Origin of the sequence: Streptomyces capitiformicae (genome assembly GCF_002214185.1) — a bacterium.
GTDB lineage: Bacteria > Actinomycetota > Actinomycetes > Streptomycetales > Streptomycetaceae > Streptomyces > Streptomyces capitiformicae.
This window is the reverse complement of the sequence record NZ_CP022161.1, coordinates 4,663,715-4,721,385: the sequence shown is the minus strand read 5'-3', so window position 1 is coordinate 4,721,385 and position 57,671 is coordinate 4,663,715. Positions and strand designations below refer to the sequence as shown.

Annotated in this window: 49 protein-coding genes (2 of these 49 running past the window's edge); 22 read left to right on the top strand and 27 right to left on the bottom strand. The window is 70.7% G+C overall.

The genetic code is table 11. The features are described 5' to 3' along the window. On the bottom strand, positions 1 to 506 hold the beginning of the coding sequence (locus tag CES90_RS21055) for an erythromycin esterase family protein (RefSeq protein ID WP_189785613.1). 694 nt of this gene lie to the left of the window's left edge; the window shows 506 of its 1,200 coding nt (coding positions 1–506); it begins with the start codon at positions 504 to 506; its stop codon lies off the left edge, out of view. A 103-nt stretch (positions 507 to 609) separates the two neighbouring features. Between CES90_RS21055 and CES90_RS21050 the strand changes: the two genes are divergently transcribed. After that, positions 610 to 1,359 carry a TioE family transcriptional regulator gene (locus tag CES90_RS21050; RefSeq protein WP_189785612.1) on the top strand — a complete coding sequence of 250 codons (750 nt, stop codon included), beginning with the start codon at positions 610 to 612 and terminating at the stop codon, positions 1,357 to 1,359. Here the strand turns inward: CES90_RS21050 and CES90_RS21045 are convergent. Next, positions 1,356 to 1,853 carry an EamA/RhaT family transporter gene (locus tag CES90_RS21045; protein WP_189785611.1) on the bottom strand — a complete coding sequence of 166 codons (498 nt, stop codon included), beginning with the start codon at positions 1,851 to 1,853 and terminating at the stop codon, positions 1,356 to 1,358. The two genes, CES90_RS21050 and CES90_RS21045, sit on opposite strands and share 4 nt — an antisense overlap. 75 nt (positions 1,854 to 1,928) lie before the next feature. Beyond that, entirely contained in the window at positions 1,929 to 2,276 is a 348-nt protein-coding gene (locus tag CES90_RS21040) for an SH3 domain-containing protein (protein ID WP_189785610.1), read from the bottom strand. A 247-nt stretch (positions 2,277 to 2,523) separates the two neighbouring features. Here CES90_RS21040 and CES90_RS21035 point away from each other — a divergent pair, with 247 nt between their 5' ends. After that, positions 2,524 to 4,737, top strand: a complete 2,214-nt coding sequence (locus CES90_RS21035; protein ID WP_189785609.1) for a serine/threonine-protein kinase — start codon at positions 2,524 to 2,526, stop codon at positions 4,735 to 4,737. An 87-nt stretch (positions 4,738 to 4,824) separates the two neighbouring features. Here the strand turns inward: CES90_RS21035 and ilvD are convergent, their stop codons facing one another. The 4 genes from ilvD to CES90_RS21015 form a co-directional block, all read right to left on the bottom strand. Continuing rightward, the gene (gene ilvD / locus CES90_RS21030) at positions 4,825 to 6,678 is read right to left on the bottom strand and encodes a dihydroxy-acid dehydratase (RefSeq protein WP_189785608.1); all 1,854 of its coding nucleotides are present in this window, start codon (positions 6,676 to 6,678) and stop codon (positions 4,825 to 4,827) included. A 117-nt stretch (positions 6,679 to 6,795) separates the two neighbouring features. Beyond that, positions 6,796 to 7,413 carry a TetR/AcrR family transcriptional regulator gene (locus CES90_RS21025; protein WP_189785607.1) on the bottom strand — a complete coding sequence of 206 codons (618 nt, stop codon included), beginning with the start codon at positions 7,411 to 7,413 and terminating at the stop codon, positions 6,796 to 6,798. Further along, on the bottom strand, positions 7,410 to 8,234 hold the full coding sequence (locus tag CES90_RS21020; protein ID WP_189785606.1) for a sugar phosphate isomerase/epimerase family protein: 825 nt from the start codon (positions 8,232 to 8,234) through the stop codon (positions 7,410 to 7,412). The genes CES90_RS21025 and CES90_RS21020 overlap by 4 nt, the downstream gene beginning before the upstream one ends. Positions 8,235 to 8,457: 223 nt before the next feature. Next, on the bottom strand, positions 8,458 to 9,390 hold the full coding sequence (locus CES90_RS21015) for a Ppx/GppA phosphatase family protein (protein ID WP_189785605.1): 933 nt from the start codon (positions 9,388 to 9,390) through the stop codon (positions 8,458 to 8,460). Positions 9,391 to 9,461: 71 nt separating this feature from the next. On the opposite strand from CES90_RS21015, the gene CES90_RS21010 reads away from it, so the two are divergent. Further along, positions 9,462 to 10,337: a hypothetical protein gene (locus CES90_RS21010; protein ID WP_189785604.1), complete on the top strand. Its 876-nt coding sequence runs from the start codon at positions 9,462 to 9,464 to the stop codon at positions 10,335 to 10,337. 67 nt (positions 10,338 to 10,404) lie between these two features. Here the strand turns inward: CES90_RS21010 and CES90_RS21005 are convergent, their stop codons facing one another. Then, positions 10,405 to 12,147, bottom strand: a complete 1,743-nt coding sequence (locus CES90_RS21005) for a BACON domain-containing protein (RefSeq protein WP_189785603.1) — start codon at positions 12,145 to 12,147, stop codon at positions 10,405 to 10,407. 229 nt (positions 12,148 to 12,376) lie between these two features. On the opposite strand from CES90_RS21005, the gene CES90_RS21000 reads away from it, so the two are divergent. The 3 genes from CES90_RS21000 to disA all read left to right on the top strand — a co-directional run bounded on the left by CES90_RS21000 (position 12,377) and on the right by disA (position 16,806). Further along, positions 12,377 to 13,750 (top strand): alpha/beta hydrolase, encoded by a 1,374-nt coding sequence (locus CES90_RS21000; RefSeq protein WP_189785602.1) that lies wholly within the window; start codon positions 12,377 to 12,379, stop codon positions 13,748 to 13,750. Between the two features lie 440 nt (positions 13,751 to 14,190). After that, on the top strand, positions 14,191 to 15,600 hold the full coding sequence (radA, locus tag CES90_RS20995; protein ID WP_189785601.1) for a DNA repair protein RadA: 1,410 nt from the start codon (positions 14,191 to 14,193) through the stop codon (positions 15,598 to 15,600). Positions 15,601 to 15,681: 81 nt separating this feature from the next. Then, positions 15,682 to 16,806 (top strand): DNA integrity scanning diadenylate cyclase DisA, encoded by a 1,125-nt coding sequence (disA, locus tag CES90_RS20990; protein WP_189785600.1) that lies wholly within the window; start codon positions 15,682 to 15,684, stop codon positions 16,804 to 16,806. A gap of 34 nt (positions 16,807 to 16,840) precedes the next feature. On the opposite strand, the gene CES90_RS20985 is transcribed toward disA, so the two are convergent. Further along, the gene (locus CES90_RS20985) at positions 16,841 to 17,656 is read right to left on the bottom strand and encodes a hypothetical protein (RefSeq protein WP_189785599.1); all 816 of its coding nucleotides are present in this window, start codon (positions 17,654 to 17,656) and stop codon (positions 16,841 to 16,843) included. Positions 17,657 to 18,012: 356 nt separating this feature from the next. Here CES90_RS20985 and CES90_RS20980 point away from each other — a divergent pair, with 356 nt between their 5' ends. The 6 genes from CES90_RS20980 (at position 18,013) to cseC (ending at position 23,988) form a co-directional block, all read left to right on the top strand. Next, on the top strand, positions 18,013 to 19,053 hold the full coding sequence (locus CES90_RS20980; RefSeq protein WP_189785598.1) for an LLM class flavin-dependent oxidoreductase: 1,041 nt from the start codon (positions 18,013 to 18,015) through the stop codon (positions 19,051 to 19,053). A 185-nt stretch (positions 19,054 to 19,238) separates the two neighbouring features. After that, a complete protein-coding gene (locus tag CES90_RS20975; RefSeq protein WP_189785597.1) occupies positions 19,239 to 20,171 on the top strand; it encodes an A/G-specific adenine glycosylase in 933 nt (310 codons plus the stop codon). Positions 20,172 to 20,526: 355 nt separating this feature from the next. Continuing rightward, on the top strand, positions 20,527 to 21,066 hold the full coding sequence (locus CES90_RS20970; protein WP_189785596.1) for a SigE family RNA polymerase sigma factor: 540 nt from the start codon (positions 20,527 to 20,529) through the stop codon (positions 21,064 to 21,066). After that, entirely contained in the window at positions 21,054 to 21,734 is a 681-nt protein-coding gene (locus CES90_RS20965; RefSeq protein ID WP_189785595.1) for a hypothetical protein, read from the top strand. Before CES90_RS20970 ends, CES90_RS20965 begins: the two co-directional genes overlap by 13 nt. Positions 21,735 to 21,820: 86 nt before the next feature. Beyond that, positions 21,821 to 22,528, top strand: coding sequence for a two-component system response regulator CseB (cseB, locus tag CES90_RS20960; protein WP_189785594.1), 708 nt, complete (start codon positions 21,821 to 21,823; stop codon positions 22,526 to 22,528). A gap of 11 nt (positions 22,529 to 22,539) precedes the next feature. Further along, complete coding sequence (gene cseC, locus CES90_RS20955) at positions 22,540 to 23,988, top strand: two-component system sensor histidine kinase CseC (protein ID WP_189785593.1); 1,449 nt, start codon at positions 22,540 to 22,542, stop codon at positions 23,986 to 23,988. Between the two features lie 270 nt (positions 23,989 to 24,258). On the opposite strand, the gene CES90_RS20950 is transcribed toward cseC, so the two are convergent. Then, positions 24,259 to 25,836: an MDR family MFS transporter gene (locus CES90_RS20950; RefSeq protein ID WP_189785592.1), complete on the bottom strand. Its 1,578-nt coding sequence runs from the start codon at positions 25,834 to 25,836 to the stop codon at positions 24,259 to 24,261. 121 nt (positions 25,837 to 25,957) lie between these two features. On the opposite strand from CES90_RS20950, the gene CES90_RS20945 reads away from it, so the two are divergent. Further along, positions 25,958 to 26,560 (top strand): TetR/AcrR family transcriptional regulator, encoded by a 603-nt coding sequence (locus CES90_RS20945; RefSeq protein ID WP_189785591.1) that lies wholly within the window; start codon positions 25,958 to 25,960, stop codon positions 26,558 to 26,560. Between the two features lie 6 nt (positions 26,561 to 26,566). Here the strand turns inward: CES90_RS20945 and CES90_RS20940 are convergent, their stop codons facing one another. Continuing rightward, on the bottom strand, positions 26,567 to 27,163 hold the full coding sequence (locus CES90_RS20940; protein WP_189785590.1) for a M23 family metallopeptidase: 597 nt from the start codon (positions 27,161 to 27,163) through the stop codon (positions 26,567 to 26,569). A 419-nt stretch (positions 27,164 to 27,582) separates the two neighbouring features. Between CES90_RS20940 and CES90_RS20935 the strand changes: the two genes are divergently transcribed. Next, on the top strand, positions 27,583 to 30,729 hold the full coding sequence (locus CES90_RS20935; protein WP_189785589.1) for an NACHT domain-containing protein: 3,147 nt from the start codon (positions 27,583 to 27,585) through the stop codon (positions 30,727 to 30,729). A gap of 81 nt (positions 30,730 to 30,810) precedes the next feature. Here the strand turns inward: CES90_RS20935 and CES90_RS20930 are convergent, their stop codons facing one another. Continuing rightward, positions 30,811 to 33,336, bottom strand: a complete 2,526-nt coding sequence (locus tag CES90_RS20930; protein ID WP_189785588.1) for an ATP-dependent Clp protease ATP-binding subunit — start codon at positions 33,334 to 33,336, stop codon at positions 30,811 to 30,813. A gap of 442 nt (positions 33,337 to 33,778) precedes the next feature. Between CES90_RS20930 and CES90_RS20925 the strand changes: the two genes are divergently transcribed. Continuing rightward, positions 33,779 to 34,393: an SCO3374 family protein gene (locus CES90_RS20925; protein ID WP_189785587.1), complete on the top strand. Its 615-nt coding sequence runs from the start codon at positions 33,779 to 33,781 to the stop codon at positions 34,391 to 34,393. 14 nt (positions 34,394 to 34,407) lie between these two features. On the opposite strand, the gene CES90_RS20920 is transcribed toward CES90_RS20925, so the two are convergent. From CES90_RS20920 to CES90_RS20875, 10 genes are all read right to left on the bottom strand, one after another. Beyond that, positions 34,408 to 34,743, bottom strand: coding sequence for a histone-like nucleoid-structuring protein Lsr2 (locus tag CES90_RS20920; protein ID WP_189785586.1), 336 nt, complete (start codon positions 34,741 to 34,743; stop codon positions 34,408 to 34,410). Positions 34,744 to 35,008: 265 nt separating this feature from the next. Continuing rightward, positions 35,009 to 35,542, bottom strand: coding sequence for an amino-acid N-acetyltransferase (locus tag CES90_RS20915; RefSeq protein WP_189785585.1), 534 nt, complete (start codon positions 35,540 to 35,542; stop codon positions 35,009 to 35,011). Positions 35,543 to 35,552: 10 nt separating this feature from the next. Then, on the bottom strand, positions 35,553 to 36,023 hold the full coding sequence (locus tag CES90_RS20910) for a BlaI/MecI/CopY family transcriptional regulator (protein WP_373313504.1): 471 nt from the start codon (positions 36,021 to 36,023) through the stop codon (positions 35,553 to 35,555). 99 nt (positions 36,024 to 36,122) lie between these two features. Beyond that, entirely contained in the window at positions 36,123 to 36,314 is a 192-nt protein-coding gene (locus CES90_RS20905; RefSeq protein WP_189785584.1) for a hypothetical protein, read from the bottom strand. A 19-nt stretch (positions 36,315 to 36,333) separates the two neighbouring features. Then, positions 36,334 to 37,026 carry a hypothetical protein gene (locus CES90_RS20900; protein WP_189785627.1) on the bottom strand — a complete coding sequence of 231 codons (693 nt, stop codon included), beginning with the start codon at positions 37,024 to 37,026 and terminating at the stop codon, positions 36,334 to 36,336. Positions 37,027 to 37,229: 203 nt separating this feature from the next. Continuing rightward, entirely contained in the window at positions 37,230 to 38,027 is a 798-nt protein-coding gene (locus tag CES90_RS20895; protein WP_037702429.1) for a type III pantothenate kinase, read from the bottom strand. A gap of 15 nt (positions 38,028 to 38,042) precedes the next feature. Further along, complete coding sequence (gene nadC, locus CES90_RS20890; protein ID WP_189785583.1) at positions 38,043 to 39,029, bottom strand: carboxylating nicotinate-nucleotide diphosphorylase; 987 nt, start codon at positions 39,027 to 39,029, stop codon at positions 38,043 to 38,045. Between the two features lie 5 nt (positions 39,030 to 39,034). Further along, complete coding sequence (locus CES90_RS20885; RefSeq protein ID WP_373313503.1) at positions 39,035 to 40,789, bottom strand: L-aspartate oxidase; 1,755 nt, start codon at positions 40,787 to 40,789, stop codon at positions 39,035 to 39,037. 11 nt (positions 40,790 to 40,800) lie between these two features. After that, positions 40,801 to 41,793: a pantoate--beta-alanine ligase gene (gene panC, locus CES90_RS20880; RefSeq protein ID WP_189785581.1), complete on the bottom strand. Its 993-nt coding sequence runs from the start codon at positions 41,791 to 41,793 to the stop codon at positions 40,801 to 40,803. Beyond that, positions 41,790 to 42,737 carry a Rossmann-like and DUF2520 domain-containing protein gene (locus tag CES90_RS20875; RefSeq protein ID WP_189785580.1) on the bottom strand — a complete coding sequence of 316 codons (948 nt, stop codon included), beginning with the start codon at positions 42,735 to 42,737 and terminating at the stop codon, positions 41,790 to 41,792. Before CES90_RS20875 ends, panC begins: the two co-directional genes overlap by 4 nt. 184 nt (positions 42,738 to 42,921) lie before the next feature. Between CES90_RS20875 and CES90_RS20870 the strand changes: the two genes are divergently transcribed. Both CES90_RS20870 and CES90_RS20865 read left to right on the top strand, forming a co-directional pair. Beyond that, a complete protein-coding gene (locus CES90_RS20870) occupies positions 42,922 to 44,145 on the top strand; it encodes a threonine aldolase family protein (protein ID WP_189785579.1) in 1,224 nt (407 codons plus the stop codon). A gap of 90 nt (positions 44,146 to 44,235) precedes the next feature. Beyond that, the gene (locus CES90_RS20865) at positions 44,236 to 45,348 is read left to right on the top strand and encodes a DUF5937 family protein (RefSeq protein ID WP_189785578.1); all 1,113 of its coding nucleotides are present in this window, start codon (positions 44,236 to 44,238) and stop codon (positions 45,346 to 45,348) included. Positions 45,349 to 45,377: 29 nt separating this feature from the next. Here the strand turns inward: CES90_RS20865 and CES90_RS20860 are convergent, their stop codons facing one another. Both CES90_RS20860 and CES90_RS20855 read right to left on the bottom strand, forming a co-directional pair. Further along, entirely contained in the window at positions 45,378 to 46,049 is a 672-nt protein-coding gene (locus CES90_RS20860; RefSeq protein ID WP_189785577.1) for a response regulator transcription factor, read from the bottom strand. A 61-nt stretch (positions 46,050 to 46,110) separates the two neighbouring features. Next, positions 46,111 to 47,313: a sensor histidine kinase gene (locus CES90_RS20855; protein WP_189785576.1), complete on the bottom strand. Its 1,203-nt coding sequence runs from the start codon at positions 47,311 to 47,313 to the stop codon at positions 46,111 to 46,113. 103 nt (positions 47,314 to 47,416) lie between these two features. Between CES90_RS20855 and CES90_RS20850 the strand changes: the two genes are divergently transcribed. Beyond that, positions 47,417 to 48,418, top strand: a complete 1,002-nt coding sequence (locus CES90_RS20850; RefSeq protein WP_373313501.1) for an SAM-dependent methyltransferase — start codon at positions 47,417 to 47,419, stop codon at positions 48,416 to 48,418. A 25-nt stretch (positions 48,419 to 48,443) separates the two neighbouring features. Here CES90_RS20850 and CES90_RS20845 read toward each other — a convergent pair whose 3' ends face one another. Beyond that, positions 48,444 to 49,604 (bottom strand): NADH-quinone oxidoreductase subunit D, encoded by a 1,161-nt coding sequence (locus CES90_RS20845; RefSeq protein ID WP_189785574.1) that lies wholly within the window; start codon positions 49,602 to 49,604, stop codon positions 48,444 to 48,446. 31 nt (positions 49,605 to 49,635) lie between these two features. Between CES90_RS20845 and CES90_RS20840 the strand changes: the two genes are divergently transcribed. The 3 genes from CES90_RS20840 to CES90_RS20830 all read left to right on the top strand — a co-directional run bounded on the left by CES90_RS20840 (position 49,636) and on the right by CES90_RS20830 (position 52,622). Further along, a complete protein-coding gene (locus CES90_RS20840; protein ID WP_229914116.1) occupies positions 49,636 to 50,205 on the top strand; it encodes a PH domain-containing protein in 570 nt (189 codons plus the stop codon). Next, positions 50,202 to 51,551, top strand: coding sequence for a PH domain-containing protein (locus CES90_RS20835; RefSeq protein WP_189785573.1), 1,350 nt, complete (start codon positions 50,202 to 50,204; stop codon positions 51,549 to 51,551). The genes CES90_RS20840 and CES90_RS20835 overlap by 4 nt, the downstream gene beginning before the upstream one ends. Before the next feature lie 117 nt (positions 51,552 to 51,668). Continuing rightward, entirely contained in the window at positions 51,669 to 52,622 is a 954-nt protein-coding gene (locus CES90_RS20830) for an IS481 family transposase (RefSeq protein ID WP_189785572.1), read from the top strand. A 232-nt stretch (positions 52,623 to 52,854) separates the two neighbouring features. Here the strand turns inward: CES90_RS20830 and CES90_RS20825 are convergent, their stop codons facing one another. Continuing rightward, positions 52,855 to 54,372: a prolipoprotein diacylglyceryl transferase gene (locus tag CES90_RS20825; protein ID WP_189785571.1), complete on the bottom strand. Its 1,518-nt coding sequence runs from the start codon at positions 54,370 to 54,372 to the stop codon at positions 52,855 to 52,857. Positions 54,373 to 54,653: 281 nt separating this feature from the next. Beyond that, complete coding sequence (locus CES90_RS20820; protein ID WP_189785570.1) at positions 54,654 to 55,778, bottom strand: alpha/beta hydrolase; 1,125 nt, start codon at positions 55,776 to 55,778, stop codon at positions 54,654 to 54,656. A gap of 201 nt (positions 55,779 to 55,979) precedes the next feature. On the opposite strand from CES90_RS20820, the gene CES90_RS20815 reads away from it, so the two are divergent. Continuing rightward, positions 55,980 to 57,671: the 5' portion of a phosphatidylglycerol lysyltransferase domain-containing protein gene (locus tag CES90_RS20815; protein ID WP_373313502.1), read on the top strand. The gene runs 177 nt beyond the window's last position; the window shows 1,692 of its 1,869 coding nt (coding positions 1–1,692); the start codon lies at positions 55,980 to 55,982; its stop codon lies off the right edge, out of view.

The window sequence follows — 57,671 nt, the reverse complement described above, 5'->3', positions numbered from 1 at the left end:
CTCCATCGTTCGTCGTCGCCGAGGAGGCTCGCGAAGTCGACGTCCAGATCGAGGGCGAGGGCGAGGTCCGCGTCGGCGGCGAGGGCGAGGTCGCGTGTGAGGTAGTCGCGGGCGTGTTCGAGGTACCGCCGGGGGCTGGGGGCGCTGGTGGTTTCCATGGGGGCGTCGAAGCCGTGGAAGGTGAGGCGTTCCGTCGGGGGTTGGTTCTGGTTGTACTCGCGCATCCATGCGACCAGGTGCCTGTTGGCGTCCAGTTGTCCGAAGCCGTGGGAGAAGCCTTCGGTCATGACCGCGTCGAGGGTGCCGATCCCCTCCTGGACGAAGTCGTTCACGGTGAGCGCGGCGACGCGGTCGGTTTCGAGGGCGATGGATCGGAAGCCGTGCTCGACGAGTTGCACGAACAGTTCGTTTCGGACCCATGCGAAGGCCGGTTCACGGTGCGTCGGCTCACCCAGGGCCAACAGGTCGCACGACGAGGTCACGAAGTCTCGGATGTCCTGACTCATGGGCCTCAATCGTATCTTTGAAAGCTCGGTTGAGGCTTTGGGAAGGCCTTGCCAAGGCTTTGGTAGCTCTGGACACTGTCTCGTGGCGTAAAGTCTCAAACTCGTGAAAACCCTGCGCCCTGCCGACCTCGCGCGTGAGCACGGCATCTCGACCCAGGCGGTCCGCAACTACGAGCGGGACGGGTTCATCCCGCCCGCCGAGCGCACGCGCAGTGGGTACCGGATCTACACCGAGGTGCATGCGGCGGCGCTCCGCGCGTACCTCGCCCTCGTCGCGGGCCACGGCCACTCGGCCGGTGGCCGGATCATGAACGCGCTCCAGCAGGGCGAACTCGATGACGCCCTCACGATCATCGACCGTGGTCACAGCCAGTTGCTCCGCGATCGGGAGACCCTGGACGCGGTACGCAGAGCGGTGGGTCATCTGACGGCGGAGTCCGAGACCGGCGCTGAGACCGGGACCGGGCAGGACGCCGTTTCGGGACGATCAAGGGACCTCGCCGCGCGAACCATCGGCGAACTCGCCCATCAGCTCGATGTCACCCCGGCGACCCTGCGCAACTGGGAAGAGGCCGGCATCCTCACCCCCGCACGGGACCCGCGCACGGGATACCGCGTCTTCCGCGCGGGCGACATCCGCGATGCCGAGCTCGCCCATCTCCTCAGGCGCGGGGGCTATCAGCTGGAGCACATCGCCACCGTGGTCGAGCAGATCCGCACGGCCGGGGGCACCGAGACACTGTCCCTTGCCCTGGACGACTGGCAGCGCAAGCTGACCGCGCGTGGCCTCGCCATGCTCGACGCGGCCACGCACCTCAGCCACTACCTGGGGCTCGGCGCCGACAACGACTAGGCGCGGCGGCGCTTCGCCGGGTTGCCGGTTCGTTTGGCGGTGCGGCGCTCGTACTGGGTGCGGGCCGTCTCGTATTCCTCGCGGTGGAGGGACTCGCCGGGGGCCTCCTTGAGGGAGCGGAGGAAGTAGGCGGTGAGGGAGCCGACGAAGCCGATGGTGAGGAGGCCGCGGAGGGAGGACTGGCGGGCCGGGTCGGGGCGCTTGGTGAACGAACCCCAGGTGTGGCCGAAGGCCAGGGCGGTGCAGATCGCGAACATGACGACGACCACGACGATGACGAAGCCGCCGACAGCCGCGAGTCGCAGGCCCTCGTACGCGAGGCGCAGCACCAGGCAGGAGACGGCCACGGCGGCGAGCGAACCGACGGACACGGTCGCGCGGCGGGTCGCGTAGTTGCCGTCGTGGTTCAGCCAGGTCGTCCCGAAGAAGCGGATGGGTTCGGGGCGGGGGCCTGCCGGAGTCGTCTGGGTGCCGCCGTTCTGCTCGTCGCTCACGGGTCCGATTATGGCTGGCTCCTGGTCAGGGGCCGACTCTCGGCCCCTGACCAGGCCACAGCCTCGGCGCCGGCCTCAGCCGCAGCGTCCCGCCACATAGCCGTCGCTGCCGGTGTAGACGTACGCGTCGGAGATGTACTGGCCGTCGGCGATGTTGTCCCAGAGGTTGGTCGTGCCGTAGGGGCCGGAGATGGTCTGGCCGGGTGTCTGGCAGTAGATCGGGACCGTGGCGCCCTCGGCGAGGACGCGGACGATGCTGTAGCTGGTGCTGGGACCGCTGCGGACGTTGACTCGGACGCCGGGGGCGACCGAGTAGTAGTGGACGGCTGCGGTCACCGTGGCGGTCGCGGCTGTCGTCGACGGCGTCGCCGTCTGCTCCTCTTCGCCGTCGCCCGTGATCTCTTCGACATGGTCGATGGACATGGAAAAACTCCCCCCGTTGAACCCCGTTGAACCCCGTTGAGCGCCGTTGAGCGCCGTTGAGCGCCGTTGTGAAACCCGTGTCGAACCCCCATGACAGTCATGGGGACGCATTGATACCCCGGAATCAAATCACGCACACCTGCGCGTTCTTCGCACAGGTGGACCAGCAAGCCGCCTCTGTCCCCTACGGGTCATCGACTAGGCTCCGAGCGTCGTCTGAGCGGCGAAAACAGCACGGGGGTAGCCCATGGCACGACGGGACACCGGGTCGGGAGCGGAAGCGGAACTTCCCGAGTACGCCGGTCAGTACCGTCTGGAGTCGTGTCTGGGTTCGGGTGGCATGGGGATCGTGCATCTCGCGACCTCGACCTCAGGGTTGCGGCTCGCGGTGAAGGTCGTGCATGCCGAGTTCGCCAAGGACCCCGAGTTCAGGGGACGGTTCAGACAGGAAGTGGCCGCGGCGCGGCGGGTGAGCGGTGCCTTCACCGCGCCGGTCGTCGACGCAGACACCGACAGCGCGCGGCCCTGGATGGCCACCCTCTTCATTCCGGGTCCCACGCTCGCCGAGCACGTCAAGCGGAACGGGCCGATGGCACCGGGGCAGTTGCGCCGCCTCATGGCCGGGCTGGCGGAGGCGTTGCGCGACATCCATCGGGCGGGCGTGGTGCACCGGGATCTCAAGCCGAGCAACGTGCTGCTCGCCGAGGACGGGCCCAAAGTCATCGACTTCGGGATCTCCCGGCCGAAGGACAGCGAACTGCGGACCGAGACGGGGAAGTTGATAGGCACTCCCCCGTTCATGGCGCCCGAGCAGTTCCGGCGGCCCCGGGAAGTCGGGCCCGCCGCCGACATCTTCGCCCTCGGCTCGGTGACCGTGCACGCGGCGACCGGACGCGGACCCTTCGACTCCGACAGTCCCTACGTCGTCGCCTACCAGGTCGTCCACGACGAGCCGGACCTCACTGGCGTACCCGAGAACCTCGCGCCGCTCGTCCGGGCGTGCCTGTCCAAGGAGCCCGAGGACCGGCCCACGGCGGACGAGCTCATGCACGAACTGCGGTCCGTGGCAGCCTCGTACGACACCCAGGCGTTCATACCGACGCAGCGGACGGAGGGGACGGACGGGGCGGACGGGGCACAACGGCCGGACCGCAAGGGACGGGCGGGCAGCTGGGGCGGGCCTCCGGCCGCGGCCGACATCAGCCCGCCTCCCCCGGCGTCCCCGCCCTTGAACCCGCCCGGGGACCAGCCCCGTCGTCCCCGCCTCCGCACACGCGCCGCCCTCGTCGCCGGGGCGCTGGTGCTCGCCGCGGGCGGGGCGTTCGCCTCGGTGCAGTGGATCGGGGGTGACGGCGGTGCGGACGGGGTCGGTGCCACGCCCCGGGCGACCAGGGCCGGGGCCGCCGCGCCCGTCCTCGAGCCCTGGGCCACCAAGCCGGCGCCCAAGAAGACCGGTGCGCCGCAGTGCTCGTACGGGGCGGGCAAGCTGCTGTGTGCGCAGCCGGGGCTGGTCTCCGCGGTGGATCCGGCGGACGGCGGCGTGCTGTGGCGGCATACCGTCGCCGAGGCGGACGCGGCGGTGACCAGTGGCCCGCCCGTCGTGTCGGGTGGGCTGGTGCACGTACTGACAGACGCGGGCCGGCGGTTGCAGGCGCTCGACCCGGCCAGCGGCAAGGTGCGGTGGCAGCGGGACCTGTCCGCGTACGGCGGCCAGCGGTATGTCGGCGGCATGCTGCTGCTGACCTCCGCCGACGGGACGGTGACCGGCGTGGACGGCGCCACCGGCGACACCAAGTGGAGCCGTCGGATCCCGGGGCAGCCGGAGGCGTACTTCACCTCGTTCCAGGGGCACGGCCTGGCGTACATCGCGAGCATCGCCGACGACGGTTCCGGAGCCCGGACGCGGATCACCGCGGTGGACCCGGACACCGGGGATATGCGGTGGGAGGCGCGGCTGAAGGGCACCCTGGAGCCGGTCGGGGCCCGTGACGGCGCTCTCTTCCTCGCCGCCGGCGGGGGTATCCACGGCGACGCGGTGGGCGTCGTCCGCTACGACCCCGGCACCAAGGCCTCGGTCCGGGTCGCACTGCCCGCACCGGTCCAACAGGCGAGCGGGGCGGTGCGGGGCGACGTCGTGTATCTGCTGGGGGTCGGCGGGACGCTGGTGGCCGTCGACATGGAGACGCGCGACCAGTTGTGGCGGGCCGAGACGGGAGTGCTGCGGGGTTCGACGCCGATGGCCGACGACCGGCATGTGTATTTCACCGCCGTGGACGGGCGGCTGCTCGCGCTGGACGCCGGCAAGGGGAAGCTCAGCGGGGAGACGCCGGTGCGGCTCGGCGCCACGAACAGGGTCGCGGCCGCGCTGCCCGAGCCCGTCCTCATCGAGGGACGGATCTGCTCGTCCGCGCCGGACGGAACCGTGTTCGGGGTGGACGGGAGCGATCCGGCGAACTGGTGACATGAGCTGGTGACACGACCGAGGGCCGCTCCCCGCCGTACGGGAACGGCCCTCGGCCATGTCAACCGATGGAACCAGCCGATCGCCTCAGCCCAGCTTGCTGACGTCCCGCACCGCGCCCTTGTCGGCGCTGGTCGCCATCGCGGCGTACGCCCTCAGCGCGGCCGAGACCTTGCGGTCCCGGTTCTTCGGGGCGTAGACGCCGTTCAGGGCCTGCTCGCGGCGGGCCAGCTCGGCCTCGTCGACCAGGAGCTCGATCGAACGGTTCGGGATGTCGATGCGGATGCGGTCGCCGTCCTCGACGAGGGCGATCGTGCCGCCGCCGGCCGCCTCCGGGGAGGCGTGGCCGATGGAGAGGCCGGAGGTGCCGCCGGAGAAGCGGCCGTCGGTGATCAGCGCGCAGGACTTCCCCAGGCCGCGGCCCTTGAGGTACGAGGTCGGGTAGAGCATCTCCTGCATGCCGGGGCCGCCCTTGGGGCCCTCGTAACGGATGACGACGACGTCGCCCTCCGTGATCTGCTTCATGAGGATCTTCTGGACGGCCTCTTCCTGCGACTCGCAGACGACCGCCGGGCCCTCGAACGTCCAGATCGACTCGTCGACACCCGCCGTCTTCACCACGCAGCCGTCGACGGCGAGGTTGCCCTTGAGGACCGCGAGGCCGCCGTCCTTGGAGTACGCGTGTTCGGCGGAGCGGATGCAGCCGCCCTCGGCGTCGTCGTCCAGAGACTCCCAGCGCTCGGACGTGGAGAAGGCCTCGGCGGAGCGGACGCAGCCGGGGGCCGCGTGCCACAGCTCGACCGCCTCGGGGGACGGGGAGCCGCCGCGCACGTCCCACGTCTTCAGCCAGTCGGCGAGGGAGGGGCTGTGGACGGAGTGCACGTCCTCGTTGAGCAGGCCCGCGCGGTGCAGTTCGCCGAGCAGGGCCGGGATGCCGCCGGCGCGGTGCACGTCCTCCATGTAGTACGTGCGGTCCTTGGCGACGTTCGGCGCGACCTTCGCCAGGCAGGGCACGCGGCGCGAGACCGCGTCGATCTCGGCGAGGCCGAAGGGGACGCCCGCCTCCTGGGCGGCGGCCAGCAGGTGCAGGATCGTGTTGGTGGAGCCGCCCATGGCGATGTCGAGGGCCATGGCGTTCTCGAAGGCCGCGAAGCTCGCGATCGAGCGCGGGAGGACCGTCTCGTCGTCCTGCTCGTAGTAGCGGCGGGTGATGTCCATGACGGTGGTGGCCGCGTCGACGTACAGCTGTTTACGGGCCGTGTGCGTGGCCAGGACCGAGCCGTTGCCGGGGAGGGAGAGGCCGATGGCCTCGGTCAGGCAGTTCATCGAGTTGGCGGTGAACATGCCGGAGCAGGAGCCGCAGGTCGGACAGGCGTTCTCCTCGATACGGAGGATGTCCTCGTCCGAGATCTTGTCGTTCACGGCGTCGGAGATCGCGTCGACCAGGTCGAGCGTACGGACCGTGCCGTCGACGAGCGTGGCGCGGCCGGACTCCATGGGGCCGCCGGAGACGAAGACCGTCGGGATGTTGAGCCGCAGGGCCGCGTTCAGCATGCCCGGGGTGATCTTGTCGCAGTTGGAGATGCAGATCAGGGCGTCGGCGCAGTGGGCCTCGACCATGTACTCCACGCTGTCCGCGATCAGGTCGCGGGAGGGGAGGCTGTACAGCATGCCGCCGTGGCCCATCGCGATGCCGTCGTCCACGGCGATCGTGTTGAACTCGCGGGGGATGCCTCCGGCGGCTTGGATGGCCTCGCTCACGATCCGGCCCACCGGCTGGAGGTGGGTGTGGCCCGGCACGAACTCGGTGAAGGAGTTCGCCACCGCGATGATCGGCTTGCGGCCGATGTCCGCGCCCGGTACACCGGAGGCCCGCATAAGGGCGCGGGCGCCCGCCATGTTGCGGCCGTGGGTGACTGTGCGGGACCTCAGCTCGGGCATCGTCGCTCGCCTCGCTCCTTCAGAGAGTTATGACTGAGGTCGAGCCTACGCCGGTCATCCAGGGGTTGGACATGATGTCCGGAATGCGGGATGCGTGTCTCGGTTTTCGACTGCGGGTCAGGGCAGCGTCAGGTGCCCCTGCACCACCGGTGCGATCCTCGCGATGATCTGCTCCGGATCCGCCGACGCCAACGGCTCCACCTTGATCACGTACCGCAGCATCGCCACCCCCACCAACTGCGCCGCCGCCAGCTCGGCCCGGAGTTCCGCGTCCGGGAGGTCCAGGCGGCGGGCGATGCGGTACAGCAACTGCGTGGCGAGCAAGCGGCGGAAGACGGCGGCCGCGGCCTCGTGGTTGACCGCCGAGCGGACGACGGCGAGGAGCGGCTTGCGGGTGGTCGGGTTCTCCCAGAAGCCGAAGATCGTACGGGTCAGGCGCTCGCCCACGCCGTCGAGGGGGCCTTCGAGGACGGAGTCCCTGACGCTCAGTACCGGCGAGAAGGCGACTTCCACCGCCGCCTCGAACATCTGCTCCTTCGTGCCGAAGTAGTGGTGTACGAGCGCCGAGTCGACCCCGGCGGCCTTGGCGATGCCGCGCATGGACGTCTTGTCGTAGCCGCGCTCGGAGAACTCCTCCCGGGCCGCCGCCAGGATGCGGTCGCGGGCGGCGGGGGCGTCCGCCGACTTCGTACGGGGCGGGCGCCCCCTGCGGCGGGGCGGCGTGGCCGAGGTCATCGCCGGGGCACCTGTACCGCCGAGGCCAGGTGCAGCCGGGTGAAGGCCAGGGCCTCCGCCAGGTCGGCCTCGCGTTCGGCGCTGGACATGGCGCGGCGGGTGTTGACCTCGATGACGACGTGACCGTCGAAACCGGTGCGGGCGAGACGTTCCAGCAGCTCGGCGCAGGGCTGGGTGCCGCGGCCGGGGACGAGGTGCTCGTCCTTGGCCGAGCCCTTGCCGTCGGCCATGTGCACATGGCCGAGGCGGTCACCCATGCGGTCGACCATCTCCAGGGTGTCCGTGCGGGAGGTCGCGGCGTGGCTGAGGTCGATCGTGAAGTGCCGGTAGTCGTCCTTCGTGACGTTCCAGTCGGGGGCGTACGCGAGCATCTCGCGGTCGCGGTACCGCCAGGGGTACATGTTCTCGACGGCGAACCGTACGTCCGTCTCGTTCGCCATCCGCCAGATCCCGGTGACGAAGTCGCGCGCGTACTGGCGCTGCCAGCGGAACGGGGGGTGCACGACGACCGTGGTCGCGCCGAGCTTCTCGGCGGCCGCCTGGGCGCGCTGGAGCTTGACCCAGGGGTCGGTGGACCACACCCGCTGGGTGATCAGCAGGCAGGGGGCGTGTACGGCGAGGATGGGGATCTGGTGGTAGTCGGAGAGGCGGCGCAGGGCCTCCATGTCCTGGCTGACCGGGTCGGTCCAGACCATGACCTCGACGCCGTCGTACCCCAGGCGCGCGGCGATCTCGAAGGCCGTCGCCGTCGACTCCGGGTACACGGAGGCCGTGGACAGGGCGACCTTCGCATCCGGGATTCGCACGACTGGCTCCGCCATGGGGACAGGTTACGGGGTGAGGTCGGGGGGATGTGCCAGGGGCCGGGCGCCCATTCACCGTTGGAGGCTTGCTTCGCGGGCGAGTGCCGGTAAGCGGGGGCTGGTCGCGCAGGTCCTCGCGCCCCCAAAAAGTCCAGGGGTCGCCCTCAGTCTTCAGGGGGCGCGGGGAACTGCGCGAGCAACCCCCACTCACCCGGCAGACAATCGCGCCCCCGGATCGCCGCTACGCCGTACCCATGTGATCCAGTCGCCGCAGAATCACGCCCTCCCTCAGCGCCCACGGGCAGATCTCCAAGGTCTCCACCTCGAAGAGATCCATCGCGGCCTCCGCCACCAACGCACCCGCGAGCAGCTGGCCGGCTCGGCCCTCGGAGACGCCGGGGAGGGTGGCGCGTTGGGCGGTGGTCATGGCGGCGAGCTTGGGGACCCAGGACTCCAGGGCGTCGCGCTTGAGGTCGCGCTGGACGTAGAGGCCCTCGGTGGAGCGGGCGGCGCCGCCGATGCGGGCGAGCTGCTTGAAGGTCTTGGAGGTGGCGACGACGTGGTCGGGGGCCCCGAAGCGGCTGAACTCGCCGACCGTACGGGCGATCTGGGCCCGGACGTGGCGGCGCAGGGCGCGGACGTCGTCCGGGCCGGGCGGGTCGCCGGGGAGCCAGCCGGCGGTGAGGCGGCCGGCGCCGAGCGGCAGCGAGACGGCCGCGTCGGGCTCCTCGTCGATGCCGTACGCGATCTCCAGGGAGCCGCCGCCGATGTCGAGGACGAGGAGCTTGCCGGCGGACCAGCCGAACCAGCGGCGGACGGCCAGGAAGGTCAGCCGGGCCTCCTCCGCGCCGGTGAGGACCTGGAGCTCGACGCCGGTCTCGTCCTGGACGCGGGCGAGGACGTCGTCGGCGTTGCTGGCCTCGCGCACCGCGGAGGTGGCGAAGGGGAGCATCTCCTCCACGCCCTTGTCCTCGGCGGCCTGGAGCGCCTCGTGGACGACGCTTATCAGTTTCTCGACGCCTTCGGGGCCGATCGCCCCCGCCTCGTCGAGAAGTTGGGCAAGGCGAAGCTCCGCCTTGTGCGAGTGCGCGGGCAGGGGGCGCGCGCCGGGGTGTGCGTCCACCACCAGCAGATGCACCGTGTTCGATCCCACGTCGAGGACACCGAGTCTCATGTACGGAACGCTACTGCCAGCGGAGCCATGCACCGTGCTCGATGTCGGTTCCGGCGCCGTACCCTGGACGGGTGCCAAAGACGAAAAAGGCAAAGGCCGACAAGTCGGCAGCGGGAGCGGCGGCGGCCACCGGTTCTTCTCGGGCGAAGGCGGCCAGGCCCAAGAAGTCGAAGACGGTCGCCGCAGAAGCCACTGTGCCCGATGAGAAGGGGCTCGACTTCGCGCGCGCGTGGGTGGAGTTCCCTGATCCGGCGGACGCCGAGCAGGTCTTCCGCTGCGATCTGACCTGGCTGACCTCCCGCTGGAACTGCGTCTTCGGCAGCGGTTGCCAGGGCATCCAGGCGGGCCGCGCTGACGACGGCTGCTGCACCCTGGGTGCCCACTTCTCGGACGAGGACGACGAGAAGCGGGTCGCCGAGCATGTGGCGAGGCTCACGCCGGAAATCTGGCAGTTCCACGACGTGGGTATGGAGTCGGGCTGGGTCTCGAAGGACGAGGACGGCGACCGCCAGACCCGGCCGTACAAGGGCTCGTGCATCTTCCAGAACCGCCCCGGTTTCGCGGGCGGCGCGGGTTGCTCGCTGCACATCCTGGCCCTGCGCGAGGGCCGCGAGCCCCTCGAGACCAAGCCGGACGTCTGCTGGCAGCTCCCGGTCCGCCGTACGTACGACTGGATCGACCGGCCCGACGACACCCGCGTCCTGCAGGTGTCGATCGGCGAGTACGACCGCCGCGGCTGGGGGCCGGGCGGCCATGACCTGCACTGGTGGTGCACGTCGGCGACCTCGGCGCACGGCGCGGGCGAACCGGTGTATGTGTCGTACCGGCCCGAGCTGATCGAACTGATGGGCAAGGCGGGATACGACCGCCTGGCCGAGCTGTGCGAGGAGCGCCTCGCGTCCCAGCTGCCGCTGGTGGCCCCGCATCCGGCGGATCCGGTCGACTGACGGACTGACGGTTCCGCGGGCGCCGCGGCGTACGGCAGTCGTACGGCGGTCAGGACGCCGGGGTCGGTTACGACGTCGGGGTCTGGCCGCCGTCGTCGCTCGGTGGCGGGGGCGGGCCGCCCGGGTCCGTGGGGGCCTGGTCAGTGGGGGTCGGGGTCGGATCGGGCTGGGTCGGGGCGCTGGGGGTGGGCTCCGGGCCGGAGTCCGGCGGCGGGGTGGGCCGCGGAGGGTCCGGGTTCGGAGCCGGTGGGGTCGGGCGGGGGTCTTCGGGGGGTGCGGGCACGGGGCCTTGGCCCTCGATGGTGACGACGGCGCCCGAGGGGGCCAGGGACACCTGCGCGGTCCAGTCCCCGGCGGGCTCGGTCAGCTGGTCCACGTTCACCTTGATCGTCAACGACTCGCCGGGTTCCAGGGTTCCCGAGGACTGGCTGAGGTAGAGCCAGTCGGCGTCGGTGCGGGCGGACCACGCGACGGCTGAATCGCCGGTCGCGGTCAGCGTGATGAGGGTGGTGTCGCCGACGTGCCCGGCCGTCACGGAGAGCCCGCCCTGGCCTCCGCCCTGACTGACCTCGACGGCGACGTCGCCCGCCGGGACGGGTTTGCCCTTGCCGAGCCGGGCGTCGGGCTTCGCGCGGGCGCTGCCGGCGTTCTCGTAGGTGTCGCCGGTGCCGTCGCCGTGTGCCTCGCCGGCGGTGACACCGCGGCCGTCGACGCCCTCGCCGGTGAGAGGGGCGCCCCGGTAGGCGGCCCAGAAGGCGAGGACGGGCGCGGCGACGACGGTGGCGACGACGGTCGTCGTGACGGCACGCGTGCGTAGCCGATCCCTGCGGGCCGCGTGGACCCTCGGGTCCATGGGGAAACCGCGCCGGTCGAAATGTGGCGCACGCGCGCGTGTGACGTGCCCCATCGCGGCGCACAGGGCCGCGCGCGGGGCTTCGAGCACGGGCAGCGCGGCGGGCGTGACGCGGGTGCCGGGCCAGTGGCCGGGGACGGCGCGCTCGGCGGCGCGGCGGCAGCGGGGGCAGTCGTCGACGTGCCGGACGAGTTCGCGGCGCAGGGTGGCGCTGAGGACGAGCTGAGAGTCGCCGGCGAGGCGGGCGACGCTGGGGCAGGCGCCGGTTTCCACGACGGCGAGGGCCGCGCGGGTGCGCTCCACCTCGCAGGCTGCGGAGGAGAGCAGTTCACGCGCGGAGGCGAGGTCCATGCCGAGGACGTCGGCGACCTCGCGGGTGGCGAGCTGGTGCCGTACGGCCAGTTCGAGCGCCTCGCGCTGCTCCGGGGTGGTGCCGGCGGCCTCCGGCCAGGCGAGCAGGGCGAGTTCGCGCCGCCGCTGCCGCTCCTCCCCCTCGGAGAGGGTCGCCGCCCGCGCGGCCCTCTTGGAGGATCCCTTCAGCCCGCGCTGTCTCTCGCCGCCACCACCCGAACCGGTATCGGTACCGGCGGCGGAACCACCCCCATGCCGCGCCCGACGCCCGGCGGCATGCGTGCTCTGACGTTTCTGCCGGGCCTCGGCGAGCTTGCGCAGACAGGCCCAGCGGGCCAGTGCGTACAGCCAGGCGCGGCGGTCGTCCGCGGCATCCGGACCCCTACGACGCTCGGCGAGCGCGAGAGCGTCGCCCAGGGCCGCGGTCGCCGTGTCGTGGTCGCACAGCACCGACAGGCAGTAGGTGAACAGGCCGTCCAGATACGGCTCGTCACGCGTCGGCGGGCGCTGCGCCAACGCGCGCGCCGCCGCCCGATCGCGCGCCTCGCGGTGCGCCCCGTGTGCGCCGACAGTGCGGGTCGAGGTCTCCGGACTGATGCTCATCATTCATGGACGGTAGGCGCCCGGAAGCAGCACGTTCTCACTCCTTCAGCACATTTACTCCGTACGGGTGAAACGATCCCTCATAAGGGGACAGGAATCCCGAATTCCACAGACCGTCGCAGTAAATGTTGTGCACTACATTGACCACGACAAAAAAACAGCCCTACATTCGCTGGGTCTGGGTTACCTCACGTCACCGTCCCCCTACGCGCCGACAGGAGACCCACCCCTCATGGCCTTACCTACCCGCCCCCGCTCCACCACCCGCAGCCTCGCCGCCCTGGCCACAGCCGTTGTTCTCACCCTGACCGGCAGCTCGACCACGACCGCCGCCGCCCCCGGAACCCAACGCCTCAGCGGCACACTCCCCGACGGCGCCACCTGGATCGCCGACGTGCCCGAGAACTGGAACGGCACGCTGATCGTCTTCAGCCACGGCTTCGGCGTCACCGTCGCCCAGAACGCCCCCTCCGAAGCCGTACGCCTCCGCCTCCTCGAAGAGGGCTACGCGCTCACGGGCTCTTCCTACGACACGAGCGAGACCCTCTGGGCCCTGGAAAGCGCGGAGCGCGACCAACTGGCCACCCTCGAAGCGGTGACCGCCAAGATCGGCGAACCGACCCGAACCCTCTCCATAGGTCAGTCCATGGGCGGCCTGGTGAATGCCCGACTCGCCCGCTCCGGAGCCGGTGGCATCGACGGCGCCCTGGGCCTCTGCGGCCTCGTCGCCGGCGCCAACGACCTGGAGAACTACCAGCTCGACGCCGAGTACACGATCGCCCGCCTCCTCCTCCCCGACACTCCCGTCAAACTGGTCGGCTTCGCTTCCCAGGCCGAGGCGACCGCCACCGCCCAGCAACTCACCGCCGCCGTCACCGCCGCCCAGGAGACCCCCCAGGGTCGCGCCCGGATCGCCCTCGCCGCGGCCTACCTCAACCTGCCGGCATGGGCCCCCGGCAAGGAACGCCCCGCGGCCGACGACTGGGCCGGCCAGCAGGCACAGCAGTACGACTGGTTCGCCCGGGGCATCCTGGCCTTCGTCGAAGGCGGCCGCTACCACATCGAGAAGGCCCTCGGCGGCAACAACTCCTGGAACAAGGGCGTCGACTACGCGCGCGTGCTGTCCGCCTCCCAGCACGCGCCCCTGGTCAAGGCCATGTACAAGGAGGCGGGCCTGGACCTCCGAGCCGACCTGACGAACCTGACCCGCAACGCCACCATCACCGCGTCCCCCTCCGCCGTCGCCACCGCCGAACGCACGTCCTCCGCCGGCCAGGGCCTCGCCGTCCCCCTCCTCGACATCCACACCACCGCCGACGACCTCGTCCCCGCAGAACAGGAAACCCGCTTCGCCGCCCGCGTCCGCGCCTCCGGAGACGCCCCCCAACTCCGACAGGCCTACGTCGACCGCACCGGCCACTGCACCTTCACCGTCGCCGAAACAGTCGCCGCCCTCCACGCCTTGGAGCACCGCGTGAACACCGGCCACTGGGGCGCCGCAGCAACCGCAGGCGCCCTCCAAACCGCCGCGCTCCAACTCAACCTCGACGGCGCGGCATACGTCCCGTACCGCCCGGCGAACCTGACCATCGGCCGCCGTCTCTAGGCACCCGGCGCTGGGGCCGACCGGGGCTGGGGCCGACCGGGGCTGGGGCCGACCGGGCTGGGGCCGACCGGGCTGGGCTGCGCAACTCGGCACCACGAGGTGCCGCCGCACACCCCTGCCGTCCAGCGGCACGACTGCCCGCAGCGAGGGCAGCGGCGTAGGAAAGCCACCACCACGGCGGGTCAGCCGCAAGACGGCGGAAGGGGCCGTGCCGGTACGTCATGCCCGTCGCGTAGAGCGGCACAGAGAACCTCAACTCACCGAACCCCGAGCAGTAGGGCACCAAGCGACGGGCAGACGTACCGGCACGGCCCCGACCCACCCACCGGCAGCACGCGCCCCCACCCCACCCCACCCCCACCCCGCCCCCCCCACCACCCACCGCACGCAACCCCACCCAACCGCCGGAGGCTGTCAGTGGCCTCGGCTACGGTTCGTGCATGGCTGCCCGTACCAAATCCACCAAGGACCGACCGTCCTACCGCTGCACGGAGTGCGGCTGGCAGACGGCCAAGTGGCTCGGCCGCTGCCCCGAATGCCAGGCATGGGGCACGGTCGAAGAGTACGGCGCCCCCGCGGTCCGTACGACAACCCCCGGCCGAGTCACCACCTCCGCCGTCCCCATCGGCCAGGTCGACGGCCGCCAGGCCACCGCCCGCACCACCGGCGTCCCCGAACTCGACCGCGTCCTCGGCGGCGGCGTGGTCCCCGGCGCGGTGGTCCTCCTCGCCGGCGAACCCGGCGTGGGCAAGTCCACCCTCCTCCTCGACGTGGCCGCGAAGTCGGCCGGCGCCGAGCATCCCACCCTGTATGTCACCGGCGAGGAGTCCGCCAGCCAGGTCCGCCTACGAGCCGACCGCATCAACGCCCTCCACGACCACCTCTACCTCGCCGCGGAAACCGACCTCGCCGCCGTCCTGGGCCACTTGGACGCCGTGAAACCGTCCCTCCTGATCCTCGACTCGGTCCAAACCGTCGCCTCCCCGGAGATCGACGGCGCCCCCGGCGGCATGGCCCAGGTCCGCGAAGTCGCCGGCGCCCTCATCCGCGCCTCCAAGGAACGCGGCATGGCGACGCTCCTCGTGGGCCACGTCACAAAGGACGGCGCGATCGCCGGCCCCCGCCTCCTGGAGCACCTGGTCGACGTCGTCCTGCACTTCGAGGGCGACCGCCATGCCCGCCTCCGCCTGGTCCGCGGCGTCAAGAACCGCTACGGCGCCACGGACGAGGTCGGCTGCTTCGAACTGCACGACGAGGGCATCACGGGGCTCGCCGACCCGAGCGGCCTGTTCCTCACCCGCCGCGACGAACCGGTCCCCGGCACCTGTCTGACGGTGACCCTGGAGGGCCGCCGCCCCCTCGTCGCCGAAGTGCAGTCGCTCACAGTCGACTCGCAGCTCCCCTCCCCCCGCCGCACGACGTCCGGCCTCGAGACGTCCCGCGTCTCGATGATGCTCGCGGTCCTGGAGCAGCGGGGCCGCATCAGCGCCCTCGGCAAGCGGGACATCTACTCGGCGACGGTGGGCGGCGTAAAACTCTCCGAGCCCGCCGCGGACCTCGCGATCGCCCTCGCCCTGGCCTCGGCGGCGAGCGACACCCCCCTCCCCAAGAACCTGGTCGCGATCGGCGAAGTGGGCCTCGCGGGCGAGGTCAGACGCGTGACGGGCGTCCAGCGCCGCCTGGCCGAAGCACACCGCCTCGGCTTCACGCACGCCCTCGTTCCGTCCGACCCCGGCAAGGTTCCTGCCGGTATGAAGGTCCTGGAAGTGGCCGATATAGGAGACGCGCTGCGGGTGCTGCCCCGATCGCGTCGGCGAGAGGCCCCACGGGAGGAGGAGGACCGCCGGTAGACTTTGCCCAGGTCTCGCCCGTCCGTACGAACCACGTGTGCGAAACGGGAGCGCCCCAGAACCTGCGACCGGAGGAGTGCAGTGGCAGCCAACGACCGGGCAGCAGCTCCCGGAAAGTCCGGTGGGAGCTCCGGTGCCGATGGCCTGATGCGCGCCTCACTGAGCGCCGTGGCCCCAGGCACGGCCCTGCGCGACGGGCTTGAGCGGATTCTCCGCGGCAACACCGGCGGACTCATCGTGCTCGGCTCCGACAAGACCGTCGAAGCCATGTGTACGGGCGGTTTCGTCCTGGATGTCGAGTTCACGGCGACGCGTCTGCGTGAGCTGTGCAAGCTGGACGGCGGCATCGTCCTGTCCTCGGACCTGTCGAAGATCCTCCGAGCGGGCGTCCAACTGGTCCCCGATCCGACCATCCCGACAGAGGAGACAGGCACCCGCCACCGCACAGCGGACCGCGTGAGCAAACAGGTCGGCTTCCCGGTGGTCTCCGTCTCCCAGTCGATGCGCCTGATCGCGCTGTATGTGGACGGCCAGCGCCGAGTCCTCGAGGACTCGGCCGCGATCCTCTCCCGCGCCAACCAGGCCCTGGCGACCCTGGAGCGCTACAAGCTCCGCCTCGACGAGGTGGCCGGCACCCTCTCCGCACTGGAGATCGAGGACCTGGTCACGGTCCGCGATGTCTCCGCCGTGGCCCAGCGCCTGGAGATGGTCCGCCGCATCGCCACCGAAATCGCCGAGTACGTGGTCGAACTGGGCACGGACGGCCGCCTCCTGGCCCTCCAGCTCGACGAACTGATCGCCGGCGTGGAGCCGGAGCGCGAACTGGTCGTGCGGGACTATGTCCCCGAGCCCACGGCCAAACGTTCCCGTACGGTCGACGAGGCCCTCTCGGAACTGGACGCCCTCAGCCACGCCGAACTCCTCGAACTCCCCACCGTCGCCCGGGCCCTGGGCTACACCGGCTCCCCCGAGGGCATGGACTCGGCGGTCTCCCCCCGCGGCTTCCGCCTCCTGGCGAAGGTCCCCCGCCTCCCGGGCGCCATCATCGACCGCCTGGTCGAACACTTCGGCGGCCTGCAGAAACTCCTCGCCGCGAGCGTCGACGACCTCCAGACCGTGGACGGAGTGGGCGAGGCCCGCGCCCGAAGCGTCCGCGAGGGCCTGTCGCGCCTGGCGGAGTCGTCGATCCTGGAGAGGTACGTCTAGCCTCCGGCGGCTGGGCGGCGTTCACCGCCTTGGGTCAGTCCTTCTCCAGCACAAAGGACGTACGAGCCTTGGCCAACCCGGGCGCCGCCGCCTCGACGAGGTACGTACCGTCCGCCGCCGAACCGGCCGACGGCGTCGCGCAGTTGGGGGCGCTGGCATCCCGGTTCCACTCGATGGCGTACGTGACCTGGCCGCCGGCCGGAACCTTGAACATGAGGCTGCCGGCGCTCTCATGACAGTGGTCGGAGGACCAGAACGCGTCGTCGGCGCCGGTCGGCGTGATCGTCACGACCGTGTTGTCCGGCCCCAGATCGAGCTTGCAGTCACTGCCGGAGGAGTTGCGGGCGATCAACTCGATGGTCGGGTTCACCCCGGGTGCGTACTCGTTGCGCACACTCCGCACCGTCAACTTCACAGCTCCCGCCGTGCATTGGGGCAGGCTCGAACTCGCCGGGACCTGCTCACCGGAACTGCCGCCGCTGCCACTGCCGTTGGCGCCGTCGTCCGACGTACCACCCCCGGCGGCGCCGTCGCTCCCCCCGGACCCGGAGCCGGAAGACCCCGACCCGGAGTCGGAACCAGACCCCGAACCGTCACCGCCGGAGCTCGACTCGTCGCGCCCGCCCGGCGCTTCACTGATCGCGGGACCCGAACCGGACGGCCCGGGGGTGATGGAGGTCGCGGGCCCCTTGCCGTTGGGCTCACCCGCCTTGTTCTCGTCGCCACCGCCGCCGGTGACCACCCATGCGATCAGTAGTGCGAGCACGCCGACGATGGTCAGCAGAATGGCCCTCCGACGCCAGTAGATGGTGGAGGGAAGCGGCCCGACCGGATTGCGCAGAGATCCCACGGCGCAAACTGTACGAGAGATCCGGCAGTTCGCTTGCCCCACCCGCCGCCCCGAACCTCAACTTTTCCGGATCATCATCCCGGTCGCCCCGCACCCTCAACCACCCCGAGCCGCCCATGATCGCGGTACGTGACAGTAACGGCCGGGTGAGAGCCGGGTGCACACCGTCCGTAACCACGACAACGGCGCTCGGAAATCATGAACTCCTTCCCCCCATACATCCGTTCGCAAAATCCATTCACCCACCCCGCACACACCGCCTCTCCACAAGGCCAGTTCGCGATCGCATCCCTTGCACCCTTGGCCACGACCCCGGATATCGTCACCACCAGTCGGAACACGCCGGAGGAAGACCCATGAACACAGCCGCGTCACCGGCCTCCAGGCCGCTGCGGAAGTTGGGCTTTGTGACCATCGGGCTGTTCGACGAGGCGGATCCCCGTCGGGGCCACGAGTCGACCCTGGAGATCATCGAACTGGGCGAACGGCTCGGCTTTGACAGCGCGTGGCTTCGCCACCGTCATCTGCAGTACGGCATCTCCTCCCCCGTCGCGGTCCTCGCGGCGGCCTCCCAGCGCACCAGCCGTATCGAACTCGGCACGGCCGTCATCCCCTTGGGCTGGGAGAACCCCCTGCGGCTGGCCGAGGACCTGGCCACGGTCGACCTCCTCTCCGGCGGCCGGCTCAACCCGGGCGTCAGCGTCGGACCGCCGATGCACTACGACACTGTCAAGTCCGCGCTCTACCCCGACACCGCCGACGCCGAGGACTTCAGCTTCGAACGCGTCCGCCGCCTCCTCGGCTTCGTCCGGGGCGAGCCGGCCACCGACTTCAGCGGCACCGAGGGGTTCGAGATCTTCTCGGACCGAGTACAGCCGCGCTCCCCCGGCCTGAGCGGCCGTATGTGGTACGGCGGCGGCAGCCTCCGCTCGGCCCGCTGGGCCGGTGAGAACGGCATGAACCTCCTCACCAGCAGCGTCGTCAAGGTGGAGGACACCTCAAGCTCGCTCGACTTCGCCGAGATCCAGCTCTCCCACATCCGGGAGTTCCGCGCCCACCACCCCGACGGCGAGCGCGCCCGCGTCTCGCAAGGCCTCGTCGTCATCCCCACCGACTCCGCGACCGCCGAGCAGCGCGCCAAGTACGAGGCGTACGCGGCCGCGCGGCTGCCCCGGACCACCGCGCCACAGGGCCCCGCCCGACTCCTCTTCGCCCCCGATCTCGTCGGCACCTCCGCCGAGATCGCCGAGCGCCTCCACGCCCATGCGGCCTTCCGCGAAATCGACGAGGTCGCCTTCGCCCTCCCCTTCACCTTCGCCCACGAGGACTACGTCCAGATCCTTACGGACACCGCGACGAAGCTGGGCCCCGAACTGGGGTGGAGCCCGGCCTGCTGAGCCGCGCCCCTGAAAAGCAGGGGCTGCGCCCCGTGCTTTTCGGCCCGCAGGGCCGTGTCTTTCAGGGGCGCGGGGAACTGCGCGAGCAACCCACCACAACCCGCACCCGCCAACGCACCGCACCTCCACCCCCCCGTCGCGCCCCCGCCAACCCAGCGGAGCGACGTGGCAGGATCGGGAGAGCCATGACTGCACCCACAAAGCCCCAGAGCAGCACCGCCGCCCAGACCCCCGACTCCGCCCTCGCCCCCGCTCTCCACACCCCGGTGATCGCCTGGTTCGAGACGCACGCACGTGATCTTCCGTGGCGGCGTCCGGAGGCCGGCCCGTGGGGTGTGATGGTGAGCGAGTTCATGTTGCAGCAGACGCCGGTCAACCGCGTGCTGCCCGTCTACGAGCAGTGGTTGGCCCGCTGGCCCCGGCCGGCGGACCTCGCGAAGGAGCCCCCGGGCGAGGCGGTCCGGGCCTGGGGCCGCCTCGGTTACCCGCGCCGCGCGCTGCGGCTGCACGGCGCGGCGGTGGCCATAACGGAACGGCACGGCGGCGACGTACCCAAGGAACACGCGCAGCTTCTCGCGCTGCCGGGGATCGGGGAGTACACGGCGGCGGCCGTGGCGTCGTTCGCGTACGGCCAGCGGCACGCCGTGCTGGACACCAATGTCCGCCGGGTCCTCGCCCGTGCGGTCACCGGCACGCAGTACCCGCCGAACGCCACCACGGCCGCCGAACGGAAGCTGGCCCGCGCGCTGCTGCCCGAGGACGACGACACGGCGTCCCGCTGGGCCGCGGCGTCGATGGAGCTGGGCGCGCTGGTGTGCACGGCGAAGAACGAGAACTGTCACCGCTGCCCGATCGCCGCCCGGTGCGCGTGGCTGCTCGCCGGGAAGCCCGCGCACGACGGTCCGGCCCGGCGCGGTCAGACGTACGCCGGTACCGACCGCCAGGTCCGCGGCAAGCTGCTCGCCGTACTACGGGACGCCGTCGCGCCCGTACCGCAGTCGGTGCTCGACCGGGTGTGGGACGAGCCGGTGCAGCGGGCCCGTGCGCTCGACGGCCTGGTCGCGGACGGCCTCGTGGAGCCCCTTCCCGGCGGTCTCTACCGTCTCCCCCTCACCTGACAGCGCACACCGCACACATCACAGCGCACACATTGCCGAGGCATCGCCGATACACAAACCACGGGGAGTGCCACGGCGGTTCGACCGGCCAAAACACCCCAGAACCGCCCCAAGACCCTGACCGCTTTACCCCGTTGCTCCTTCTGTTACACAACCGACGGACAGCCGAGCGTTCTCCGCAGGCTGCCTCGGACACCTCCGTGACAACAGCTCCGTAGCTTCATTGGCGTACCGCAGGAACACGCGAACGAACCCGCGAAAGCGAACGGGCGGGACGCACCAGCGGCACGAAGCAGCGGAGAACCGGCAGCGCGATCGCGCAGACGTCGGCAACGGGGAACGGAGGCGGTTGAACATGGCGCACGGCGAGGTGCTCGAATTCGAGGAGTACGTCCGCACCCGGCAGGACGCGCTGCTGCGCAGCGCCCGCCGGCTCGTCCCGGACCCTGTGGATGCCCAGGATCTGCTGCAGACGGCACTGGTGCGGACGTACGGCCGCTGGGAGGGCATAGCGGACAAGCGGCTGGCGGACGCGTATCTGCGCCGGGTCATGATCAACACGCGAACGGAGTGGTGGCGGGCCCGGAAGCTGGAGGAGGTCCCCACCGAGCAGCTGCCGGACGCGTGCATCGACGACGCCACCGAGCAGCACGCGGACCGCGCCCTTCTCATGGACATCATGAATGTCCTCGCCCCCAAGCAGCGCAGCGTCGTGGTGCTGCGACACTGGGAGCAGATGTCCACGGAGGAGACGGCCGCCGCCCTCGGCATGTCGGCCGGAACAGTCAAGAGCACGCTGCACCGGGCGCTGGCCCGGCTGCGCGAGGAGTTGGAGTCGCGCGATCTGGACGCCCGCGCGCTCGAGCGTGAGGAGCGGGAGCGTTGCGCGGCCTGAGCACAGTGGCCGGCCCGGATCCAGGGGGCAGGCAGGCGACGAAGGCGGTGATCACGGCGGTGGCCGTGTTCGCCGCCCTCGGCCTTTTCGTCTCCGCCTGCGGCACGGGCGGGACCGGCGCCCGCGACGAGGGTCCGGCGGACGGCGACTCCCTGGCGGCGGGCGCTGTCTCGCCCGCCGTGTCCGCGTCGGTCTACGGCGATCACCCGACCGTCGAGGAGGTTGTCCGGATCGTCCGCGCGGATCCGAAGGTCAGCAAGATGGTGAAGAGCGACCTGGAGCCGTGCGTGCCGGACGACTACCCGGTCGACGTCATCTACGGCGAGGTGACCGGGCTGTCGACGGACACCTTCGTGGTCAATGTGCTGAGCTGCGCGGACGCCATCGGCGTGGCCTCATACGTGTATCGCCTGGAGAAAGGGAAGTACCGCAGCGTCTTCCTCTCCGAACAGCCCCCCGTCTACGCGGAGATCGACCGGGGCGACCTGATGGTCACCCGGCAGCTGTACGAGAACGACGAACACGGCGATCCGGGCGCGTATCCCTCCAGCGAGGAAGTGACCACCTACCGCTGGTCGAAGGACCGCTTCCTACAGAGGTCCAGGAAGCGCAGCGAGTACAGCACCTCGGTGGGCGGCCAGGAGTCGGCCACTCCTGAACCGGGCTGACGCCCATCACCCACCACCGCCCCATCGCCCATCGACCACTCCCGAGAAGCGATCTACCACTACCGAGAAGCGGACGAGAACACCGGATGGCAGAGCAGACCCACGTCCTGTTCGTCGAGGACGACGACGTCATCCGCGAGGCCACCCAGCTCGCGCTGGAGCGGGACGGCTTCGCGGTCACGGCCATGCCCGACGGGCTGTCGGGCCTGGAGTCGTTCCGCGCGAACCGGCCCGACATCGCGCTCCTCGACGTCATGGTCCCGGGCCTCGACGGGGTCTCGCTGTGCCGCCGTATCCGCGACGAGTCGACCGTCCCGGTGATCATGCTCTCGGCCCGCGCCGACTCCATCGACGTCGTACTCGGCCTGGAGGCGGGCGCCGACGACTACGTGACCAAGCCGTTCGACGGCGCCGTGCTGGTCGCCCGTATCCGCGCGGTGCTGCGCCGCTTCGGGCACGCGGGCGGCGGTGACACCAGGGCCGAGGAGGCCGCGTCCGCCGGCACCGGCGGGGTGCTCACCTTCGGCGACCTGGAGGTCGACACCGAGGGCATGGAGGTACGGAGGTCCGGGGAGCCGGTGGCGCTGACCCCGACCGAGATGCGGCTGCTCCTTGAGTTCTCGCAGGCCCCCGGCACGGTTCTGTCCCGCGACAAGCTTCTGGAACGCGTGTGGGACTACGGCTGGGGTGGTGACACCCGGGTCGTCGACGTCCACGTACAGCGGCTGCGCGCGAAGATAGGCCAGGACCGGATCGAGACGGTCCGCGGCTTCGGCTACAAGCTGAAGGCCTGAGCAGGGCCGACATGAACATCAGGGGGATACGACGACGGCGGGGGCCGGAGGTCGCGGGCAGCGCCGCCGGCCTCGCCACGAGCCCGGGTTCCGGCACGAGCCCGGATTCCGGCACGAGCTCGGATTCCGGCCCGGTTTCCGGCATCCGCACCGGCCTGCGCTGGCAGCTGAGCGCCGCGATCGCGGCGGTCGGCGCGCTGGTGGCGGTCGCGCTGAGCCTGGTCGTGCACAACGCGGCACGGGTGTCGATGCTCGACAACTCACGCGACCTGGCCAACGAGCGCATCCAGGTCGCCCAGCGCATGTACGAGTCGGGCCGCCCGCTGAAGTCCGGCGCGTTCGGGGTGCGGATCAACGACCCCGGCATCCCCGGGGACTTGCTTGCCAAGGTCACGGAGGGCCGCCGGGCCACGTATGTGTCCGAGAGCGCGAACGGGGTGCCCGACATCTGGGCGGCGGTCCCGCTGAAGGACGGCCGTGTCCTGTCCTTGCACACCAACTTCACGGACCACAGCTCCGCGGTGATGGCGGACCTCGACCAGGCCCTGATCATCGGCTCGATCGCGGTCGTCTTCGGCGGCTCCGCCCTCGGTGTGCTCATCGGCGGCCAGATGTCCCGCCGGCTGCGCAAGGCTGCGTACGCCGCGCACCAGGTGGCCAAGGGCGAGACGGACGTACGGGTCCAGGACGCGATCGGCGGTGTCGTACGCGACGAGACCGCCGAGCTGGCGCGGGCCGTGGACGCCATGGCCGACACGCTGCGGCAGCGCATCGAGGCGGAGCGCCGGGTGACCGCGGACATCGCCCACGAACTGCGCACCCCGGTGACGGGCCTGCTCACCGCGGCCGAACTCCTGCCCCCGGGTCGCCCCTCCGAGCTGGTCCGCGACCGGGCGCAGGCGATGCGCACGCTCGTCGAGGACGTCCTGGAGGTGGCCCGGCTCGACGGGGCGTCCGAGCGGGCGGAGTTGCAGGACATCGTGCTGGGCGAGTTCGTGGCCCGGCGGGTGGCGGCGAAGGACGCCGGGGTGCGCGTTCAGATCGTGCACGAGTCGGAGGTCACGACGGACCCCCGCCGCCTGGAGCGCGTCCTGCTGAACCTCCTGGCCAACGCGGCGAAGCACGGCAAGCCGCCGATCGAGGTGTCCGTCGAGGGCCGCGTCATCCGCGTCCGCGATCATGGCCCCGGCTTCCCCGAGGACCTGCTGGCCGACGGCCCTCGCCGCTTCCGCACCGGCGCCTCCGACCGCGCCGGCCAGGGCCACGGCCTGGGCCTCACCATCGCCGCCGGCCAGGCCCGCGTACTGGGCGCCCGCCTCACCTTCCGCAACGTCCGCGCGGTCGGCGCCCCGCGCGACGAACCGGCCGAGGGCGCCGTAGCCGTCCTCTGGCTCCCGGAACACGCCCCGACGAACACGGGAAGCTATCCGATGCCGACATTCGGGGAGCCGGGCGCGTAACTCTCTTAGCCGTGCGCCCAGGAGCTCGATCCGGAAGGTATTCGGGCGCCTGCGGGTCGTTCATGGTTGCTCGCGCAGTTCCCCGCGCCTCTGAAGGGGCGCGGGGAACTGCGCGACAAGCCCCCACCACCCACCCGCACCCGCCAACGACCCAACCGGACCGAGCTCTCAGGCGAAGGCGGGGTCGAAGGGGCGGCTGGCGGCAGCCCCTGGGGGATGGGACGCGGACGGGAAGGGCAAGGGCGGCGGGAGCGAATCCCTCACAGCCCCCTAGACCGCAACCGTCTCCTTGGCCGGAGCCTCCGAAGTCATCCCCCCGGCCCCCTTCAACGGCACCTCTCTCACGAACACCGCCGCGACCAACGCCACCACAGCCACGCCGGCCCCCAGCAAGAACGCCGAGTGCGTCCCCGCCACCACCGCGAACTGATACGCCTCCCGCGCCGCCACCGGCAACTTCGCCAAACTCGCCGCATCCAGCTGAGCAGACCGCTCGGTCACCGCAGACCCCAACGCCCCGGCCCGCTCGGCCATCACCTCCTGCACCCGGCTGTTGAAGAGCGCCCCCATGATCGCGACCCCGAACGACGACCCGAGCGTCCGGGACAGCGTGGCGGTCGAGGACGCGACCCCCATGTCCTTCATCTCGACACTGTTCTGCGCGACGAGCATGGTGATCTGCATCAGACACCCCATCCCGGCACCCAGCACGGCCATGAACACCCCGGACGTCACCCGACTCGTCCCGGTGTCCATCTGCGCCAGCAGAAAGAGCCCCACGATCATCAGGACACTCCCGGCGACGGGGAACACCTTGTAGCGCCCGCTGCCGGTGGTCACCCGCCCGGCGACCATCGACACCGCGAGCATCGCGCCCAGCATCGGCAGCAACAACAGCCCGGAGTTGGTGGCGGAGGCGCCCTGCACGGACTGCTGGTACAGCGGCAGGAAGAGCACGGCCCCGAACATCACGAATCCGGTGATGAACCCGATCACGGACATCAGCGTGAAGTTCCGGCTGCGGAAGATGTGCAGCGGCATCACCGGCTCCGCCACCCTGGTCTCCACGAACAGGAACCCGACCAACGAGGCCACCCCGATCGCGGCCAGCTCCATGATGACGGCCGACCCCCACGCGTACTCGGTCCCGCCCCACGTGGTGACCAGCACCAGCGCCGTGATGCCGACGGTCAGCAGCACGGCACCCAGATAGTCGATGTCCCGCGCCGGCTTCCCCGCCCGCGACGGCTTCGGCAGATGCAGTACGACACTGATGGCGCCGAGCGCCAGGACACCGAGCGGCAGGTTGATGTAGAAGGACCAGCGCCATCCCCAGTGGTCGGTGATGGAGCCGCCGACCAGCGGCCCGGCGATCATGGCGAGGGCCATGACACCGGCCATCAGCCCCTGGTACTTGCCCCGCTCCCGCGGCGGTATGAGGTCCCCGATGATCGCCATGACGCCGACCATGAGCCCACCGGCGCCGAGGCCCTGGACGGCCCGGAAGCCGATCAGCTGGCCCATGTCCTGGGCCATCCCGCTCAGCGCCGACCCGATCAGGAAGATCACGATCGAGGTCATGAAGATGCCCTTGCGGCCGTAGAGGTCGCCGAGCTTGCCCCAGATGGGAGTGGAGGCGGCGGTCGCGAGCGTGTACGCGGTGACGACCCATGAGAGGTGTTCCAGGCCCCCGAGGTCGCCCACGATCGTCGGCATCGCGGTGCCGATGATCATGTTGTCGAGCATCGCGAGCAGCATCGCGATCATGAGCGCGAGCAGCACGACCCGCACACTACGCGGCCGTTTGCCCGCCTCGGCTTCACTCTCCACCGCTTGTTTCTCCGCCATCTCCCCCACCACTTTTGACCGCACTTACTTGCCGACCGGCTAGTTCATTACACTGAGGGCAGCATGACCCGGTAACTAGCCGGGCGTCAAGTAAGTTTTACGGGGTGAGGAGAGCACGAGGATGGACGCCACCGAGGCCACGGACGCCACGAAGCGACAGCGCCGGGGGAACACCCGCCAGCGCATCCAGGACGTCGCCCTCGAACTCTTCGCCGAGCAGGGATACGAGAAGACCTCGCTACGGGAGATCGCCGAGCGCCTGGGGGTGACGAAGGCTGCGCTCTACTACCACTTCAAGACGAAGGAGGACATCCTCGTCGGCCTCTTCCAGGATCTGCAGCGCCCGATCGACGAGCTGATCGAGTGGGCGAACACCCAGCCCCGCACCCTCGACACCAAGCGGGAGATCCTGCTCCGCTACAGCGAGGCGCTGACCGACGCGGCCCCCCTCTTCCGCTTCATGCAGGAGAACCAGGCGACGGTTCGGGAGCTGAGCGTCGGCGAGACGTTCAAGGACCGCATGATCCGCATGATCGACACGATCAAGGAACCGGACGCCGCCCTGCCGGACCAGGTCCGCTGCATCAGCGCCCTGTTCACCATGCACGCCGGGATGTTCCTCCTCCGGGACGTCGAAGGCGACCCCGAGGACAAGCGCAAGGCAGTCCTGGAGGTCGCGATCGACCTGGTCACACAGGCGCACGGCGGCTCCCGGCAACCCTGACCTTCCTCAGACGGTGACGCCCTTGGTCCGCAGGAAGGCCACCGGGTCGACGGAGGAGCCGTAGCTCGCGGTCGTACGGATCTCGAAGTGCAGGTGCGGCCCGCTGGAGTTCCCGGTGTTGCCGGAGAAGGCTATACGCTGCCCGGTCTTGACGATCTGGCCCACCTTCACGTCGACCTTCGAGAGATGGGCGTACTGCGAGAAGGTGCCGTTGCCGTGCTTGATGACGACGGCGTTGCCGTACGCCGGGCCGTCACCGGCACCGTTGCCACCGGCCTTCACGACCGTACCGCCGTGGGCGGCGACGACCGCCGTGCCGCTCTTCACGGCGAAGTCCTGGCCACTGTGCTTGGCGGCCCACATGCTCCCGGACTGCGCGTACCGGGCGCTCAGCTTGTAGCCCTTGACCGGGCTGACCCAGGACGCGGCCTTCTTGGCCGCGGCGGCCTGGACGGTGCCGGTGCTCGCGGCCTGCGCACCACCGGCGGCGGCCGCGACCCCGGCCCCCAGCACACCCGAGACCCCCAGTCCAACGGCCACGACGGCCGCCCGAACGCGGAGCTGGGACATACGGGAACGAGGAGTGCGAGCACGCTGCGACATGGGGTACCTCACGGGGGACGGAGTCAGGGACTGTGCCTCGACGGACACGAACCCACCCGGCGCACCTCTGCGGCCGCCGACTGGGACACCCCTTGGTACCCCTCACCCCCTCACCACCCAAAACCCGCAATCTACGACTGAACGTCGTACGAGAGCCAAAAACACCTCACTTCTTGACACTCACCCCCAAACACATCCGACCAGCACGCCCCCACCCCCTCCCCTCACTTCACCACCCAAAAGCCCCTTCTGCCCCACCACCTCTTTTCACTATTCCGCCTAGTAACGGACAAATCGCCTGTGCGGCATGTCACCGCCCTCGGGCAATCACCGCCCCGGGATGTGACGCGGGCTACGCGACGAGGACCACACGACCTACGCTGAGGAGGAAACCGCCGCCATGACTTCGGGGGAGTGTTGTGGAAGCGTCGGCAGTAGGCATTCGTCTGGCCTCCAGCGTGATGACGCCGCTCATCAAGAAGCTGTTCGTCGGCGACGGGCCGGGGGCGGGGCTGGTCGACAGGCCGGTGCGGATCTCGGGGTTGGTGTCCTTCAGGGGCGAGAAGCGGACGCTCACCATGGAGGACCTCCTCAAGCTCGCCGCTGAACTGGTCGAGCGTGCTCTCAAGACCGGCGAGCGGCCGGTCTCCGCCGATGAGGAACACGCGGTCATCATCGCGCTCGCCCACACCCTGTACGGCCTGGGTGACCTGACCATGACCGACGTGCAGGCCGTGGAGCTCGGCCACGAGGTGCTCGCGGTGCAGCTCCGCAGGGCGAGCCCGTCCATGACGAGAGACCTCTCGTTGAACGCGACCCTGTTCTATGAGGGCGTGCTCGACACCGCCTGCCTCCACATCCTCCACTTCTTCACCCAGCGCTCCGCCTTCGTACCCCGCACCCTCGTCGAACAGTCCCGCCGCCAGGCCGAACTCATCGCCAAGATCGACGAGCTGATCGCCCGAACTCCCACCCCCCACCACACCGACCCCGCCTTCGAACACCGCTATCTCGCCCACCTCGCCACCAAGCACAGCCACCTCACGATCTACGGCATCGACCTGGTCAACTCCCCCGAGCGCTGGCCCCTGGACGCCGCCTACCTCAGCCTCCAAGCCCTGCGCCCGGCCGAGGACGACGAGGCGACCGGCCCCGACGGCACGCACATCGCCTCGGGCACCACCGCGCTCCCCGCCGAGCAGGCCCTCGCCGAGCACGACCGCGTGCTGCTGCGCGGAGTCGCCGGCTCCGGCAAGACGACCCTGGTGCAGTGGCTCGCGGTGACGGCGGCCCGGGGCGAACGCGGGGACCGCGTCCCCTTCGTCCTCCCGCTCCGTACGCTGATCCGCCATCCCGGCGGCCTCCCGGCCCCGGACGCGTTCCTGGCCGCCGTACGCGTGCCCTTCCACGCCACGCAGCCCGCCGGCTGGGCGGACCGCGTCCTCACCGCCCGCCGGGGCCTTCTCCTCGTCGACGGCATCGACGAGATCCCCGAGCGCGAGCGCGAACGCACCCGCCGCTGGCTGCGCGACCTGCTGGAGGTGTATCCCGGCAACCAGTGGCTGGTCACCTCCCGCCCCTCCGCCGTACGCGAGGACTGGCTCACCCCCGACGGCTTCGCCGAACTCGCCCTCGCCCCCATGGGCCGTGACGACGTGGCCGCGTTCATCACCCGCTGGCACACGGCAGCCCGCGTCGACGCCCGCGACACGGAACAGGACCGGCTCACCGGCTACGAGCGCTCACTCCTCGACGCCGTCCGCACCAAGCCCGACCTCGGCCGCCTCGCCACCAACCCCCTGATGTGCGGTCTGATCTGCGCCCTCCACCGCGACCGGCGCGGCTATCTCCCGCACGGCAGACAGGAGTTGTACGACGCCGCCCTGTCGATGCTGCTGTCGCGCCGTGACGAGGAACGAGACATGTTCACGCCGGAGGACCGGTCCCACGGCATCCACCTCACCGAACTCCCCCAGATCCAGCTCCTGCAACGCCTCGCGTACTGGCTCATCCGCAACAACCAGGCCGAGATGGACCGCGACCGCGCGATCCGCATCATCGCCGACGTCCTGCCGTCCCTGCCCTCCGCCGCCGCACAGGGCGACGCCGCACAGATCCTCCGCCACCTCCTCATCCGCAGCGGCCTCCTCCGCGAACCCACCGTCGGCACGGTGGAGTTCGTCCACCGCACCTTCCAGGACTACCTCGGTGCGAAGGCCGCCGTGGAGGACGGCGACTTCGGCCTCCTCGTCCGCAACGCCGTCGACGAGCAGTGGGCCGACGTCATCCGCATGGCCGTCGCGCATGCCCGGCCGCGCGAAAGGGCCGACCTGTTACGGGACCTGACCGACTCGGCGGCACACCAGCCGGACCGGACCAGGAACTCCCGCGTACGGCTCCTCGCCCTGGCCTGTCTGGAACACGCGACGCAGCTCGACCCGGCCGTACGAGCCACCGTGGAGGGCAACGCGGCTTCGCTGATCCCTCCGCGTACGACGGAGGAGGCTCGCCAGCTGGCCACCTGCGGGCCGCTTGTGCTGGAGCTCCTCCCCGGGCCCGACGGGCTCACGGAACGCGAGGCCAGGGCCGTCTCCGTCACCGCCTCCCTCATCGGCACGGACGCAGCCATCCCCTTCCTCGCTCGCTTCCGGTCCCATCCGGCGCTGTCCGTGCGGGCACAACTCGCCTGGGCCTGGCACCGGTTCGACACCCGGCGGTACGCCGAGGAGATCGTCGCCCATCTCCCGGAAGAGGGCCTCTACTTCGCCGTTCACTCCGTCGAGCATCTGACCGCCCTGCGCCGACTCGGCAGCCCGACCAGGCTCCAGGTCGTGGGCGACATCGACTCCGCCGACATCCGTGCCGGTATCCGTCCCGGCCAGCTGGAGAAAATCGTCGTACGTGACAACCGCGTGCTCGGGAACCTGGATTTCCTCGCGGAGCAGGGCAGGCTCAACCATCTGGACCTCAGCGGCGGCACGCCTTATGTGGACGACCTGACACCGCTCACCGAACTTCCGCTCACCTGGCTGTCATTGGGCTACCTCCCCGGTCTGGAAAAACCGGGTGCCTACCATGCGCTCTCGGCTTCGACCACGCTGGAGTCACTCGACACCGCTATCCCGCTCTGCGCCGAATCCATCGACGAGGCCCTTCCGCGGAACCTGCCACTGGAGTATCTGCGGTTCACCAGGGACGCGCTTCGGTTCACCGGGCTGCGCGGCCTGCGCCATATGCACTCAGTGAAGAAGCTGAGCCTCGCCAAGCTCCCCGAAAAGCTCACTCCGGAGGACTTCGAAGAGATCATCCGGCTTCCGGCCCTGGAGGAATTGCGCCTCCACTGGAACGCGACCGGTTGGGATGCCGCCCCGGTTCTGCCGCACATCACCAGCCTCGCGCTCAACGGGTTCACAGGGACGGAAGACCTCTCGAAAATCCCCGAGCTCTTTCCGGGCCTGCGTACGGTCAGCATTCACCTCGCCCGGGACGTGTCCGACGTACCCGAACACTTCCTCGGACTCTTCCCGGGCCCTCCCGTCATACAGAGGACCGACACCGTCCTGTGAGCGGAGCCCGCGAATACAAAAGGGGCTGCCCCAGGACCGAAGTCCCAGGGCAGCCCCTTCCGCTCAAGCGCAGCGCAGCGGCTACGCCTCCTTGCTCAGGTTGGGCCCGGCGCCGCCGGCCGCCTGCTCGATCGGCGGGACGTCCGGCAGGGCCGACTTCTCCTCACCCCGGAAGGTGAAGGTCGCGCTCTCGCCCTCGCCCTCGGTGTCCACGACCACGATGTGACCGGGGCGCAGCTCGCCGAAGAGGATCTTCTCCGACAGGCTGTCCTCGATCTCGCGCTGGATGGTGCGACGCAGCGGACGCGCACCCAGCACCGGGTCGTAACCCTTCTTGGACAGCAGCTCCTTGGCGGACTGGGAGAGCTCGATGCCCATGTCCCGGTCCTTCAGGCGCTCGTCCACCTTGCCGATCATCAGGTCGACGATCCGCAGGATGTCCTCCTGCGTCAGCTGCGGGAAGACGACCACGTCGTCGACGCGGTTGAGGAACTCGGGCCGGAAGTGCTGCTTCAGCTCGTCCGAGACCTTGTTCTTCATACGCTCGTAGTTGGTCTTCTTGTCACCCGAGGCGGCGAAGCCGAGGTTGAAGCCCTTGGAGATGTCCCGGGTGCCGAGGTTGGTCGTCATGATGATGACCGTGTTCTTGAAGTCCACGACCCGGCCCTGGGAGTCGGTCAGGCGACCGTCCTCCAGGATCTGCAGCAGCGAGTTGAAGATGTCCGGGTGGGCCTTCTCGACCTCGTCGAAGAGGACGACGGAGAACGGCTTGCGGCGGACCTTCTCGGTCAGCTGGCCGCCCTCTTCGTAACCCACGTATCCGGGCGGGGAACCGAAGAGCCGCGACACCGTGTGCTTCTCGCTGAACTCCGACATGTCGAGGGAGATCAGCGCGTCCTCGTCGCCGAAGAGGAACTCGGCGAGCGCCTTGGACAGCTCGGTCTTACCGACACCGGACGGACCGGCGAAGATGAACGAACCACCGGGGCGCTTGGGGTCCTTCAGACCGGCGCGCGTACGGCGGATCGCCTTCGACAGCGCCTTGACGGCGTCGTTCTGGCCGATGACCCGCTTGTGGAGCTCGTCCTCCATGCGCAGCAGACGGGAGGACTCCTCCTCGGTGAGCTTGAAGACCGGGATACCGGTGGCCGTGGCGAGGACCTCGGCGATCAGCTCGCCGTCGACCTCGGCGACGACGTCCATGTCGCCGGCCTTCCATTCCTTCTCCCGCTTGGCCTTGGCGGCCAGGAGCTGCTTCTCCTTGTCGCGGAGGGAGGCGGCCTTCTCGAAGTCCTGCGAGTCGATCGCGGACTCCTTGTCCCGGCGGACGCCGGCGATCTTCTCGTCGAACTCGCGGAGGTCCGGCGGCGCGGTCATCCGGCGGATACGCATCCGGGAACCGGCCTCGTCGATCAGGTCGATCGCCTTGTCCGGCAGGAAGCGGTCCGAGATGTACCGGTCGGCGAGCGTCGCCGCCTGCACCAGGGCCTCGTCCGTGATGGAGACGCGGTGGTGCGCCTCGTAACGGTCACGGAGACCCTTGAGGATCTCGATGGTGTGCGGGAGCGAGGGCTCGGCGACCTGGATGGGCTGGAAGCGGCGCTCCAGGGCCGCGTCCTTCTCCAAGTGCTTGCGGTACTCGTCCAGCGTGGTGGCGCCGATGGTCTGGAGCTCACCGCGGGCCAGCATCGGCTTCAGGATGGAGGCCGCGTCGATGGCGCCCTCGGCGGCACCCGCACCGACCAGCGTGTGCAGCTCGTCGATGAACAGGATGATGTCGCCGCGGGTGCGGATCTCCTTCAGCACCTTCTTCAGGCGCTCCTCGAAGTCACCGCGGTAGCGGGAGCCGGCGACCAGGGCGCCGAGGTCCAGGGTGTAGAGGTGCTTGTCCTTGAGGGTCTCGGGCACCTCGCCCTTGACGATGGCCTGAGCGAGGCCCTCGACAACGGCGGTCTTGCCGACGCCGGGCTCACCGATCAGGACCGGGTTGTTCTTCGTACGGCGGGACAGCACCTGCATGACCCGCTCGATCTCCTTCTCGCGCCCGATGACCGGGTCGAGCTTGGACTCACGAGCGGCCTGGGTGAGGTTCCGGCCGAACTGGTCGAGGACCAGGGACGTCGAGGGCGTGCCCTCGGCGGGGCCGCCCGCGGTGGCGGTCTCCTTGCCCTGGTAACCGGAGAGCAGCTGGATGACCTGCTGCCGCACCCGGTTGAGATCTGCGCCCAGCTTGACCAGGACCTGGGCGGCGACGCCCTCGCCCTCACGGATCAGGCCGAGCAGGATGTGTTCCGTGCCGATGTAGTTGTGGCCCAGCTGAAGGGCCTCGCGGAGCGACAGCTCCAGGACCTTCTTGGCACGGGGGGTGAAGGGGATGTGGCCGGACGGGGCCTGCTGCCCCTGCCCGATGATCTCCTCCACCTGCTGGCGGACCGCCTCGAGCGAAATCCCGAGGCTCTCCAGGGCCTTAGCGGCGACACCCTCACCCTCGTGGATCAGGCCCAGGAGGATGTGCTCGGTGCCGATGTAGTTGTGGTTGAGCATCCGGGCTTCTTCCTGAGCCAGGACGACAACCCGCCGCGCGCGGTCGGTGAACCTCTCGAACATCGTTAATCGCTCCTCAGAGCGGTCAGGCAGTAAGGGGACGCTCCCCTCGCTGTCCTTCCGCAGCTTAGTCCCGCAAGCGGGGACCGCTCATTCCAACTGCCGACACCGTCCTTGGCCTCCTGACCCCGAACGCCGACATCTGCTCCAACCCGATGGTGCGAGACGATGTTCCCGCAGGCCAGGCAGTTACCCCCACCATCAGTACGCCGATGGCGAACGTGAGGCCCCTTTGCCTGGGTGTTTCCCTGCGTGTCGCCCCCTCCCACTAGGGATGTCTTACCCGTAGGCACTGACACTCCATGCCAGATGCACCGGTTCCCTCCGCTAAGGGCGAACATCCTTGCGTCGATACCCACCGTGGAACGCCCCCTTTCCCGGCACTCTGCGCATCCGCATCGAAACCCAGCGTAACTCCGGGGTCCTTTGCACGGTTGCTCCTGACATGACCATCGTCCCTCTTCCCCGCCGACCGCTCGACCCGAGCGACGCCTCGGCCGATTTCCCAGGCGATGTCTCGTGCTTCACAGTGCGGCAGTGGTATGAGAACGATCTCGGATGGGCGACCGTGCCCGGCGCGCCCGTACATCTCATTACGGGCCTGCGCTTCGATGTGCTCGACGTCCCGGCCCAGGCGGGGATCGCGGCGCTCAGGCATCTGGGTCCGATCCCGGGGCCGGGCTCGCCGGTGGCGCTGCACGGCGGGCGCATGCGGCTGCTGGTCGCGGCGGGCAGCGCGGAGGAGCTGCCGGGGCTGCTGGAGTGGCTGGACTGGGGTGGCCTCGACCTGGACCTCACAGCCGTGGGAACGGGCGGTCACATCGAGGCGCCGCCGCCTCCGGGCGGGGCGGACGGGCGCGGTACCGGTTCACGGGGGGCTGCCGAATGGCTGCGGCCCCCCGAGCCGGGGCGCGAGGTGGAACCCTCGCTGCCGACGATGTCGGCGCTGGGGGGCGGTGGGGGCGCCCCCGACCTCGTACGAGTGGTGGACACGGTGGCCACGCACTGCCACCGCGTCCGGCTACGGTGCGCGAGCACCGGGCCGCCTGCCTTCTCGTAGTTCTCGTAGGCCGCTCAGGCGTTGGCCTTCTCGTAGGCCTCGCGGATGCTCGCGGGAACACGGCCGCGGTCGTTGACCTCGTAGCCGTTCTCCTTCGCCCAGGCGCGGATGGCCGCGGTGTCCTGGCTACCGCCGGTAGCGGCACGGACCTTTCCGCGTCCGCCCGAAGCACGGCCTCCGGTACGCCGACCGCCCTTGACGTAGGGGTCGAGAAGGCCACGAAGCTTGTCCGCGTTGGCGGTCGTGAGGTCGATCTCGTACGTCTTGCCGTCCAGCGCGAACGTCACGGTCTCGTCCGCCTCGCCGCCGTCGAGGTCGTCGACAAGAAGGACCTGAACCTTCTGTGCCACCGGTTTTCCTTTCATCGATAACTTCAGGGCCGGGGGCCGGCGGCGTCCGCCGCTGTTTCACGTCCCCTGTTATATGCAGTACTGCAGTACGTCGGAAAGCAAACCGCTTTTCCAGAGAAAACACAAACCCCTGGGAGAGACCGGGGAGAGACCGAGGAGAGGGCGCGGAGAGGGCGACGGGCCTGGGAAGACCGGAAACATACGCGTTTCGGACATAGGGAACCCGGGCGAGGCAACCCTCACCGGAATAGGTCGCGCTCGACGATCACAGATGCAGAAGCATCCGGCTGTTGCCCAAGGTGTTCGGTTTCACTCGTTCGAGACCGAGGAACTCCGCGACGCCCTCGTCATAGGAACGCAGCAGCTCCGCGTACACATCGGTGTCGACCGGTGTCTCGCCGATCTCCACGAAGCCGTGCTTCGCGAAGAACTCGACTTCGAAGGTCAGACAGAAAACCCGGCGAACACCCAGCCACCGGGCGGTGTGCAGCAACTTCTCCAGCAACTGGTGACCGACACCGAGCCCCTTGGCCTCCGGGTTCACGGCGAGAGTGCGGACTTCCGCGAGGTCTTCCCACATCACGTGCAGTGCGCCGCAGCCCACAACCTGTGCGTTGTCGTCCCGTTCCGCGACCCAGAACTCCTGGATGTCCTCGTAAAGCGTCACCGTCGCTTTGTCGAGCAGGATGCGGCGCTGGACGTACGCGTCAAGGAGGGCGCGTACGTGCGGGACATCGCTGGTCCGAGCCCGTCGGACGGTGATGGCTTTTGCGGTGACTTCGGGACTCTCTGCTGACATGAGCGGGACGCTATCGCCCGGGGCGATCCGTGGATTGGCCGGGGGTACCGCCTGATTCACCGGACGATTCGGGGGATTCGACGGCGGTTTCAACAGCGGTTTCGACGTCCGTGGCGGCGGGCTCGACGGGTGCGGGGCCTTGCACGATGCGTACGGCGTCCATGAGGGACTGCCGCTGTTCCTCGCTCATCATCCCGAAGAAGGCGACGAGAGCGGCCGCGGGGTTGTCGCTCTGCGACCATGCCTCGTTCATCAGTGCGGCGGCGTAGGCGGCGCGAGTGGAGACCGCCTCATATCGATAGGCCCGGCCTTCCGCCTCTCTGCGCACCCAGCCCTTCTGATGGAGATTGTCCAGAACGGTCATCACCGTGGTGTATGCGATGGACCGTTCCCGCTGAAGATCTTCCAGGACTTCTCGAACGGTCACCGGGCGGTTCCACTTCCACACCCGCGTCATGACCGCGTCTTCGAGTTCTCCCAATGGGCGAGGCACAGTTCCGCACAATATCCGGAGAAGATGAACAAAAAGGGCGTACGACTCGAAAAGCACACGAGTCGTACGCCGATGGGGCGGGTCGCGTCAGGCGCCGGTGCCCTTGGGACGGGTGCCGGAGGCCTGGCGGGCGTTCTCCGCGCGCGCGAGCGCCGCGTCGACGACCGCGTCCTCCTTGGCCTTGTTCGGGCCGCCCTGGCTCTTCACGATCACCCTGATGACGCTGATGAAGAGCACGGCCATCACGAAGGGGGGCAGCAGCGCGGAGACGTAGTCCATGCGTCCAGGGTAGCCAGGGCTAGACGGCGGCCAGTTGCTGGGGCGGCTTCGCGGGCGGGGCCTGCGGTTTCCGCTTGGGCGGGAAGACCTCGCCGGGGGTGGGGATGGGGCGGCTCGGAGGCGGGGCGTCGGGGCGGCGTACCGGGCCCGGCTTGTCGGCGGGTTCGGCGGGACGGGCGGGCCTGGCCGGCTTGGGCTTGGCGGGCCCCTCGCCGGCTGCACGCGCGTGTGCGGCCCTGCCCGACTCCGGCAGGCCGCCGGGGAGAGCGGTCAGGCGGCCGCGGGAGCGGGCGCCGGAGCCGGGGCGGGAGGCCGGGACGACGACCGCCGCCTTGGCCGCGCACCCCGCGAAGCGGGCGCGGACGTCTCGTTCCAGGAGGGGGCGGCAGCGGTCCAGCAGGGCGGCCGCGGTGGGATTGGCGCGCAGGGCGCGCAGCGCGGCGAGGTCGTCCGGGTGGGGGCGGTACCCCGCGTCCAGGGCCTCCTCCAGGAGCGCCGCGTAGCCCGTGGCCGTGCCGGGGAGCGCGGCGCGGTAGCGGGCGAGGTCGGCCAGGAGGAAGGCCCTCAGACGGGCGTCCTCGCGGGTCGCCTCGTCGACGGACTCGGCGAGCCGGAGACAGTCCTGCACGTCCTCCGCCGAGGCGGGACTGGGGTTCAGGGCGAGGGCGAGGGCACGACGGAGCACACGCAGCTCCTCAGCGCCGAACGCCATGCCGCCGCGGGTTCCGTGGGGCGTGGGCATGCGGCGACAATACGCGCTAATCAGACAAAATCGGCGCGATGGGGGTGTGTGGCGCCGGGGACCACCCGCCTGGGGGGATTTCACTCGCCCCCGCCGTGGTTGCTCGCGCCCGCGCGGCGGAGCCACATATCGATACAGCCCCGCGCCCCCTGAAAGGGCGCGGGGAACTGTCCTCAGAGACGCGAGACGTTGCGCTCGTACACCAGGCGGAGCCCGATCAGCGTCAGCCAGGGCTCGTGCTCGTCTATCACCGAGGACTCGCCCAGCACCATCGGCGCCAGGCCGCCCGTCGCGATGACCGTCACGTCCTCGGGGTCGTCGGCGAGTTCGCGGACCATGCGGCTCACCACGCCGTCGACCTGGCCGGCGAAGCCATAGACGATGCCGGACTGCATCGCCTCGACCGTGTTCTTGCCGATGACGCTGCGGGGGCGCGCGACCTCGATCTTGCGGAGCTGGGCGCCCTTGACGCCGAGCGCCTCGACGGAGATCTCGATGCCGGGCGCGATGACCCCGCCCACGTACTCCCCGCGCGCGCTCACCGCGTCGAACGTCGTCGCCGTACCGAAGTCGACGACGACGGCCGGACCGCCGTACAACTCGACCGCGGCGACCGCGTTGATGATGCGGTCGGCGCCGACCTCCTTGGGGTTGTCGGTGAGGATCGGCACGCCCGTCTTGACACCGGGCTCGACGAGGACGGCGGGAACGTCGCCGTAGTAGCGGCGGGTCACCTCGCGGAGCTCGTGCAGGACGGACGGGACGGTGGCGCAGATCGCGATGCCGTCGATGCCGTCGCCCAACTCCTCTCCGAGCAGCGGGTGCATGCCCATGAGGCCCTGCAACAGGACCGCCAGTTCGTCGGCGGTACGGCGCGCGTCCGTGGAGATGCGCCAGTGTTCGACGATGTCCTCGCCGTCGAACAGTCCGAGGACGGTGTGGGTGTTGCCCACGTCGATCGTCAGCAGCATGTCCCGTCCCCGTCCCTACTCGGCCGCGCGCAGGTCGAGGCCGATGTCGAGGATGGGGGACGAGTGGGTGAGGGCTCCCACCGCCAGGTAGTCGACGCCCGTGTCCGCGTACGCCTTGGCGTTGGCGAGGGTCAGCCGGCCCGAGGCCTCCAGTGCCGCCCGGCCGGCGACGATGGCCACGGCCTCCTCGCACTCGGTCGGCGTGAAGTTGTCCAGGAGGATCAGGTCGGCGCCCGCGTCCACGACCTCACGGAGCTGGTGAAGGGTGTCGACCTCGACCTCGATGGGCACCTCGGGGAACATCTCGCGCACGGCCTTGAAGGCCTGGGCGACACCGCCCGCGGCGACGACGTGGTTGTCCTTGACGAGGGCCGCGTCGGACAGCGACATCCGGTGGTTCTTGCCGCCGCCGCAGCGGACCGCGAACTTCTCCAGGGACCGCAGGCCCGGCGTGGTCTTCCTGGTGTCGCGGACCTTCGCCTTCGTGCCCTCCAGGGCGTCCGCCCACGCACGCGTGGCGGTCGCGATGCCGGAGAGGCGGCACAGCAGGTTCAGGGCGCTGCGTTCGGCGGTGAGGAGGTCGCGGGTGGCGCCGGTGACGCTGAGGAGCACCTGCCCGGCCTCCACCCGGTCGCCGTCGTCGACGTGCCGCTCGACCTCGAACTCGTCGGAGCAGGCCACGGAGAGGACCGCCTCGGCGATCCTCAGGCCCGCCACGATGCCGCCCTCACGGGCGGTGAAGTCGGCGGTGGCGCGGGCGTCCTCGGGGATCGTGGCGACCGTGGTGACGTCCACACCGTGGTCGAGGTCCTCCTGGATGGCGACGTTGGCGATGTCCTCGACCTCCACGGGGTCGAGCCCGGCGTCGGCCAGGAGCTGGGCGAGCGCGGGGTCGAGCCCGCACTCCAGGTACTCGTCCTCGGCAAGGCCTTCGCCGGCGCCGCAGCCGCAGCCGTCGCCGCAGCCGCCGCTCTGGACGAGGGGAAGATCGGGGGTGCTCACGTCTGTCACTGCTCCTGCTGGTGCGGCCGGGTCGGGGGGAAGTCTGCGGTATCCGTGGTGTGTACGGCGAGGGTCCGGTCCGGATTCAGCCGTACGACGATGTGGCGGCGCCACTCGGCGTCGTCGCGCTCGGCGTGGTCCTCGCGCCAGTGGCAGCCCCGGGTCTCCTCGCGGAGCCGGGCGGCGGCGACCAGGACGCGGGCCACGCACAGGAGGTTGGTGGTCTCCCAGGTGTCGACGCCGGGTTCGGCGGTCTTGCCGTTCTCTTCGAGGGCGTCCCGGGCGTCCGCGTGCAGCCGGTCCAGGGCCGCGGCGGCGGTCGCCAGGGAGGCCTCGGAGCGCAGCACGCCGGCGCCCTCCGTCATGGTCCGCTGGATCGCGAACCGTACCTCCGGGGCGAGCAGCGGGTGCGCCGGGGTCTCCGCGTACGGGACGGGCTGGGGCACGCGCGCGTGGAGGCCGCTTTCGGCGTGGGCGGCGGCGATGTCGGTGACGATGCGCTCGGCGTAGACCAGGCCCTCCAGGAGGGAGTTCGAGGCGAGCCGGTTGGCGCCGTGGACGCCGGTGCAGGCGACCTCGCCGCAGGCGTAGAGGCCGGGCACGGTCGTACGGCCGTGGGAGTCGGTGCGGACGCCGCCGGAGGCGTAGTGGGCGGCCGGGGCGACCGGGATGGGCTCGGTGATCGGGTCGAAGCCGTTGGCGCGGCAGGCGGCGAGGATCGTCGGGAAACGGTGCTGCCACATGTGGGCGCCGAAGTGCCGGGCGTCCAGGTACATGTGCTCGGCGCCCTGTTCCTGCATACGGCGCATGATGCCCTTGGCGACGATGTCCCGGGGGGCGAGTTCGGCGAGTTCGTGCTGTCCGACCATGAAGCGGGTGCCGTCGGCGTCGACCAGGTGGGCGCCCTCGCCGCGTACCGCCTCGGAGACGAGGGGCTGCTGGCCCTCGGCGTCCGGGCCCAGGAACAGCACGGTGGGGTGGAACTGGACGAACTCCAGATCGCTGACCTCGGCGCCCGCGCGCAGGGCGAGGGCCACGCCGTCGCCGGTCGACACGGACGGGTTGGTGGTCGCGGAGAAGACCTGGCCCATGCCGCCGGTCGCGAGGACGACCGCGGGGGCATGGACGGCTCCCACGCCGTCGTGCTGGCCCTCGCCCATGACGTGCAGGGTTACACCGGCGGTACGGCCCTCGGCGTCCGTCAGGAGGTCCAGGACGAGCGCGTTCTCGATCGTGCGCAGTCCACGCGCGCGTACGGCCTCGACTAGGGCCCGGGAGATCTCGGCGCCGGTGGCGTCGCCGCCCGCGTGGGCGATGCGGCGGCGGTGGTGGCCGCCCTCGCGGGTGAGCTCCAGGCCGCCTTCCTCGGACTCGTCGAAGTGGGCGCCGGTCTCGATCAGGCGGCGTACGGCGTCGGGTCCCTCGGTGACGAGGAGCCGTACGGCGTCCGCGTCGCACAGGCCCGCGCCCGCGACCAGGGTGTCGTCCCGGTGCTGTTCGGGGGTGTCGCCCTCGCCGAGGGCGGCTGCGATGCCGCCCTGGGCCCAGCGGGTGGAGCCGTCGTCGAGGCGGGCCTTGGTGACGACGACGGTGTTCAGTCCGGCGGCCTCGCAGCGCAGCGCGGCGGTGAGGCCGGCGACGCCCGATCCGACGACCACGACGTCCGCGTCGATGGACCAGCCCGGTGCGGGGGCGGGCAAGCAGGGGCGAGCGCGAAGCGCTCTCGTTCGAGGGTGGTGGTGGGCGACGGGCGGGCGTATGCCTGTGGTGGTCACGAGGCGGCTCCGAAGGTCAGGGGGATGTTGTCGATCAGCCGGGTCGTCCCCACCCGGGCCGCGACGGCGAGGACGGCTTCGCCGGTGAAGTCGTCGGGGATGTCGGTGAAGTCGGAGGGGTCCACCAGGGCCAGGTAGTCCAGCTCCAGCGGCGGCTTCATGCGCAGGGCCTCGTCGAGGACGAGGCGTGCGGCGGCGCGGACGGCGGCCGGACCGCCGGGGGCGGCCTTCGCCATGGCGTGGGCGTCGGCGGCCGCGCGGGACTCGCCGATCGCGCTCAGGGCCTCGGCACGCGCGCGCGTGGCGGGCACTTCGCGGGCACGCGCGCGGAGGGCCTCCTGGGCCGCGTGCCGGTCGCGGCCCGCGAACAGGGCCTTGGAGAGGGCGAGGGCCGTTCGCCGCTCCTCGGCGGACAGGTAGCGGTTGCGGCTGGACAGGGCCAGGCCGTCGGCTTCGCGGACGGTCGGTACGGCGACGATCTCCACGCCGAAGTTCAGATCGCGGACCATGCGGCGGATCAGGGCGAGCTGCTGGGCGTCCTTCTGGCCGTAGAGGGCCAGGTCGGGGCGGGTGAGGTGCAGCAGTTTGGCGACGACGGTGAGCATGCCGTCGAAGTGGCCGGGGCGGGCGGCGCCCTCCAGGCGTTCGCCCATGGGGCCCGCGGTGATGCGGACCTGGGGTTCGCCGCCGGGATAGACCTCGTCGACCCAGGGGGCGAACACCACGTCGGCGCCCGACTGTTCGGCGAGTTTGACGTCGGCGTCCAGGGTGCGCGGGTAGCGGTCGAGGTCCTCGCCCGCGCCGAACTGGAGGGGGTTCACGAAGACGGTGACGACGACCTCTCCCTCCCGGCCCGCGAGCTCGCGCGCGGTGCGGATCAGGGTGGCATGGCCCTCGTGCAGTGCGCCCATGGTCATCACGACGGCGCGACGGCCCGCACGCGCGCGTGCGGGCAGTTCGTCGGCGGTGCGCAGCACAGTGGTGGTCATCGGGCGTTCCCCTCGGTCCCGTCGGTCCCGGTGATCGGGTTCGTCCCGCCCGCGAGTACCCCGAGGAGGTCCTCGGCCAGCTCCGGTTTGAGCAGACCGTGGGCGAGGGCCCGGTCGGCGGTCGCGCGGGCCATGGCCAGATATCCGGCGACGGTCGCCGGGGCGTGCGCGCGCAGCTCGGCGACATGCGCGGCGACCGTGCCCGCGTCGCCGCGTGCGACAGGGCCGGTGAGGGCCGCGTCGCCCGAGCGCAGGGCGTTGTCCAGGGCGGCGCCCAGGAGCGGGCCGAGCATGCGGTCGGGGGCCACGACACCGGCCGTGCGCAGCAGTTCCATGGACTGGGCGACCAGGGTCACCAGGTGGTTGGCGCCCAGGGCGAGGGCCGCGTGGTAGAGCGGGCGGTTCTCCTCGGCGATCCACTCCGGTTCGCCGCCCATCTCGATCACCAGCGCCTCGGCGGCCAGCCGCAGCTCGTCGGGTGCCGTGACCCCGAAGGAGCACCCGGCGAGCCGCTGCACGTCCACCGAAGTGCCGGTGAACGTCATCGCGGGGTGCAGCGCCAGCGGCAGCGCCCCGGCCCTGAGCGCGGGGTCCAGCACCTTCGCGCCGTACCGCCCGGAGGTGTGCACCAGCAGCTGCCCCGGCCGTACGGAGCCGGTCTCGGCGAGGCCCTCGACGAGGCCCGGAAGGGCGTCGTCCGGGACAGTCAGCAGGACCAGGTCCGCGTGGCGCAGCACATCGGCGGGGGGCATGAGCGGCACGTCGGGCAGCAGTTCGGCGGCGCGGCGTCTGGAGGCGTCGGAGACCCCGGAGACGGCCACCGGGCGGTGCCCGGCGAGTTGCAGCGACGCCGCCAGCGCGGGACCCACGCGGCCGGCGCCGACGACGCCGACGGTGAGCCGCGCGGGGCGGTCCTTCGGCTCTGGTTGCTGGAATGTACTCACTCGGTGGTGGCCTTCCCGTTCCAGTCCGCTCTGGGTACCGGACGATTTCTCGTCATGTTAACGCGATTGGTTCGAGGGTCGATCGGTTGTCCACAGGCTGTGGGTTTCGGTGGGGAGTGTCCGCAGGTCACGGGCGTACGAAAACCGAGTGCCCGGGGGATGCGGCGCGGGGGATGATCCGGGGATGACTGACACGGCGGAAGAGACGCCCGAGACGTCCGTGGGGACACCTGTGGAGACACCCGAGGAATCCTTCCAGGAGTCCGCAGCCGCGATGAGGTCCAAGCGGCGCCGGGTCGCCCACCGGGCCGCGGAGCGCGTGCTGGCGCGGACGAGCGCCCTGGCCACGATCCGGGAACGGCTGGCCGTGCTGGACGGGGCCGGGGACGTGTACGACCTGGACGAGTCGGCGGACCTGTACGGCAACGGGGTCGTCGAGGCCCTGGAGGAGCGGACCGCCGCGCTGCTCGGCATGGAGGCCGCCGCGTTCTTCCCCACGGGCACGATGGCCCAGCAGGTGGCCCTGCGCTGCTGGGCGGGCCGTACCGGGAACCCGGCCGTGGCCCTGCACCCGCTGGCCCACCCCGAGATGTACGAGCGGCACGCGTTCAGCCAGGTCAGCGGATTGCGTCCGATCCGACTGACGAGCGAGCCACGGTTGCCCACCGCCGACGAGATACGCGGCCTGGACGAGCCCTTCGGGGCGCTGATGCTCGAACTGCCCCTCAGGGAGGCCGGTTTCGTGCTCCCCTCGTGGGAGGAGCTGACCGAGGTCACCGAGGCGGCACGCGAGCGCGACGCGGTGGTCCACTTCGACGGGGCCCGTCTGTGGGAGTCCGTCACCCACTTCGGCCGCTCCGTCGACGAGATCGCGGGCCTCGCGGACAGCGTCTACGTGTCGTACTACAAGTCCCTCGACGCCTACGGCGGTGCCGCGATCGCCGGCCCGAAGACCCTGATCGACGAGGCGAAGGCCTGGCGGCACCGGTACGGCGGCCAGCTCTTCCAGCAGTTCCCGACCGTGCTGTCGGCCCTCGTCGGCCTGGAGCGGGAGCTGCCCCGGCTGCCGCAGTACGTGCGCCACGCGCGCGTGGTGGCCGCCGCGCTGCGCGAGGGGTTCACGGAAGCGGGAGTGCCGTGGGTGCGGGTGCATCCCGAGGAGCCGCACACCAACGAGTTCCAGGTCTGGCTGCCGTACGACGTCGATGTCGTCACGGAGGCCGCGGTCCGGCAGGGCGAGGAGACCAAGGCGGTGCTGTTCGCCCGCCCTTGGGACAAGGGCGGGCCGGGGCTGGCCGTCACCGAGGTGGAGGTGCGGGCCGCGGGACTCGAGTGGTCGGCGGAGGACGTGCGCGAGGCGGTCGCGGACTTCGTGGCACTGGTGGAGAAGGTCGGCCGCGAGGAGTGAGTAGTCGGCCGCAAGTCGCGGGTGAGGGCGGCCGGTTCGCGTGGTGGCTCAGCGGAGGGCGTTGTCAGTGGTGGGGTGCACCATGAGGGCATGAGTATGCGCATCGACATCACCGGGCTGCGGCGGGAGAGGGTGGCCGTCGTGCCCTCGCCCCTGGCCGAGCTCGGCATGGCGCTGCATGTGCTGGCCGAGCCGGGGCATCATCCGGGGCGGCAGGGCTGGGTGACGGGGGTGACCGCCCGGCTCGACGCGCATCTCGCCGACCGGATGTGCGAGGCGGACTTCCTGTGGCGCACGACGTTCTCGGACCTGTTCATGCCGTTCGCCGGTATCCCGGGCCGGGAGGCCCTCCCGGGCGAGACGCTCGCCGACGACCTGGATCTGCTGGACAAGTTGACGGAACAGCAGTTCGCGGACGCCGGCATGGAGTTCGTCTGCACGCCGGGGTACGACTCGCAGGCGCGCGGCGTGCTGTCCGACCCCGACAGGCGCGGGCTGGCTCTGGAGCTGGCCGCCGCGCGCGGGCCGCGGCAACTGCGGTTCGCCCGGCGGCTGCTGGCGGACCCTCCCGGTGTGCGGGCCTGGCTGCGGCAGTTCCTGGAGGACTGCGACGAGGCCTTCTTCGCCGAGACCTGGTCCCGGCTGCACCACTCCCTCGCGGCGGACGCCCGCCACAAGACCGAACTGCTGCGGCGCAAGGGCCTGGCCGAGGCGCTGGCCGCGGTCTCGCCCTCGATCACCCTGGACGGCGTCGAGGGCGCGGGGCGGATCACCGTGGACAAGCTGGTCGAGAGTCGTACGGCCACCGCCGACGGCGGTCTCCTGCTCATCCCGACCAGCCTCGGCCGGCCCCACCTCACCGTGCTGCACCGGTACGGCTGGCAGCCGGTGATCCAGTACCCAGTGAGCGCGGCCGAGCCCGCCGCCCCGCCCTCGGTCGAGCAGCTCGCCCTGCGCATGACCGCGCTGTCCCACCCGGTCCGGATGCGCCTGTGCCGCAACCTGGCCCGCAGCGCGTACACCACGGGCGAGTTGGCCCAGATGCACGGCATGACACCGCCGGAGATATCCCGGCACCTGGCCGTGCTGAAGAAGGCGGGGCTGCTGACGACGCGCCGCCGCGGACGGTACGTACTGCATCAGCTGGATGTGGCTGTGGTGGCCCGGGTGGGGAGCGACTTTCTGGAAGGGGTGCTGAGGTAGGGGCGGGGCGAGCCGCAGGCCCGACGTGTTCAGGTCTGTCCCCCGGCCCGCACCAGCCCCGTCTCGTATGCCAGCACGACCACCTGGACGCGGTCGCGCAGGCCCAGCTTGGTGAGGATGCGGCCGACGTGGGTCTTGACCGTGGCCTCGGAGAGGACGAGACGGGCGGCGATCTCGCCGTTGGACAGGCCCTGGGCGACGAGGATCATGACCTCGCGTTCGCGTTCGGTGAGCCGCTCCAGTTCCTTGTGCCCGGGTTCCGTGCCGGTGCCCGGCAGCATCGGGGCGAACCGGTCGAGCAGACGCCGCGTGGTGGAGGGCGCGACGACCGCGTCACCGCTGTGCACGGAACGGATCGCGGCCAGCAGTTCGCCGGGGGGCACATCCTTGAGCATGAAGCCGGAGGCGCCGGCCTTCAGCCCGGAGAAGGCGTACTCGTCGAGGTCGAAGGTTGTCAGGATGAGCACCTTCGGCGGGTTGGGCTCCGCGCAGATGCGGCGGGTGGCCTCGACACCGTCCAGCTTCGGCATACGGACGTCCATGAGTACCACGTCCACCTCGGTCGACCGCACCACCTGGAGTGCCTCGACGCCGTCGCCCGCCTCCGCCACGACCTCCATGTCCGGCTGGGCCGCCAGCACCATCCGGAACCCGGTGCGCAGCAGCACCTGGTCGTCGACGAGCATCACGCGGATCGCCATCGGGGTCCTCTTCCGTGTCCGTTACAGTTCGTTACAGGTGTCAGCGAGTGGCATGACCGTGTCAGTGCGCGGGCTTCAAGGGCAACAGGGCGCTGATCCGGAAGCCGCCGCCGGGGCGGGGGCCCGCGTCCAGCGTGCCGCCGACCATACCGACGCGCTCACGCATCCCGATGAGCCCGTGGCCCTGACCGTCGGCGCCGCCCTCCTCGTACAGCTCGTGGGGCGCGCCCTTGCCGTCGTCCTCGACGAGCAGGCCGAGGCCGTCGTCGAAGTAGACCAGCCGGACGCTCGCGCCCGCGTTCGGGCCGCCGTGCTTGCGGGTGTTGGTGAGGGCCTCCTGGACGATGCGGTACGCCGTCAGCTCCACACCGCTGGGCAGCGGACGCGGGGTGCCCTCGATCTTGAAGTCCACGGGGAGCCCGGCGACCCGGCACTGCTCGACGAGATCGTCGATCTGCTCGACGTCGGGCTGCGGGACGTACTCGCCGACCTCCTCGTGCTCGCCGGTGCGCAGCACACCGAGCAGGCGGCGCATCTCGGCGAGGGCCTGGCGGCCGGTGGAGGAGATGGTCTCCAGGGCCTTCTTCGCCTGGTCGGGGGCGGCGTCGAGAACGTACGCGGCGCCGTCGGCCTGGACGACCATCACCGAGACGTTGTGCGCGACGACGTCGTGCAGCTCACGGGCGATCCGGGCGCGCTCGGCGGCGACCGCGACCTTGGCCTGCGCCTCGCGCTCCTTCTCCAGACGGGCCGCGCGCTCCTCCAGCTGGGCGAAGTACGCGCGGCGGGTGCGCAGGGAGTCACCGAGCACCCAGGCCAGCGCGAACGGCACGGTCAGGACCACCGCGAGCACCGCGTTGCCCAGGGTGCTCGTCTCGTCCCTGTACCAACGCACCTGCGCCAGCGACGCCGCGCAGAGGCCGCCGGCCAGGGCGAACCAGGAGGCCCAGCGGGCGCCGTTCGCCGCGACCGTGTAGATGACCACCAGCATCGCGAAGTCGGCCGGGATTCTCGGCACGTCGAGGATCAGCTGCGCGATGCCCGCGGCGGCGGCCAGCACGAGCATCTCCTCGGGCATGCGGCGCCGCAGGGCGATCGACAGGCAGAGCGCGAGTGTGATCACGGCGAACGCTGTCTCGTTCATGTCCGTCGCGTAGTCCGGGTCGATCGTTCCGCCCACCACGGTCATCCCTAGCAGGACGACGGCCCAGAAGCTGTCGACCCATGTCGGGTGCCGGCGGAGGAAGTCATAGAGGCGCTGCACGTAACCCAGCGTAGGGAAGCGCGGTGTGTGTAGGGGTCAACCGGAGGGTCGATCCGTGACCGGGCCGCGTACTCCCCAAGGTGGAGGCGCCTAGCCTGGGGTGGTGACTGATCGCCTACTGGCTCGGGATGACGGGGCGCGGCCTTGGCGGGACGCGGTCCAGGAGGCGCTGTACGGCCCTGGTGGCTTCTACCGGCGGCCCGAAGGCCCCGCCGGGCACTTCCGGACCTCCGTGCACGCGTCCCCGCTCTTCGCCTCGGCCGTGGCCCGGTTGCTGTGCCGCGTCGACGAATCGCTGGGGCAGCCGGACGAACTGGTCTTCGTGGACATGGCGGCCGGGCGGGGCGAGCTCGTGACTGGGGTGCTGGCCGCGCTCCCCTCCGGTGTGGCTGCCCGCACGCGCGCGTACGCCGTCGAAATCGCGGACCGACCCCTCGCCCTGGACCACCGCATCGAGTGGCTGGCCGAGCCTCCGAAGGGGATCACCGGGATGCTGTTCGCCAACGAGTGGCTGGACAACGTGCCCGTGGACGTCGTCGAGGTGGACGCGGCGGGCGTGGCGCGGCTGGTTCTCGTGCGGCCGGACGGGAGTGAGCGGCTCGGGGAGCCCGTCGGCGGGGAGGCGGCGCGGTGGCTGGGGCGTTGGTGGCCGCCGGGCCCGGAGGAGGGGCTGCGGGCCGAGGTCGGGCTGCCCAGGGACCTGGCGTGGGCCGGTGCCGTGGCGAGTGTCGCGCGGGGGCTCGCCGTGGCCGTCGACTACACGCACCTCGCGGGCGCCCGGCCGCCCTTCGGGACGCTCACGGGGTTCCGGGAAGGACGGGAGACCGCGCCCGTGCCGGACGGCTCGTGCGACATCACCGCGCATGTGGCGCTCGACGCGTGTGCGCTGCCGGGTGCGCGGCTGCTGACCCAACGGGACGCACTGCGCGCACTGGGCGTCACCGGAGGCCGTCCCCCGCTGTCCCTCGCCACCACCGACCCGACCGCGTACGTACGGGCCCTGGCGGGCGCCGGAGAGGCCGCCGAGCTCACCGCACCGGGCGGGCTGGGCGACTTCGGATGGCTGGTCCAGCCGGTGGGAATGCCCAACCCGCTCGCCGGGTAACGCGAGCCGTCGGTTGGGCTTGTCGCTACTTGTCGATGTCTCCCACCACGAAGAACAGCGACCCCAGAATCGCCACCATGTCGGCCACCAGCGTCCCCGGCAGCAGCTCGACGAGGGCCTGGATGTTGTTGTACGAGGCGGAGCGGAGCTTCAGCCGGTACGGGGTCTTCTCGCCCTTGCTGACGAGGTAGTAGCCGTTGATGCCGAGCGGGTTCTCGGTCCAGGCGTAGGTGTGGCCCTCGGGGGCCTTGAGGACCTTGGGGAGGCGCTGGTTGATCGGGCCGGGCGGGAGTTCCGCGAGGCGGTCGAGGCAGGCGTCGGCGAGGGCGAGGGAGTTGTGGGTCTGCTCCAGGAGGCACTCGAACCGGGCGAGGCAGTCGCCCTCGTCCCGGGTGACGACCTTCAGGACGTCCTGGAGCTCCCCGTACGCCAGGTACGGCTCGTCGCGCCGCAGGTCGAAGTCGACGCCGGAGGCGCGGGCGATCGGGCCGCTCACCCCGTAGGCGTGCACGGTCTCCGGGGCGAGGACGCCCACGTCCCGCGTACGGCCGCGGAAGATCTCGTTGCCGAGGACCAGGTTGTCGAAGACGTCCATCCGGGAGCGGACGTCCGCGATGGCGGCACGCGCGCGTGCGGTCCAGCCCGCCGGGAGGTCCTCCTTGAGACCCCCGACCCGGTTGAACATGTAGTGCATGCGCCCGCCGGAGATCTCCTCCATGACCTCCTGGAGTTCCTCGCGCTCCCGGAAGGCGTAGAAGACCGGGGTGATGCCGCCGAGCTCCAGCGGGTAGGAGCCCAGGAACATCAGATGGTTCAGGACCCGGTTCAGCTCGGCGAGCAGCGTGCGCATCCACACCGCGCGCTCGGGAACCTCCATACCGAGCATGCGTTCGACACCGAGGACGACGCCCAGCTCGTTGGAGAAGGCGGAGAGCCAGTCGTGGCGGTTGGCGAGCATGATGATCTGGCGGTAGTCGCGCGCCTCGAAGAGCTTCTCCGCGCCCCGGTGCATATAGCCGATGACCGGCTCCGCGTGCGTGATGCGCTCACCGTCGAGGACGAGCCGCAGCCGCAGCACCCCGTGCGTGGACGGATGCTGCGGCCCGATGTTGAGCACCATGTCCGTGCTCTCGGCGGCACCGCCGATACCGACCGTCGTCTCTCTGGTCTCCGTCGGGGGAGTCATGAACACAGTCTGTCGTACGTACGCTGGCGGAATGGAGACGGGGACCTTGGAAGACGATGACGACATCGAACGTACGGACGACAGCGGCACTGAACGTCCGGACGAGGGCACGGAGCGCAGGACGGAGCGCAGGGACGGCGAGCCGGTCTGGATCGGGCTGCCGCCCGGACTGTTGCGGATGAGGCGGCTGTTGCTGGTGGTGTGGCTGGGGGCCCTCACCATCGGTACGGCCGCACTGCTGGGCTGGCTGGCCGGCCCACCCTGGGCGGCCTTCGCCCTGCTGCCGCTGGGCCTGCTGCTGTGGGGCTGGCCAATGCTGGGCCGCAACTGGCGCTCGTGGCGGTACGCCGAGCGGGCGGACGACCTGCTGATCAGCCGGGGCGTGCTGTGGCGTGAGGAGACCGTCGTGCCGTACGGGCGCATGCAGCTGGTCGAGGTGACGTCCGGGCCGATCGAGCGGCACTTCGGGCTGGCGAGCGTGCAGCTGCATACGGCCGCGGCCGCCACCGACGCCCGTATCCCCGGGCTCGACCCGGCGGAGGCGGAACGGCTGCGCGACCGGCTCACCGAGCTGGGCGAGGCCCGATCGGCGGGCCTGTGAGCACCGCTCCCGGCACCGAGCCCGGCACCGAGCCCGCGGTCCGCGACGCGAAACCGGTCGTCGAGCACCGGCTGCACCCCGTGACGCCGCTGCGGCGGGCCTGGGCGCCCATAGCCGTGGTCATCGGCTGGGCCGTGCACGATCCGGACGGGGCCCAGCGGCAGCTCACCCGGCTGACCACGACCACCCTGCTCCTCGGGATAGCTGTCCTCGTCCCCGCCGCCGCCCTGTACGGCTTCCTCACCTGGTGGTTCACCCACTTCGCGGTGACCGACAGCGAACTGCGCATCCGTACCGGCCTGGTGTTCCGCCGCACCGCGCACATCCGCCTCGAACGGATCCAGGCCATCGACGTCACCCGGCCACTGCTGGCCCGGATCGCGGGCGTCGCCAAACTCAAACTCGACGTCGTCGGCACCGACAAGAAGGACGAACTGGCGTTCCTCGGCGAGGCCTACGCCCGCGCCCTACGGTCCGAACTCCTCGCCCGCGCGGCCGGTTTCGCCCCCGAGACCGCGCACGAGGTCGGCGAGGCGCCGGTACGGCAACTGCTGAAGGTCCCCACGGGCGTACTGGCCGTCTCGCTCGTGCTCACCGGTGGCACCTGGGGGACCCTGGTGGCCGCGATCGTCGTCCCCTCCGTGCTGTGGATCGCCACGGAGAGCGTGTGGACCGTCCTCGCGACCGCCCTGCCGCTGCTCGGCGCGGCCGGTGCGAGCACGGTGGGGCGGTTCGTCGGGGAGTACGACTGGACGGTGGGTGAATCCCCCGACGGCCTCCGCATCGACCACGGCCTCCTCGACCGGGCGCACGAGACGGTGCCGCCCGGGCGCGTGCAGACCGTACGGGTCGTCGAGCCGCTGCTGTGGCGGCGGCGCGGCTGGGTACGGGTCGAGCTGGACGTGGCCGGTTCCTCGAACTCCGTCCTCGTACCGGTCGCGCCGCGCGAGGTCGCCGAGTCGGTGATCGCGCGGGTGCTGCCGGGGGTGACCGTGCCGGACAAGACGGCGCTGGTACGGCCGCCGGGGCGGGCCCGCTGGTGCGTGCCGCTCTGGTGGAAGGGCTACGGACTCACCGTCACCGACACCGTGTTCGCCGCCCGGCACGGGCTGCTGCGGCGCCGGCTCGATCTCGTACCGCACGCCAAGGTCCAGAGCGTACGGCTGGCGCAGGGCCCCTGGGAGCGGTTCAAGGGCCTCGCCGACGTCCACGTCGACACCGGCGCCAACAAGACGGTGACCGCCCGCCTGCGCGACGCCACGGAGGCGGCGGAACTCCTGCGCACCCAGGCGGAACGCTCCCGCACGGGCCGCCGGGAGGCCCGGCCGGACAGGTGGATGGCCTAGGTGTTCTGTCCACGGAGGTTGGTGACGCAGGTCTCGGCTGAGGGATCTTGAAATGGGTGAGGGCCCTCTGGCTCGGTGTGGATTGCGAGATCTGCACCGGCGACCAGAGAGGCCCTCGTGCCCCACCGTAATGCACCCCTGACCGAGACCGGACGACTGCGGCTGGCTCGCTGCGTCGTGGACGACAACTGGCCCCTGCGGCGGGCCGCAGAACGCTTCCAGGTCTCCGTGAGCACGGCCAAGCGATGGGCCGACCGCTACCGGCAGCACGGCGAGGCGGGCATGGCCGACCGATCCAGCCGCCCGCATGCCAGCCCACGGCAAACCCCGACGCGTACCGAGCGGCGGATCATCAAGGTCCGCGTGCTGCGCCGCTGGGGACCCGCACGGATCGCAGGCCTGCTCCGTCTGGTGCCCTCCACCGTGCACCGGGTGCTGACCCGCTACGGCCTGGCCCGCCTGACGCACCTGGACCGGGCCACCGGCCGCGTCATACGCCGCTACGAACGCGCCAGGCCCGGCGAGCTGGTGCATGTCGACATCAAGAAGCTCGGCAACATCCCCGACGGCGGCGGCCACAAAGTCCTCGGCCGCCAGGCGGGCCGCAAGAAGCGTTCCGGCGCCGGCTACAGCTACCTGCACACCGCCGTCGACGACCACTCCCGCCTGGCCTACAGCGAGATCCACGCAGACGAGAAGAAGGAGACCGCTGCCGGCTTCTGGAACCGGGCCCAGGCATACTTCGCCTCCTGCGGAATCACCGTCGAACGCGTCCTGACCGACAACGGCTCCTGCTACACGTCCCGCCTCTGGCGCGACACCCTCACCGCGGCCGGGATCACCCACAAGCGCACCCGGCCCTACCGGCCCCAGACCAACGGCAAGGTCGAACGCCTCAACCGCACCCTGCTCGACGAATGGGCCTACGCCCGCCCCTACCGCACAGAGACCGAACGACGCGAGGCATTCCCCCGCTGGCTGCACACCTACAATCACCACCGCGGACACACCGCACTCGCAGGCAAACCACCCGCCAGCCGCGTCCCCAACCTCACAGGGCAATACACCTAGCTAGGGCGTGTTGCGAAAGTCCCGCCTGCTGCCCTCCGGGCGGACGACGGGACTTTCGCAACACGCACTAGCCGCACATCGCTGCGGGCAGTCGTGCCGCTGGGGCGATGGGGGTGCCTCCCGCTCGAGCGGAGCCGAGAGTGGGGGAGGGTGGGCGCAGCGGCACCTCGTAGCGCCGAGTTGCGCAGCCGCCCCCGCCCAGCCCCGGCTTGCCGAACCCTCCGACCATGGCTCAGGACGCCGCCGTACGCAGCCCCTGTAGGTCGATCTGTTCCGTCTCGTCGTGGGCCGTGAGGTCGATGACCTGCCCGATCCCCCGGGACGCCTCGTCGATCCGCTTGAACTGGGCCTCGGACTCGGCCTTGTGCAGCGCGAGGGCCTCCTGGCCGACCACGTCGGCGAGGTCCTCGTTCTGTACGGCCTCGATGGCGTCCGCTTCCTTCTGTGTACCGAAGAAGTCGAACCGGCCCTCGATGGCCGCCCGCCGCTGCGGTGCCATCGGAACGACGGCCACCGCGGTCGGCACGGTGAAGTGACCGGCCGGCCGCACGGCAGGCAGCGCGGATTCCACGGACCGCGCCGGAACGGGCTCGGCGGCGGCCGCGTGCTCACGCCCGTCGACCGCCTCGGACTCCCCCTCCGGTTCGTCCGCCTCCGCGGTGACAACGGGCACCGGCTCCGCCTCGGCCTCGGCGGAACGTCCCTGCCGGGTCCCCCCACCGGTCGGCCCGTCCGGGTCGCCCTTGGGGGAACCGTCCTTGCCGGAACCCCCCTTCGACGACAGCGCCTTGACGGGCGCCTCGGCGGACTCGTCGTCGGCTTCGTCGTCGGACTGGTCAGCGGACTCGGACTCGGACTTGGCCTCGGCCGCGTCCTCCTCCCCAACCTCTACGCCGGCCTCGACCTCGGCGTCGGCCTCGACCTCAGCGCCAGAGACAGCCTCGGTCCCAGCCTCCGCGTCGAAAACGCCCTCAGCCCCGTCCTCCTCCTCGGAGTCCAGGGAGCCCTCGGCGTCGTCCACCGACTCCCGCTGCTTGATGATCCGCTCCAACGCCGAGTTCGCCCGCAGGAACAGCGCGGAACCGGCCGGAGAGAACACGGCAGGGATCGACTTCTCGACCTCGGCGCCTTCGTCAACGCCCTCGGCCTCGGCCTCCGCGTCGTCCGAGGCAGCCACAGCCTCATCCTTCGCCGCCCAAGGCGCCCCCTGCACGGGAACCCCCTGCGGCGGCACCGGCGAAGCCTGGGACGCGGCTGTCCCCCCGGCCGGCAGCGCCGGCGCGTCCTCGGGAGCCGTCGCCTCGATCTCCAACAGGCGGCGCCCCTCCAGGGCGCTGGCCCGCTCGGTCTCGGCGGTGGCGTACCGGCGCAGCAGCGCGGCGTGCTCGTTGCGAAGGTTGGCGAGTTCGGCGCGCTTGGCGCGCAGCTTGTGCTCCAGCTTGGTGCGCAGTTCGCGCGACTCGTCGAGGTCGGTCTCCAGTTCGGCGATCTTCTCCTCGTGCCGCCACTCGTCGCTCGCCCGCGCGCGCGTGAGGTCCGCGACGCGTTTTCCGGCCTCGACGTCCCAGCGGCGCATGACGGCGGCGCCCACGGCCGCGGTCGCCGCGGCGACGGCGGCGCTGACCCGGAGCACCGCCGGCTCGGAGAAGACCCAGGGCCCGAGAGCGCAGACGAGCGAGACGCCTGCGATCGCCGTGGGGGGCAGCAGCCTGTGCAGAGGCGGTGAATGGCGGTGACGTCCACGTGGCATGGCCAGAAACTTACCGCGCGTAGGCGAATGATGGAGCCCCGGGCCGTAAAAACTCAGCCGCCTCCCAAGCTCTCACAGGCCCTCACTGACTCCCTCACCGCCACGCCAGCAATGCGCCCACCGGCGACTCCTCTACTGGATCAACTCCTTAGAATCCAGATACACCTTGGCCACTTCGGCCTCTTTCCGGTGCCGTCGAATTCCGCAAGCGCCACCGGCGTATTCGAGAAGCCCTCCCCAAGCCCTCCCCAAGCCCTCCCGAAGCCCTCCCCGGCTGGTCGTCACCGGTCGCCGAGCCGCCCGCTGATCCACTGCAACGTCGCCGGAATCTCCCGCCGCCAGGTGTTGAAGTTGTGTCCGCCGCTGTCGAGGATGATCGACGAGACACGCGTCGGCTCCTTCCCCTTCACCAGTTCGATGAACGTCAGCGTGGCCTTGTAGTTGGTCTCCCCCTGCTTACTGCTGGTGACCAGCAAAGAGGTGTCGGGCGCCGGCCGGTGCTTCAGGTACCAGAACAGATCGGCCTCGTTCTTCAGCGTCTTGTTCCCCTGGAAGAGATCGCCGGTGGTCGCGTCGATCGGCGCCTTGTAGTACGGCGAGAGGCCCGCACCGGCAGCGTACGTACCGGGGTGGTGGAGGGCGAGTTTCAGCGCGCAGTACCCGCCGGTCGAGTCGCCGATGATGCCCCAACTCCCGGGTTTCCGACCGACCCTGTAGCGGTGGCCCACGGCGTCCGGCAGGTCCTTGGCGAAGAACGACTCGGTCCGCGGCCCGCCCGGAATGTCCACGCACTCGGTGTCGCGCGGCGGCGCCACCGTCGGCCGCAGCATGACCAGGATCATCGGCTGCGCCTTGCCGTGGCGGGCCAGCTTGTGGGCCGTCTGCGGAAAGTGCAGGCCCTTGATGAGCGCCTTGGCGGTACCCGGGTAGCCGGTGAGGACCACGGCGGCAGGAAAGGTGCGGGTGCGGTACTCGGGCCGGAAGTACTCCGGCGGCAGATACACGTACGCGGGGGTCGCGATCCGTGTCGTACGGCCGACGATCTCCACCTTCTGGATCTGGCCGCCGACCTCGGGGCGGGCGCCCCCGGCCACGTCCACCTGATGGGTGTCGACGACCCGCAACGGTCCGCCGGTGTCGGCGCCGTCATGGTCGACGACCACGCCCTGGCCGTTCTCCCGGCCGAGGAGGTCGGCCCAGCTGGCGTAGAACCCGAAGGCCTGGTTCGCGAAGAGACCGACCGCGGCGAAGACGGCGACCTGCGTGGCCAGCAGCACGCCGATCCGCCCGCCGACGGCCCGCCAGCCGTTGCGTGCCAGCCGCGGCCACAGCCATACCGTGCCGATGAACAGCAGCACGGCGGACAGCACCGCCAACGCCAGCACCTTGTTGCTCGTAAGACCCATCGGGTAGTCCCCGCCGTCCTTTCTTTCCCTGTTTTTCCCTGCCCTTTGGTTCAGCTTTCCGATGGAGAGTGAACCTCCGCCCCGAAGCCACCGTCCTAGAGGGCGCAATGTCGCCGGATGCCGGAAAAGGCACCGGATCCAAGCTCTCCAGCGGAACTAGCGGAACCACGGGATGCGATGTCTGTCAGGACAGATGGGGAAATATCGGGTGAGGTTCCGGTCCGGTCGGGCCGGCTCCCGTCGAGCGCCGTCCGGCGTGTGAACAACGTCGTGCGCGGCGCGATTCAGGGCGCGCTGCGCGGGCCACGCCCCGAGGCGGTGCCCGCGCTGGTCGCCCGGGCCTGCGCGTTCGTCGGGCTCGTGGACGTCGCCGCGGGCGTCTTCCCCCGCTTCCGGCACAGCCGTATGCACACGCTGGCCGAGGTGCTGCCCGGCGCGCTCGGCCCGTTCGCGGCGGCTCTGTCGCTGAGCGCGGGCGTCCTGCTGCTTCTGCTCGCCCACGGCCTACGACGGCGAAAACGGCGGGCGTGGCGAGCGGCTGTCCTGCTCCTCCCGGCAGGGGCGATCGCCCAGTTCACCTACCGTCACTCGCTCATCGGCGTCCTCATCTCCCTGGCCCTGCTCATTCCACTGCTGCGCCACCGTGACCAGTTCGCCGCCCTGCCCGACCCGCGCAGCCGCTGGCGGGCGCTCACCAACTTCATGCTGCTGGGCGCCGGTTCGATCGTCCTCGGCCTGGTCGTCGTCAGCGCCCACCCGCGGCGCATGATCGGCGACCCGAGCCTCGCCGCCCGCCTCGAACACGTCATCTACGGCCTGTTCGGCTTCGAGGGTCCGGTCGGCTACACCGGCAACACGTCCTGGACGGTGGCGTTCTCCCTCGGCGCCCTCGGCCTGCTGACCGCCATCACCACCATCTACCTGGCCTTCCGCCCCGAGCACCCGGCGGCCCGGCTCACCGCCGACGACGAGGCCCGGCTGCGCGCCCTGCTCGACCGGCACGGCGGCCGCGACTCCCTCGGCCACTTCGCGCTCCGCCGCGACAAGGCGGTCGTGTTCTCGCCGAGCGGCAAGGCGGCGGTGACGTACCGCGTCGTCTCCGGCGTGATGCTCGCCAGCGGCGACCCGATCGGCGACGTGGAGGCCTGGCCCGGCGCGATCGAACGCTTCATGGACGAGGCCAGGGCCCACTCCTGGACCCCGGCCGTCATGGGCTGCTCGGAGACGGGCGCCGAGGTGTGGACCCGCGAAACCGGCCTCGACGCCCTCGAACTGGGCGACGAGGCGGTGGTGGACGTCGCGGATTTCTCCCTCACCGGGCGCGCGATGCGCAACGTGCGTCAGATGGTCAAGCGCATCGAGCGGCTCGGTTACGAGACCCGGGTACGGCGCGTCCGTGACCTCGGCGAGGGCGAACTGGACCAAATCCGCCGCGCCGCCGAGGACTGGCGCGGCACCGACACCGAACGCGGCTTCTCCATGGCGCTCGGCCGCATCGGCGACCCGTCCGACGGAGACTGCCTGATCGCCACCGCCCACAAGGCCGATGAGAACCCCGGCGAGTACGGCGACCTGAAGGCCGTACTCCACTTCGTCCCCTGGGGCCCCGACGGCGCCTCCCTGGACCTGATGCGCCGCGACCGCTCGGCGGACCCCGGCATGAACGAACTCCTCATCGTCGCGGCCCTCCAGGCCGCCCCCCGCCTGGGTGTGAAGCAGGTCTCCCTGAACTTCGCGATGTTCCGCTCGGCCCTGGCCCGCGGCGAGAAGATCGGTGCCGGTCCGGTCCTGCGCGCCTGGCGCGGCCTGCTGGTCTTCCTCTCCCGCTGGTTCCAGATCGAGTCCCTGTACAAGTTCAACGCCAAGTTCCGCCCCCGCTGGGAGCCCCGCTTC

Bases quoted from the DNA above. Each gene is read 5' to 3' on its own strand.
- CES90_RS21040 (WP_189785610.1), bottom strand. From the start codon at position 2,276: ATGTCCATCGACCATGTCGAAGAGATCACGGGCGACGGCGAAGAGGAG.
- CES90_RS21035 (WP_189785609.1), top strand. From the start codon at position 2,524: ATGGCACGACGGGACACCGGGTCGGGAGCGGAAGCGGAACTTCCCGAG.
- ilvD (WP_189785608.1), bottom strand. From the start codon at position 6,678: ATGCCCGAGCTGAGGTCCCGCACAGTCACCCACGGCCGCAACATGGCG.
- CES90_RS21025 (WP_189785607.1), bottom strand. From the start codon at position 7,413: ATGACCTCGGCCACGCCGCCCCGCCGCAGGGGGCGCCCGCCCCGTACG.
- CES90_RS21020 (WP_189785606.1), bottom strand. From the start codon at position 8,234: ATGGCGGAGCCAGTCGTGCGAATCCCGGATGCGAAGGTCGCCCTGTCC.
- CES90_RS21015 (WP_189785605.1), bottom strand. From the start codon at position 9,390: ATGAGACTCGGTGTCCTCGACGTGGGATCGAACACGGTGCATCTGCTG.
- CES90_RS21005 (WP_189785603.1), bottom strand. From the start codon at position 12,147: ATGATGAGCATCAGTCCGGAGACCTCGACCCGCACTGTCGGCGCACAC.
- CES90_RS21000 (WP_189785602.1), top strand. From the start codon at position 12,377: ATGGCCTTACCTACCCGCCCCCGCTCCACCACCCGCAGCCTCGCCGCC.
- radA (WP_189785601.1), top strand. From the start codon at position 14,191: ATGGCTGCCCGTACCAAATCCACCAAGGACCGACCGTCCTACCGCTGC.
- CES90_RS20980 (WP_189785598.1), top strand. From the start codon at position 18,013: ATGAACACAGCCGCGTCACCGGCCTCCAGGCCGCTGCGGAAGTTGGGC.
- CES90_RS20975 (WP_189785597.1), top strand. From the start codon at position 19,239: ATGACTGCACCCACAAAGCCCCAGAGCAGCACCGCCGCCCAGACCCCC.
- CES90_RS20970 (WP_189785596.1), top strand. From the start codon at position 20,527: ATGGCGCACGGCGAGGTGCTCGAATTCGAGGAGTACGTCCGCACCCGG.
- cseB (WP_189785594.1), top strand. From the start codon at position 21,821: ATGGCAGAGCAGACCCACGTCCTGTTCGTCGAGGACGACGACGTCATC.
- cseC (WP_189785593.1), top strand. From the start codon at position 22,540: ATGAACATCAGGGGGATACGACGACGGCGGGGGCCGGAGGTCGCGGGC.
- CES90_RS20950 (WP_189785592.1), bottom strand. From the start codon at position 25,836: ATGGCGGAGAAACAAGCGGTGGAGAGTGAAGCCGAGGCGGGCAAACGG.
- CES90_RS20945 (WP_189785591.1), top strand. From the start codon at position 25,958: ATGGACGCCACCGAGGCCACGGACGCCACGAAGCGACAGCGCCGGGGG.
- CES90_RS20940 (WP_189785590.1), bottom strand. From the start codon at position 27,163: ATGTCGCAGCGTGCTCGCACTCCTCGTTCCCGTATGTCCCAGCTCCGC.
- CES90_RS20930 (WP_189785588.1), bottom strand. From the start codon at position 33,336: ATGTTCGAGAGGTTCACCGACCGCGCGCGGCGGGTTGTCGTCCTGGCT.
- CES90_RS20925 (WP_189785587.1), top strand. From the start codon at position 33,779: ATGACCATCGTCCCTCTTCCCCGCCGACCGCTCGACCCGAGCGACGCC.
- CES90_RS20915 (WP_189785585.1), bottom strand. From the start codon at position 35,542: ATGTCAGCAGAGAGTCCCGAAGTCACCGCAAAAGCCATCACCGTCCGA.
- CES90_RS20905 (WP_189785584.1), bottom strand. From the start codon at position 36,314: ATGGACTACGTCTCCGCGCTGCTGCCCCCCTTCGTGATGGCCGTGCTC.
- CES90_RS20900 (WP_189785627.1), bottom strand. From the start codon at position 37,026: ATGGCGTTCGGCGCTGAGGAGCTGCGTGTGCTCCGTCGTGCCCTCGCC.
- CES90_RS20895 (WP_037702429.1), bottom strand. From the start codon at position 38,027: ATGCTGCTGACGATCGACGTGGGCAACACCCACACCGTCCTCGGACTG.
- panC (WP_189785581.1), bottom strand. From the start codon at position 41,793: ATGACCACCACTGTGCTGCGCACCGCCGACGAACTGCCCGCACGCGCG.
- CES90_RS20870 (WP_189785579.1), top strand. From the start codon at position 42,922: ATGACTGACACGGCGGAAGAGACGCCCGAGACGTCCGTGGGGACACCT.
- CES90_RS20865 (WP_189785578.1), top strand. From the start codon at position 44,236: ATGAGTATGCGCATCGACATCACCGGGCTGCGGCGGGAGAGGGTGGCC.
- CES90_RS20860 (WP_189785577.1), bottom strand. From the start codon at position 46,049: ATGGCGATCCGCGTGATGCTCGTCGACGACCAGGTGCTGCTGCGCACC.
- CES90_RS20845 (WP_189785574.1), bottom strand. From the start codon at position 49,604: ATGACTCCCCCGACGGAGACCAGAGAGACGACGGTCGGTATCGGCGGT.
- CES90_RS20840 (WP_229914116.1), top strand. From the start codon at position 49,636: ATGGAGACGGGGACCTTGGAAGACGATGACGACATCGAACGTACGGAC.
- CES90_RS20825 (WP_189785571.1), bottom strand. From the start codon at position 54,372: ATGCCACGTGGACGTCACCGCCATTCACCGCCTCTGCACAGGCTGCTG.
- CES90_RS20820 (WP_189785570.1), bottom strand. From the start codon at position 55,778: ATGGGTCTTACGAGCAACAAGGTGCTGGCGTTGGCGGTGCTGTCCGCC.